This is a genomic window from Nostoc sp. LEGE 12454, assembly GCF_056620565.1.
Genome location: NZ_JBWQXL010000034.1, coordinates 1 through 57,671, shown reverse-complemented (window position 1 = coordinate 57,671; position 57,671 = coordinate 1). Strand labels below are relative to the sequence as shown.

46 protein-coding genes and 1 pseudogene are annotated in these 57,671 nt (G+C 43.8%); 23 read left to right on the top strand and 24 right to left on the bottom strand.

Annotation, left to right across the window (positions count from 1 at the left end):
- Positions 1-58: 58 nt before the first annotated feature.
- Positions 59-244, bottom strand: coding sequence for a hypothetical protein (locus AC1F2U_RS25900; protein WP_480263702.1), 186 nt, complete (start codon positions 242-244; stop codon positions 59-61).
- Positions 245-535: 291 nt separating this feature from the next.
- Here AC1F2U_RS25900 and AC1F2U_RS25895 point away from each other — a divergent pair, with 291 nt between their 5' ends.
- From AC1F2U_RS25895 to AC1F2U_RS25885, 3 genes are all read left to right on the top strand, one after another.
- Complete coding sequence (locus AC1F2U_RS25895) at positions 536-2,110, top strand: sugar ABC transporter ATP-binding protein (protein WP_480263701.1); 1,575 nt, start codon at positions 536-538, stop codon at positions 2,108-2,110.
- A complete protein-coding gene (locus AC1F2U_RS25890; protein ID WP_480263700.1) occupies positions 2,073-3,050 on the top strand; it encodes an ABC transporter permease in 978 nt (325 codons plus the stop codon). Before AC1F2U_RS25895 ends, AC1F2U_RS25890 begins: the two co-directional genes overlap by 38 nt.
- Before the next feature lie 159 nt (positions 3,051-3,209).
- Positions 3,210-4,028: an ABC transporter permease gene (locus AC1F2U_RS25885; RefSeq protein WP_480263699.1), complete on the top strand. Its 819-nt coding sequence runs from the start codon at positions 3,210-3,212 to the stop codon at positions 4,026-4,028.
- 52 nt (positions 4,029-4,080) lie between these two features.
- Here the strand turns inward: AC1F2U_RS25885 and AC1F2U_RS25880 are convergent, their stop codons facing one another.
- The 12 genes from AC1F2U_RS25880 to AC1F2U_RS25825 form a co-directional block, all read right to left on the bottom strand.
- Entirely contained in the window at positions 4,081-4,929 is an 849-nt protein-coding gene (locus tag AC1F2U_RS25880) for a cyanophycinase (protein ID WP_480263698.1), read from the bottom strand.
- A 226-nt stretch (positions 4,930-5,155) separates the two neighbouring features.
- On the bottom strand, positions 5,156-5,605 hold the full coding sequence (locus tag AC1F2U_RS25875; RefSeq protein ID WP_480263697.1) for a DUF1392 domain-containing protein: 450 nt from the start codon (positions 5,603-5,605) through the stop codon (positions 5,156-5,158).
- A gap of 967 nt (positions 5,606-6,572) precedes the next feature.
- Positions 6,573-7,334 carry a PPC domain-containing protein gene (locus AC1F2U_RS25870; RefSeq protein WP_334837806.1) on the bottom strand — a complete coding sequence of 254 codons (762 nt, stop codon included), beginning with the start codon at positions 7,332-7,334 and terminating at the stop codon, positions 6,573-6,575.
- Between the two features lie 505 nt (positions 7,335-7,839).
- Positions 7,840-10,962, bottom strand: a complete 3,123-nt coding sequence (locus AC1F2U_RS25865) for an efflux RND transporter permease subunit (RefSeq protein ID WP_480263695.1) — start codon at positions 10,960-10,962, stop codon at positions 7,840-7,842.
- 75 nt (positions 10,963-11,037) lie between these two features.
- Positions 11,038-11,394, bottom strand: coding sequence for a DUF5615 family PIN-like protein (locus AC1F2U_RS25860; RefSeq protein WP_480263694.1), 357 nt, complete (start codon positions 11,392-11,394; stop codon positions 11,038-11,040).
- A gap of 8 nt (positions 11,395-11,402) precedes the next feature.
- Positions 11,403-11,726: a DUF433 domain-containing protein gene (locus tag AC1F2U_RS25855; protein WP_480263693.1), complete on the bottom strand. Its 324-nt coding sequence runs from the start codon at positions 11,724-11,726 to the stop codon at positions 11,403-11,405.
- A gap of 151 nt (positions 11,727-11,877) precedes the next feature.
- Entirely contained in the window at positions 11,878-15,000 is a 3,123-nt protein-coding gene (locus tag AC1F2U_RS25850) for an efflux RND transporter permease subunit (protein ID WP_480263692.1), read from the bottom strand.
- On the bottom strand, positions 14,997-16,550 hold the full coding sequence (locus AC1F2U_RS25845) for an efflux RND transporter periplasmic adaptor subunit (RefSeq protein WP_480263690.1): 1,554 nt from the start codon (positions 16,548-16,550) through the stop codon (positions 14,997-14,999). The genes AC1F2U_RS25850 and AC1F2U_RS25845 overlap by 4 nt, the downstream gene beginning before the upstream one ends.
- A 251-nt stretch (positions 16,551-16,801) precedes the next feature.
- On the bottom strand, positions 16,802-17,788 hold the full coding sequence (locus AC1F2U_RS25840; RefSeq protein WP_480263689.1) for an RNA polymerase sigma factor, RpoD/SigA family: 987 nt from the start codon (positions 17,786-17,788) through the stop codon (positions 16,802-16,804).
- Positions 17,789-17,808: 20 nt separating this feature from the next.
- Positions 17,809-18,717, bottom strand: a complete 909-nt coding sequence (locus AC1F2U_RS25835) for a hypothetical protein (RefSeq protein ID WP_480263688.1) — start codon at positions 18,715-18,717, stop codon at positions 17,809-17,811.
- 221 nt (positions 18,718-18,938) lie between these two features.
- Positions 18,939-20,219 carry a S41 family peptidase gene (locus tag AC1F2U_RS25830; RefSeq protein WP_480263687.1) on the bottom strand — a complete coding sequence of 427 codons (1,281 nt, stop codon included), beginning with the start codon at positions 20,217-20,219 and terminating at the stop codon, positions 18,939-18,941.
- A 104-nt stretch (positions 20,220-20,323) separates the two neighbouring features.
- The gene (locus AC1F2U_RS25825; RefSeq protein ID WP_334837793.1) at positions 20,324-20,707 is read right to left on the bottom strand and encodes a hypothetical protein; all 384 of its coding nucleotides are present in this window, start codon (positions 20,705-20,707) and stop codon (positions 20,324-20,326) included.
- Positions 20,708-21,090: 383 nt separating this feature from the next.
- Between AC1F2U_RS25825 and AC1F2U_RS25820 the strand changes: the two genes are divergently transcribed.
- Both AC1F2U_RS25820 and AC1F2U_RS25815 read left to right on the top strand, forming a co-directional pair.
- On the top strand, positions 21,091-22,311 hold the full coding sequence (locus tag AC1F2U_RS25820) for a sensor histidine kinase (protein ID WP_480263685.1): 1,221 nt from the start codon (positions 21,091-21,093) through the stop codon (positions 22,309-22,311).
- 3 nt (positions 22,312-22,314) lie between these two features.
- Positions 22,315-22,962, top strand: a complete 648-nt coding sequence (locus AC1F2U_RS25815; protein WP_335059123.1) for a response regulator transcription factor — start codon at positions 22,315-22,317, stop codon at positions 22,960-22,962.
- Between the two features lie 535 nt (positions 22,963-23,497).
- On the opposite strand, the gene AC1F2U_RS25810 is transcribed toward AC1F2U_RS25815, so the two are convergent.
- Positions 23,498-24,064: a hypothetical protein gene (locus AC1F2U_RS25810; protein ID WP_480263684.1), complete on the bottom strand. Its 567-nt coding sequence runs from the start codon at positions 24,062-24,064 to the stop codon at positions 23,498-23,500.
- Between the two features lie 380 nt (positions 24,065-24,444).
- On the opposite strand from AC1F2U_RS25810, the gene AC1F2U_RS25805 reads away from it, so the two are divergent.
- Together AC1F2U_RS25805 and AC1F2U_RS25800 are read left to right on the top strand one after the other, a co-directional pair.
- Positions 24,445-26,970, top strand: a complete 2,526-nt coding sequence (locus tag AC1F2U_RS25805; protein ID WP_480263683.1) for an AAA-type ATPase lid domain-containing protein — start codon at positions 24,445-24,447, stop codon at positions 26,968-26,970.
- 141 nt (positions 26,971-27,111) lie between these two features.
- Complete coding sequence (locus AC1F2U_RS25800) at positions 27,112-27,450, top strand: hypothetical protein (protein WP_480263682.1); 339 nt, start codon at positions 27,112-27,114, stop codon at positions 27,448-27,450.
- Between the two features lie 166 nt (positions 27,451-27,616).
- Here AC1F2U_RS25800 and AC1F2U_RS25795 read toward each other — a convergent pair whose 3' ends face one another.
- Positions 27,617-28,486, bottom strand: coding sequence for an Rpn family recombination-promoting nuclease/putative transposase (locus AC1F2U_RS25795; RefSeq protein WP_480263680.1), 870 nt, complete (start codon positions 28,484-28,486; stop codon positions 27,617-27,619).
- A 342-nt stretch (positions 28,487-28,828) separates the two neighbouring features.
- Between AC1F2U_RS25795 and AC1F2U_RS25790 the strand changes: the two genes are divergently transcribed.
- The gene (locus AC1F2U_RS25790) at positions 28,829-32,143 is read left to right on the top strand and encodes a HEAT repeat domain-containing protein (RefSeq protein WP_480263679.1); all 3,315 of its coding nucleotides are present in this window, start codon (positions 28,829-28,831) and stop codon (positions 32,141-32,143) included.
- Between the two features lie 78 nt (positions 32,144-32,221).
- The gene (locus AC1F2U_RS25785) at positions 32,222-32,716 is read left to right on the top strand and encodes a hypothetical protein (protein ID WP_480263678.1); all 495 of its coding nucleotides are present in this window, start codon (positions 32,222-32,224) and stop codon (positions 32,714-32,716) included.
- 626 nt (positions 32,717-33,342) lie between these two features.
- On the opposite strand, the gene AC1F2U_RS25780 is transcribed toward AC1F2U_RS25785, so the two are convergent.
- Positions 33,343-33,849, bottom strand: coding sequence for a hypothetical protein (locus tag AC1F2U_RS25780; RefSeq protein WP_480263676.1), 507 nt, complete (start codon positions 33,847-33,849; stop codon positions 33,343-33,345).
- 335 nt (positions 33,850-34,184) lie between these two features.
- On the opposite strand from AC1F2U_RS25780, the pseudogene AC1F2U_RS25775 reads away from it, so the two are divergent.
- The 6 genes and pseudogenes from AC1F2U_RS25775 (at position 34,185) to AC1F2U_RS25750 (ending at position 38,761) form a co-directional block, all read left to right on the top strand.
- Positions 34,185-34,553 (top strand): annotated as a pseudogene (locus AC1F2U_RS25775) (DUF6398 domain-containing protein).
- Between the two features lie 326 nt (positions 34,554-34,879).
- Positions 34,880-35,869: an adenosine kinase gene (locus AC1F2U_RS25770; RefSeq protein ID WP_480263675.1), complete on the top strand. Its 990-nt coding sequence runs from the start codon at positions 34,880-34,882 to the stop codon at positions 35,867-35,869.
- 34 nt (positions 35,870-35,903) lie between these two features.
- Entirely contained in the window at positions 35,904-36,119 is a 216-nt protein-coding gene (locus AC1F2U_RS25765) for a hypothetical protein (RefSeq protein WP_480263674.1), read from the top strand.
- A 164-nt stretch (positions 36,120-36,283) separates the two neighbouring features.
- Positions 36,284-37,021 (top strand): SDR family oxidoreductase, encoded by a 738-nt coding sequence (locus AC1F2U_RS25760; RefSeq protein WP_480263673.1) that lies wholly within the window; start codon positions 36,284-36,286, stop codon positions 37,019-37,021.
- Positions 37,022-37,350: 329 nt separating this feature from the next.
- On the top strand, positions 37,351-37,959 hold the full coding sequence (locus AC1F2U_RS25755; RefSeq protein WP_480263672.1) for a glutathione S-transferase family protein: 609 nt from the start codon (positions 37,351-37,353) through the stop codon (positions 37,957-37,959).
- A 280-nt stretch (positions 37,960-38,239) separates the two neighbouring features.
- Complete coding sequence (locus tag AC1F2U_RS25750) at positions 38,240-38,761, top strand: hypothetical protein (RefSeq protein ID WP_480263670.1); 522 nt, start codon at positions 38,240-38,242, stop codon at positions 38,759-38,761.
- A gap of 41 nt (positions 38,762-38,802) precedes the next feature.
- Here the strand turns inward: AC1F2U_RS25750 and AC1F2U_RS25745 are convergent, their stop codons facing one another.
- Both AC1F2U_RS25745 and AC1F2U_RS25740 read right to left on the bottom strand, forming a co-directional pair.
- Positions 38,803-40,362: a hypothetical protein gene (locus AC1F2U_RS25745; RefSeq protein ID WP_480263669.1), complete on the bottom strand. Its 1,560-nt coding sequence runs from the start codon at positions 40,360-40,362 to the stop codon at positions 38,803-38,805.
- Positions 40,363-40,629: 267 nt separating this feature from the next.
- Positions 40,630-40,830, bottom strand: coding sequence for a hypothetical protein (locus tag AC1F2U_RS25740; protein WP_480263668.1), 201 nt, complete (start codon positions 40,828-40,830; stop codon positions 40,630-40,632).
- Positions 40,831-40,921: 91 nt separating this feature from the next.
- On the opposite strand from AC1F2U_RS25740, the gene AC1F2U_RS25735 reads away from it, so the two are divergent.
- From AC1F2U_RS25735 to AC1F2U_RS25720, 4 genes are all read left to right on the top strand, one after another.
- A complete protein-coding gene (locus tag AC1F2U_RS25735) occupies positions 40,922-41,113 on the top strand; it encodes a hypothetical protein (RefSeq protein WP_480263667.1) in 192 nt (63 codons plus the stop codon).
- 4 nt (positions 41,114-41,117) lie between these two features.
- The gene (locus AC1F2U_RS25730; protein ID WP_480263666.1) at positions 41,118-42,680 is read left to right on the top strand and encodes a CheR family methyltransferase; all 1,563 of its coding nucleotides are present in this window, start codon (positions 41,118-41,120) and stop codon (positions 42,678-42,680) included.
- Complete coding sequence (locus AC1F2U_RS25725) at positions 42,670-43,731, top strand: chemotaxis protein CheW (RefSeq protein ID WP_480263665.1); 1,062 nt, start codon at positions 42,670-42,672, stop codon at positions 43,729-43,731. Before AC1F2U_RS25730 ends, AC1F2U_RS25725 begins: the two co-directional genes overlap by 11 nt.
- Positions 43,732-43,914: 183 nt before the next feature.
- Complete coding sequence (locus tag AC1F2U_RS25720) at positions 43,915-45,372, top strand: methyl-accepting chemotaxis protein (RefSeq protein ID WP_480263664.1); 1,458 nt, start codon at positions 43,915-43,917, stop codon at positions 45,370-45,372.
- Between the two features lie 56 nt (positions 45,373-45,428).
- Here the strand turns inward: AC1F2U_RS25720 and AC1F2U_RS25715 are convergent, their stop codons facing one another.
- Both AC1F2U_RS25715 and AC1F2U_RS25710 read right to left on the bottom strand, forming a co-directional pair.
- On the bottom strand, positions 45,429-45,650 hold the full coding sequence (locus AC1F2U_RS25715) for a hypothetical protein (protein WP_480263663.1): 222 nt from the start codon (positions 45,648-45,650) through the stop codon (positions 45,429-45,431).
- A gap of 48 nt (positions 45,651-45,698) precedes the next feature.
- The gene (locus tag AC1F2U_RS25710) at positions 45,699-45,890 is read right to left on the bottom strand and encodes a hypothetical protein (RefSeq protein ID WP_480263662.1); all 192 of its coding nucleotides are present in this window, start codon (positions 45,888-45,890) and stop codon (positions 45,699-45,701) included.
- A gap of 78 nt (positions 45,891-45,968) precedes the next feature.
- On the opposite strand from AC1F2U_RS25710, the gene AC1F2U_RS25705 reads away from it, so the two are divergent.
- From AC1F2U_RS25705 to cheB, 3 genes are all read left to right on the top strand, one after another.
- On the top strand, positions 45,969-46,238 hold the full coding sequence (locus tag AC1F2U_RS25705; protein WP_480263661.1) for a hypothetical protein: 270 nt from the start codon (positions 45,969-45,971) through the stop codon (positions 46,236-46,238).
- Positions 46,239-46,247: 9 nt separating this feature from the next.
- Positions 46,248-48,581: a hybrid sensor histidine kinase/response regulator gene (locus tag AC1F2U_RS25700; protein ID WP_480263660.1), complete on the top strand. Its 2,334-nt coding sequence runs from the start codon at positions 46,248-46,250 to the stop codon at positions 48,579-48,581.
- A gap of 183 nt (positions 48,582-48,764) precedes the next feature.
- On the top strand, positions 48,765-49,901 hold the full coding sequence (gene cheB, locus AC1F2U_RS25695; protein WP_480263659.1) for a chemotaxis-specific protein-glutamate methyltransferase CheB: 1,137 nt from the start codon (positions 48,765-48,767) through the stop codon (positions 49,899-49,901).
- A 40-nt stretch (positions 49,902-49,941) separates the two neighbouring features.
- Here the strand turns inward: cheB and AC1F2U_RS25690 are convergent, their stop codons facing one another.
- Both AC1F2U_RS25690 and AC1F2U_RS25685 read right to left on the bottom strand, forming a co-directional pair.
- Positions 49,942-50,325, bottom strand: a complete 384-nt coding sequence (locus AC1F2U_RS25690) for a response regulator (protein ID WP_335130177.1) — start codon at positions 50,323-50,325, stop codon at positions 49,942-49,944.
- Between the two features lie 97 nt (positions 50,326-50,422).
- Entirely contained in the window at positions 50,423-52,465 is a 2,043-nt protein-coding gene (locus tag AC1F2U_RS25685) for a GAF domain-containing sensor histidine kinase (protein ID WP_480263658.1), read from the bottom strand.
- A gap of 1,010 nt (positions 52,466-53,475) precedes the next feature.
- On the opposite strand from AC1F2U_RS25685, the gene AC1F2U_RS25680 reads away from it, so the two are divergent.
- Complete coding sequence (locus AC1F2U_RS25680; protein WP_480263657.1) at positions 53,476-53,742, top strand: hypothetical protein; 267 nt, start codon at positions 53,476-53,478, stop codon at positions 53,740-53,742.
- Between the two features lie 475 nt (positions 53,743-54,217).
- On the opposite strand, the gene AC1F2U_RS25675 is transcribed toward AC1F2U_RS25680, so the two are convergent.
- Both AC1F2U_RS25675 and AC1F2U_RS25670 read right to left on the bottom strand, forming a co-directional pair.
- Complete coding sequence (locus AC1F2U_RS25675) at positions 54,218-55,873, bottom strand: alpha-keto acid decarboxylase family protein (protein WP_480263709.1); 1,656 nt, start codon at positions 55,871-55,873, stop codon at positions 54,218-54,220.
- A 711-nt stretch (positions 55,874-56,584) separates the two neighbouring features.
- The gene (locus AC1F2U_RS25670; protein WP_480263656.1) at positions 56,585-57,439 is read right to left on the bottom strand and encodes a sensor histidine kinase; all 855 of its coding nucleotides are present in this window, start codon (positions 57,437-57,439) and stop codon (positions 56,585-56,587) included.
- Between the last annotated feature and the right edge of the window lie 232 nt (positions 57,440-57,671).

The following is a 57,671-nucleotide window of genomic DNA, read 5'->3' as shown; positions in this document are numbered from 1 at the left end:
CGTTCAGATATTTAGAAATTCCCCCCTGCCCCTCTGCAATCCCTACGCCGCTTACCTTTCAGCTTAACTTATTGCCATTCGGTACAGATCGATGCAACAAAGGTACAGGTCGATGCATCAAAGGTGCAGGTCGATGCAACAAAGGTACAGGTTGATGCATCAAAGGTACAAGTCGATGCATCAAAGGTGCAGGTCGATGCATCAAAGGTACAAGTCGATGCATCAAAGGTGCAGGTCGATGCATCAAAGGTGCAGGTTAAGAGACTTGTGTGTACACCGTAGGATGCTTTGGGAGGACGGTCTACTACTGTTTCTAAGATACAAAGTTGGGTTGAACTTTAGTGAAACCCAACATTTCCAGGGCTACACATTTTTATTTTTTAGCGTTAACCGAGCAGTATTGGTTCTCACCCTAAAATAGAAAAAAGATAACCTGGAACTATCCTGAGCTTCCACGATGGACAAAAAACATTACTATAGTGCGAAGTGAAGGATCTCCACTATCGGCAATTAAGACAAAAACTAGGTAAAGCCGATGAATCAGGCGACTAGAAATGTCCTGTGCATGACGGGTATAAAAAAAAGTTTTTCTGGTGTGCCAGCGCTCTGGGATGTGGATTTTGAACTGAAGGCAGGCGAGATTCATGCACTGGTCGGAGAGAATGGCGCTGGCAAATCGACGCTCATCAAGATTATGACGGGGGCTTATCGACGGGACTCAGGTGTTATGGAGTACGACCAGAAAACCGTTGCATTCCAGAACCCGACCGAAGCGCAGGCGGCAGGCATTGTAGCTGTCTACCAAGAGATCCAGCTTGTAGATTTCCGAACAGTTGCCGAGAATATTTTTCTTGGCAGGGAGCCGCATCGCTTCGGCATTATTGATAGACGGGCGATGAACGCTAGGGCGACTGATATCCTCAAGCGCTTGGGGTTGCATATCGACCCGCATTCAGTGGTTGGTTCGCTGAATATTGCCCATCGCCAGATGGTGGCGATCGCTCGCGCTATCTCCTTTGGTGCGCGAGTACTTATCCTCGATGAACCCACGAGTTCGCTGACGGAAACTGAAGTTTCTGTTCTTTTTGATGTCATGCGGCGGCTAAAGTCGGAAGGGACATCCATCGTCTACGTCAGCCACCGTTTTGAAGAACTTTACGCCGTGTGCGATCGCGTGACGGTACTCCGTGATGGGCGCAACATTGTAACGCGATCGCTCTCCACGCTGACTCGTTTGGAACTCGTTTGTTTTATGCTAGGTCGTAAGCCAGAAGAGGTGAGCCAAGGAGTCACGGCGTTTGCAGGACAGTCGCAAAACACGTTAGATCGGCCAGTGCTACTCCAGGCGGAAGCTCTCAAATATAAAAAACGACTCAATGGTGTTTCCATTGAAATGCGGCGTGGCGAAATCGTTGGGATTGCGGGTTTGCTCGGCTCTGGTCGCAGTGAAACAGTGCGTGCCTTGTTCGGGGCTGAACCACTTGAGGGGGGAACCGTTAAACTCGAAGGTAGTCTTTTATCGCTGCGCGATCCTCATGATGCGATCGACGCTGGGATAGCTTTCCTTTCAGAGGATCGCAAGGCGGACGGCATCATCCCTGAGCTTTCGGTACGCGAAAACCTCACGCTTGCTGCACTACCAAATCTTACGCAATGGGGCATCGTTTCCAGAAAACGACAGAGCGAGCTTGTAGAGCGTTTCATGCAGCGTCTTGACATCAAGGCAGCCAGCGCCGAGCAGAAGATCCACGAACTATCGGGCGGCAATCAGCAGAAGGTGCTTCTGGCGCGATGGCTGTGCAAGAATACAAAACTTCTTCTCCTTGATGAGCCAACTCGCGGGATCGATGTTGGTGCAAAGCGGGAGATCCAGCAGCTAATCGCCGAACTAGCAGAGCAAGGGCTGGGAGTTCTGATGATTTCCTCGGAAGTGGAAGAGTTAGTTGAAGGTTCGCAACGTGTCGTCGTCCTGCGTGACGGGCAGTCAATCGCGGAACTGGGCGGCGAGCAGAAGAACATAAAGGCAATTCTACACGCAATGGCAGAAGGTGGAGATCGTCAGGAAGCCGTCGGTGGACAATCTCAAACAGAGCAAAACCCAAATGAGTAGCAAGAAGTCCGATCGAGGTTGGGGAACCCTGTGGAATCCAAACTTCGGTGCATTTGCGGCACTCCTAATTCTCTATGTTGCGAACGCCATCTTCACTCCGCGTTTCGCAACAGTTAGCAACACATTAAATATGTTGCTCCAAGTATCCACAACAATGTTGATTGCCGTTGGCATGACCTTTGTCATTGCCTCCCGTGGCATCGACCTGACGGTTGGCTCTACTATGGCATTGGTTTCAGTCATTGTGGCATTGCTGATTAAGTATGGGATAACTGTTGCCATCTTGTTCGCTTTGAGCGCTGCTCTGTTGGTTGGCTTTATCAATGGCTTTCTGATCTCGCGTCTGAAACTTGATGCCTTGATTACCACCTTGGCGGCTCTCATCTTATGGCGTGGGATTGCTCAGGTTATCGGGGACGGTAAGCTTGTTCCCTTCGTCAATCCGACATTTGAAGCACTGGGAAAGGGCTATCTCGGTTCTATACCAATTCAAGTTGTCATTGCAGCAGTAGCGATCGCGGCAGCTTTCTTCTGTATCCGCTCTACGCTTTTTGGGCGTCATATCGTCGCAGTTGGCGGCAACGAGGAGGCTGCACGGCTTGCAGGTATCCGTGCGGAGCGCGTGAAATATATAGTCTATATAATTAGCGCCCTGCTTGCTGGGGTTGCCGGACTTGTCGAAACAGCGAGGTTGGGCATGGGCGATCCGAGTAAGGTCGGTGTCAACGCGGAATTTGATGCGATCGCGGCTGTTGTTGTTGGCGGTACGCCCTTCTCCGGCGGCCGGGCAAATGTCCTCGGCACTGTTGTCGGAGCTTTGCTCATGCAGGTGATTTCCACAAGTTTCAATATGCTTTTGATTCCCTTTACCTGGTCATTGGTTTTGAAATCCGTAATTATTCTTTTCGCTATTTTTTTGCAGCGTCCGAGGGAGGTTTAACGCGTCATGGCTGCCACAAAGTCTCTTACGCTTACGGGTATGCGGCGTTTTGCCAAGCTTCTCACCTCCCAGGGCGTGTTACTCATGCTCCTTAGTTTGGCTGTTTTCGCATCCTTTCGTTATGAAACCTTCCTGACACCTGTTAATCTCATGAACATCATGCGACAGAATAGTATGCTGGCGATCGTGGCGCTGGGCATGACTGTCGTAATCTTGAGTGGAGGAATCGATCTGTCTGTGGGTTCCCTCGTTGCTCTAGGCGGTGTTGTTGCCGCAATGCTTGCCGGACAAGGAAGTTTCGTGGCGATCGCTGGCGGCATTGCTAGCACCACGTTGCTTGGTGTGGTCAATGGTCTTCTGGTGTCTCGCGCGCGGCTTCAGCCGTTCGTTGTTACCTTATTCACTGCCAGCGCTGCACGCGGGCTGGCGTTGAGCATTACCGAGGAAAAGTCCATTGCCGTATCATCGACAGCATCGGGATTTGTTTGGCTGGGTAGGGGATTCATTGGTTGGGTTCCTGTACCTGTGCTGATCGTTGCACTCTTATATTTTGCAGCTTGGTTTATGCTGCACAGAAGCCGATTAGGTTTGCACATATTCGCTATTGGCAACAACGAAGAAGCCTCCCGGCTCATGGGCGTGAACCCAAACCGAGTGAAGCTGGCAGTCTACACATTTAGCGGGTTGCTTTCAGGGCTTGCTGGTATTATTCTCGCAGGTCGTCTAGGAGCGGGTCAGCCTGTGGCTGCCTTTGGCTGGGAGACAGATGCGATCGCTGCCACCGTTATGGGAGGAACGTTTCTCGCAGGGGGTCAAGGGAGCGTGTTTCCGACGCTAGTCGGTGTACTTTTACTAGGAATGATGTACAACCTTTTAAATCTTGAGGGAACTATTACTCCTTGGTGGCAGCTCGTACTTCGTGGGGCCTTCTTACTTTTGGTCGTGCTTTTTCAGCAGCGTATTGTGCAGAGAGGCTGAGTTTATTGGAACGGAAGTTGTAGTTGTTCAGAATTTCTGACTCTGTTCAACGTTAAATATTTTCTGAATTTGCTAATACAGACACATCTGGGATATAGCCATTATTTAAGATAGGTTGGCGGGTTTTCAAATCAAATTTATAACCATGCGGTAAGATATGAAGCTTTGCTCCACAAATTGCTAAAGCCTCATCCTTTAATATTTGGTTCATATTGTTATATGTAGCCTCTACATCGACAATTGTGACTGAACCTTCACCAATGATTTCGATTTGTTTATCAGTAACTACCATCGCAGTATTCTCATCAATACCAAATCCTAAATCAGCAGGCTCCTGTATTAAAGCTGAAATTAAGCGCCCCAAGCGTCCACGTTGTAAAAAATGTTGGTCAATTACTACTCCCGGTAGAAAGCCTAAGCCTGGCCCCATATCTACAATTTCCATCCGAGGATTAGTTTGAGAATCGCCTTCTACAATCATTTTATCTGGCATCACAGCTGCTCCTGCGCTTGTGCCTGCAATAACTGCCCCTTCAGCAAAACGCTGATGAATAGCTGTGTCAAGTTCAGTATCTTTAAGAATGCTTGTGATTCGAGCTTGATCTCCTCCAGTAAAAAATATTCCTGTAGCTTTGCTGACAGCTTCTAATGCCGTAGAAGAATATGCGTCATCACGAGTTTCCGTATCAACAATACGAGCATATTCAGCTCCTAGCTTTTCAAATACTCTAATATAATTTTCTCCAACATCTCTAGGTAGTTCTGTCGCTGCTGTGATAATTACTATTTTTGCTTTCGTACCTCCAGCGCGTCGTACAAACTCGCGCAGTATTTGACAATCTTCCTTTTTATCTTCAGCTCCTCCAATAATTATGAGTTCTCGTTTGCTATTAGTTTCCACAATAATGACTCCTGATATTAAATTAATTAATTTTAATTAACTCTGATTTCTAACACTACGTAATCAGTCTTTGGAAATATTGAAATACATCCTTGAAGATGAGAATTTCCATTAAAGTTATTGATTTTAGGATGAGTAGCCTAAAATGAAAACGAGAACCACAAAAGTTTGATAGTTCTTGCTAAACTATTTTGGCTCATAGTTTCAACATCATTTATTAGCAATGCTAAACTCTTGCTAAATCAACATCAGCAAGCCAGATAAGTTGGCTTTGAGTCAATGCCGTTTCTTCAACAATTGGGGCACACCACTCCACGCCGTAAAGCCAATTGCTTTTGACTCTAAAAATCCCTTGAATAATACGACATGTCGGTTGGAGATTAAAATCAACTTCAACCATGTCGCCTAATTTAAAAAGCGGAGTAGGAACAGCAGCGTTTTTCAATACACTTGTTGGATAAAATTCTTTAGAAGACAAGTAAAGTATTTCACCAAGGCAAAAAATTGCATAAAGCCATTCCTGTCCTTCCCAGTGAACACCGCAGCAGTAGCCTGGTAAATAAGAGCTTGACAGGAAAACTTCTTCTAGTATCTGAACTGCTAATGGAGGCATGGCTTGACCCCACGGAGGGGAAATATACCAGCAGGATTCCAAAAATGTAATCTGGTTAATCATAATGCTTTAGAGCACTAAGTTTCATCTGGATAAAATGTCAAGAATAAAAGGTAAAACCCTTGTCCAGCTAGATGTGAAATGTCGGGAAACTAGTTGATTTGTAAGTCTCTTCCGTAGGTGATTAATTTTTGTTTAATATAAGCAAGCTATATCAGGCGTGTTCTTAAAGGTTTCTGTTGATTGAACTTTTTTATTAAAGGACTTAAATTCAGCAATAATGTCCTAGATGATTGCACTTAAGCTACCTGCGATCGCTTTAATTTACACTGCATCGAGGAAATAATATTGGTGACACCATTTTGTTTTTGGCTTGAGATTTTTCATTTGCCATAAATGCTCTCATTTTAAATTATTAATTATGGCTAGCTAATCACTAATACCTTTCCTTGAAAGGCAGCACCAAACTAAATTTTGGATAAAAGCTTGCAACACGGTTTAGGCATTTCCATATCGAATCGATATAATCAACACTTTGCCGCATTAATAAAAAAATACTGTTTTACTTCTGGACTATCATCTACCGAAATAAATATAAAATTGCTTTCTTTCTTAAGCCCTAAGTGCTATATCTTATCTATGTTTAAATAAGACGTAAACACATTCTATTGTTTAAATAAAAGTATAGAAATATGATTTTGTCTGTTCGGTTTCGTACATAACATAACAAAATTCAAATAATTCACAATAGTATTAAATTTAATAACCCCTTCAGGGAACGCAATGCTTGTTCATTCATACCACCTCTAAGTAAAAAATAAATGCATCTGCCATTTTTAAGGGAGGACGCGCTAGACGACCAGTTCCCGCATTCCACAAACTTTAGTTAAGTCTGATGTAATTTTTTTGTCTAAAGCGTGGAATAAAAGCGGCAAAGTTCAGATAGAATTCTTTGCCGCTTACATCATTTGCATACCCTTGAAAGCATTGCCGTACAAAGCTTTCAAGTACTACTCACCACTGTCGATGCCTAAACTAAAGCAAAGGGGGTGGTGAAGTGGTCAAAAGTTACAGTGTAGTTAGAGGTAGAGAATTGAGTGACTTGCAAGAAATAGTCACCAGATAAGGTAGTGTTGGAAATAAGGTCTGACGCAGTACCTCCACTAGTAGAGCGTGCAACTTCCTCACCAGCATCAACGATGCGATTGTTGTTAGAGTCCCGAATCAGCCGGATGTCAGCATCGCCGTTCAGTCCGTCCAATTTAATGTTGACACCCTCAAAAAATCCCAAAGAGAAGTTGTAAACATCAGTAGTGTTGGTGTTACTGACGTTACCTGTACGGGTGACATCAGCTGATAAGTTACCAAGTACAAATTCCTTCGGTAAAAGGTTACTGAAACTAGCTGAAAGCGGAAAACTTCCAGAAGGTTCAGTTGCAGACAAGGCTAGATTGTAACTAACACCGCCCACACTAGTGCTAAAGCGAGATACTTCGGCAAAAAAAGTACCTGAGCTAGTTTTAAAGTTAATCGCCTCATCTTGGTTGCTTCCCCGATTGGAAACAAGTCCAGCATTTCGGTCAAAGCTGTCTAGTACGCCGTTATTGTTAGCATCTCGAAACAGCCTGAGGTCGGCATCATCTCCTGCACTAATGTTTGTTAAAGACAGGTTGATATTTTTACCACTGGTGATTTTGAACTGGAAGACATCCGTGGGATCGGATGTAACTAAACCAAAGTTATTCTTAACAACAGGGGTGCTACCGAGTGTACCAAGATTGGAAAATCCCATTTTTTTGTCCTTTAAGTGCTGATTGTGATTTGGTCAAATTCAGGTAAGTTGTGGTTTGCACAGATGTAAACTTTCTATTTGAAGTTACATTTACTGGAATTGGGCAGCTTAGAGTTTGATGAAAATAAATGTTATTTATTATCTTCAATAGAGCTTTAGCTGTTTGGTTTTGTGCTTGCCGCGTTCAAAACCTGTTGTTTAACCATGAGTCTAAATTAAACTGTTTCTTCAAGAAACACAGCATGAAAAAGACCTCAATAGTTAGGTGTTTAAAAGTAAATTTCAAATGCTTTGTATTATTTAGTCATAAAAAGTCTTATCTAGGGCAAACAGATACAAATAAGGCAGACAATACTGATGTTGCAGTGACGTAAAATCTATCAGCATTCTCTAACCTTTACCTGAGAGACCAGCTTCAACCCAATCTTGCCAAGTAGTTTCCGAGCGATGATAATTGACTCTAAGCGATCGCTTTACTCATGCTCGGTTTTACCAAAAACTATCATTAACTTTTAACTGCTGGAAGATGCTTTTTTTCAGCTTTCCTACTCTGCATACTCAGCTTTTTCCGCCATGTCTCCATGTAAATGTAAAACACTGGAGTCAGATAGAGAGTCAATATCTGAGAAAACAGCAATCCACCAACGATCGCAATCCCCAAAGGACGACGCGCTTCTGAACCTACTCCTGTCCCCAGAGCAATGGGGAGTGTCCCAATTAAAGCTGCCATCGTCGTCATCATAATTGGACGGAAGCGAATCAAGCAAGCGGCATATATGGCATCAAAGGAATTTTTTCCTTCCTTTCGCTGCGCTTCAATGGCAAAATCCACCAGCATAATGCCGTTTTTCTTGACGATGCCGACTAGCAGGATAATGCCGATGAAAGAGTAAAGATTTAAATCAACCTGGAAAATCAACAGCGTCAGTAATGCACCAAAACCCGCCGAAGGCAAACCAGAAAGAATGGTGATTGGGTGAATGAAATCCTCATAGAGGATACCGAGAATCAGATAGATGACTAAAATAGACACCAACAACAGCACGCCTAAATCGTTGAAGGACTGTTGAAAAGTTTGGGCTGAACCCTGAAAGCTGGTGGTAATTGTTGAGGGTAGTATCTCACTGGCTGCTTGCTTGATGGCATCTGTAGCCTGACTTAGAGACGTTCCTGGGAGGGTGTCAAAAGAGATAGTTGCAGAGGGGAGTTGAGCAACGTGAGTAACGGTGAGAGGGCCGACATTTTGAGTGATATTAGCGATCGCACTTAGGGGAACAAGTTTCCCAGTACTCGATTGCACATAGAGCATCGATAGGGCGCTAGGATCTCGTTGAAATTCCGGTTTTACTTCCAAGATTACATAGAATTGATCGTTTGGGGTATAAATAGTTGACACCTGACTGGAACCGTAAGCGGCGCTGAGGGTTTGTTCAACTTGTTGAGCAGTAATGCCAAGGGTTGCAGCTTTGTTGTGGTCAAATTTGACTTGGATTTGAGGAGTGCTGAGTTGTAAATCACTGTCAACGTTCTGGAGTCCTGGTAGGGTTTTGACTTTATCTACAAGTTTAGGAACGTATTGGCGCAGGTCTTGTAAATTCAAACTCTGCAATGTGAATTGATAAGTAGAATTGGTTTGTTGTCCACCGATGGGAATAGCTGGCGGAGAACGAAGGAATGTCTTAACCCCAACTACACGTCTCAACTTAGGGGTTAACTCTTGAATGATTTGGTCAGCACTCAGTTGACGTTGAGAACGTGGCTTGAGCCGAATCGTAATTCGCCCGGAGTTCACCGAGGCGTTAGGGCCACTTGCACCCACAATCGAGTCAACAGCTTCAATGTTGGGGTCTTGACGAATGATGTCAACAACCTTTTGCTGGTGACGCCGCATATCATCAAAAGAAATATCTTGCGCTCCTTTGGTGTTGGCTGTCAGTTGTCCGGTGTCTTCGGTTGGAATAAATCCTTTGGGAACGATGACGAATAGATAGACGGTCATTACCAGCAAAATGCCAGAACCAATGAGTGTCATTAGGCGGTATTTTAAAACGGGTTTAAGCGTCCAATCATATCCCCGCAGTAGTAAATCAAATGCCCGTTCTGAGACTCGATACAGCAGATTTGGTCTTTGTTGATGTGAACGCAGAAAGCGACTGCACAACATTGGGGTGAGACTGAGAGAAACAAAACCCGAAACCAAAATTGCCACTGCGATCGTCACGGCAAATTCATGAAATAATTTACCGATTATTCCACTCATAAACATAATCGGGATGAACACCGCAACTAAGGAAAGGGTCATTGACAAAATGGTGAAGCTGATTTCTTTCGATCCCTTCAATGCCGCGTTTAGGGGAGATTCGCCCATTTCTCGATAACGGACGATATTTTCTAACACAACGATCGCATCATCCACGACAAAGCCCACGGAAAGGGTCAACGCCATGAGTGAAAGGTTGTCTAGGGAAAAACCCGACAGATACATTACAGCAAAAGTGCCAATGATGGCTACAGGTAACGCCAAACTGGGAATTAGCGTCGCAGTTATATCGCGTAAAAATAAGAAAATCACCAAGACAACCAGACAAACCGAGAGAACCAAGGTAAATTTCACATCATTAACAGAGGCTCGGATAGTTTGGGAGCGATCGTACATAATCCCCATTTCAATAGATTTGGGAACTTGTTCGCGGAGTGTAGGTAAAAGTTCTTGGATGGCATCAACAATATTTGCCGTGTTAGCTCCCGGTTGCGGCTGTACAGCGAGAACAACAGAATGACGGTTTGTTACTTTGCGATCGCTATACAGATTTGAGACTTTGACGTTTTGTTCGCTGTCAATCACCTGCCCCAAATCCTGGAGTCGCACGGGCGCACCATTCTTGTAAGTTACAATTAGCTGGCGATAGCTGGCAGCATCGGTGAGTTGACCGTTCGCCTGAATCGTATAACTTTTGTAAGTGTCAGAGAGACTGCCGGTTGGTAAGTTGACATTTCCCTGTTGAATTGCAGTTTTTACCTGATTTAGACCAATTCCCCTTGATGCTAACTCTCGCGGGTCAAGCTGGACGCGGACTGCATATTGCTGTTGACCATAGACCTGTACCTGAGCAACACCATCAATCATTGAGATTGGCTGACCAACTGTTACCTCTGCGTATTCATCTACTGTCGAGATTGGCTGTGTCTCAGAATACATATAAAGGTAAAGAACCGGTGAGACAGATGGGTTAACTTTGCGATAGGTAGGCGGGTGAGGCATTCCGGCTGGCAGTTGTCCGGCAGCGGCTGAGATGGCTGCCTGTACATCTTTTGCAGCATCTTCTACTCTGCGACTAAAGTCAAATTGTAGAGAGATGTTGGTGCTACCTGTAGAACTGGTGGAATTGAATGAATTGAGTCCGGCAATTTCGGTAAACTGTCTTTCTAGGGGTGCGGCGACTGAAGATGCCATTGTTTCTGGGGTAGCACCAGGGAGACTAGCAGAGACAGATATAAAAGGATATTCAACGTTGGGTAGGGCGCTGATGGGTAACAGTAGATAACTCATGAGACCGAAGATGAGGATACCCATCATTACCAAAGTGGTCATGACTGGACGACGGATGAAGAGTTCTGAAAGGTTCATGAGTTTTGTTCTCCCAGAAATGTTATCGGTATGTGCAATAAAATCGCTCAGTCTGTGTTGTTTTGGGTTTATATTTCATAAGGGCAAATATAGGACAATCCCCTTCCACTCAGACTGATCGCTGTAATTAACTAGCAGCAGCAATTCGTCAATTGCTTGTCTAATCGGCATCCGATCGTTGACTACAAACAAACCCAACATTTGCTCTCCTTTTAACAATCGCTCGTAAGCGAAATCTGGCATCGTTGCCCGGTCATGAGTCAGGATTATGCGATCGCTCGCTGCTGCCCAATTTAAGATTGCTGGGTCATCTACTTCCCGCAAACCAACATCCTGAACGCGAAGTAAGTCAAGATTCGGTTGACGCAGAAATAGTCCTCGCACAATATCGCCATTGAAATTCTCATCGCTCAATAACTTCAGCATTGACATTTTTAAAATTATTGCTGGGCTAATAAGCGAGAACGAATTAGGCTCAAATCAGGTTGAACATTTGCCAGTTGTTTATGAACAGATTCAGCTAATTGTTCGCGTTGTTCGAGGTATAATTCCACAGCATCTCGATGTCGAAGGTAGTAGCCAATTGTCAGGTATACATCAGATAATGATAAGGATGAGTAACGCCCAACAATAGATTCAGGGGATGCACCATCTTGAAAACTACGAATCACTAGTTCTAGTAAAACCCTTGTATTACCTACTCGAATTGCACCTGTTGCATCTTCACTTAAGGGAGGAATTTCTTGTTCTATTGCTAAAGTCATAGTGTAATTCTTCCAAAAACGCTAGTATCTAAATTTTAATGTGGTGCTATTTCGTAATTCGTAATTACGAATTATTTTAAGATGTAGACTTACTTTCAATAATTGATGTTAAATCGAGTATATGTGAAAGACTGGTGCTACTTGTTGAACCTCACGATCGCTCATCTGAAAATGAAAATACCCGCCGGAACTTAACTTGACTGAGCTTTTTCCGCCACGATTCCATATATATATAGAACACAGGCGTTAAATACAGCGTCAATATCTGAGAAAACACCAGTCCGCCTACAACTGCAATCCCTAGAGGACGGCGGGATTCTGAACCAGCCCCAAATCCGATCGCTATGGGTAAGGTTCCCATTAATGCTGCCATCGTCGTCATCATAATTGGACGGAAGCGCACTAAGCAGGCTTGATAAATTGCCTCAGACGGTTTTTTCAATTCATTTCGCTGGGCTTCAATGGCAAAATCTACCATCATGATCCCGTTTTTCTTAACGATGCCCACTAAGAGAATTATGCCGATGAAGGAATAAACATTCAGTTCGACATGGAATATTATCAGCGTTAATAATGCCCCAAAACCTGCTGAAGGCAAACCGGAAAGAATCGTAATTGGGTGAATGAAATCCTCATAGAGAATACCCAAAATCAAATAAATTACTAAGATGGCAATCGCTAACAATAAACCCAAACTCGGCAGTGAACTTTGAAATACCTGGCTTGCGCCCTGAAAGCTGGTGCTAATGCTCTTAGGAATCACCCGATTAATTAGTTCTTCAATTTTTTGGTTGGCATTTCCCAAGGACGCACCGGGGGCGAGGTTAAAGGAAATGGTAGCAGCGTTCATCCGACCGTTATGATTGACCATTAACGGGCTGACTCCCTGAGATAGTTTGGCGAATGTCTTCAGAGGAACTGCTATTCCTGTGCTGGAGTTAATGTATAAGGTCAGCAGAGCATTGATATCCTGCTGAAACTGGGGTGCTAATTCCAAAATCACCTGATACTCATTGATCGCTGCATAGATGGTTGAAACTTGGTAGGAACCGTAAGCACTTCTGAGGGTATTTTCGATTTGCTCGGCGGTAATCCCATAAGTTGAGGCTTTATCGCGGTCGATATCAATTTGAATCTGGGAAGCAAATTGTAAATCGCTGTTGACATCCTGGAGTTCTGGCAAGTTCTTCATCTTGAGAACAAGTTGGGGAACATATTCCTGTAAAAGTTTGACATCAGAACTCTGAAGTGCAACCTGATAAAGTCCTGTGCTTTGTTGAGCGCCAATGGGTATTGCTGGAGGATTTTGTAAGAATACTTGGATGCCTGGAACAGTGGCGAGTTTGGTTCGTAAATTTTGCACGATTTCGTCGGCTCCTAATTGGCGCTGCGATCGCGGTTTTAACCGAATAAACAAACTCCCGGAATTGGCTGCAACTGCTGCCCCACTGCCATTAGCACTCGCTCCTGCGCCAATATTGGAGTTGACTGCATCTACATTTGGGTCTTGGCGAATCAGGTTAGCAACTGTCTGCTGATGCTGGACAAGATTATCAAAGGATGCATCCTCGGCTGCTTGGGTAATGCCTGTAATTTGTCCTGTATCTTCGCTAGGAATAAAGCCCTTGGGAACTATCACCAACAACCCAACTGTCACCGCCAATAGAACGACAGATAAAATCATCGTGGTGCGGTGATATTTTAAGACTTTTTTGAGACTCCAATCGTACAAACCGAGGAAGCGATCGAAGACATATTCGGAAGCTTGATATAACCGACTTTGATTAGCATGATTTACAGGACGCAGAAAACGGCTGCACAACATCGGAGTCAAAGTCAAAGACACAAAACCAGAGACGAGAATTGCAACTGCGATCGTCACAGCAAATTCATGAAATAATCGTCCCAGCACTTCACTCATGAACAACATGGGGATGAACACTGCAACTAAGGAAAGTGTCATCGACAGAATTGTGAAACCAATTTCTCTCGATCCATTCAACGCCGCTTCTAACGGACGTTCCCCCATTTCCATGTGACGGACGATATTTTCTAGCATGACGATCGCATCATCCACTACGAAGCCCACCGAAAGGGTCAACGCCATCAGTGATAGATTATCTAGTGAGTAGTGCAGCAAATACATCACTGCAAAAGTGCCAATTAGCGAAACGGGTAATGCCAAACTGGGAATCACCGTCGCCGAAAGGTTCCGCAGAAAGATAAAAATTACTAAGATAACTAGAGCGATCGTCAGAATCAAAGTAAATCTGACATCATCTACTGAATCTCGAATTGACTGAGATGCATCATAGAGAATACCAATTTCTACTGATGCCGGAATTTGGTCGCGCAAATTCGGGAGCAATTTCTTAATCGTGTCTACGACTTCTACCGTATTAGTTCCGGGCTGTCTTTGAATCGTGAGAATAATGGCGCGAGTATTGTTGTACCAGCTTGCTACCTTGTCATTTTCTACACTGTCAACAATCCTACCCAGTTGATTGAGATAGATGGGCATTCCATCTTTATAAGACACTATTAACTGGCGATAAGCAGCCGCATCCTCAAGTTGTCCGTTAGTTTGGACTGTAAAGTTCTTGTGATTTCCCGAAAGACTGCCGGTAGGCAAATTGACGTTACCTTGTTGAATCGCCGTCGCCACCTGATCCAGCCCAATTTGTCGCGCTGCCAATTGCTGCGGATCTAGTTGAATTCGAGCGGCATACTTTTGGGAACCGTAGACAGCTACCTGTGCCACACCATTGATTGTGGATAGCTTTTGCGCCAGATAAGTCTCGGCATAATTATCTACCTGTGAAAGCGGCAGAGTGGGAGAATCGAGGTAAAGATAAAGAATCGGTTGATCGGCGGGGTTAACTTTGCTGTAGGTAGGAGGATTAGGTAAATCCGTCGCAATTTGCCCCGATGCTCCCGATATCGCCGCTTGCACATCCTGCGCCGCATCATCAATATTTCGACTCAGGTTAAATTGCAGGGTAATTTGAGTCTGTCCCAGAGTGCTAGTTGAGTTGAGCGAATCGAGTCCAGCAATACTGGAAAATTGCTTCTCTAGAGGACGGGCAACTGATGCTGCCATTGTTTCCGGGCTGGCTCCTGGTCGGGAAGCACTTACCTGAATTGTGGGATAATCTACACTTGGTAAATCGCTGATTGGCAGCAAGCGATAACTCATGAAACCGAAGATTAAAATTGCCGCCATCACCAGAGTCGTCATGATCGGGCGGCGGATAAATGGTTCTGAGAGGTTCATGATTCACCTCCGCCTGACTTCGGGAATTCTCCCCTCTGCTCCCTGTTCCCTGCTCCCCTTCCTCTTCTTGAGGAATTTCCACCTGCATTTGAGTCATTGCCGGCTGTTTTGATGCGGATTTTGCTACCCGAAACGAGATTCGCTTGACCATCGGTAACAATTTTATCGCCTGGTTGCGGCCCTTTCTGAATTACATCTAGCCCCTGAATGGTGCTGCTAACTGTAACTGGAACATTTTCTACCGTCATGTCTGGCTTAACTACAAAGACAAACTGCCCATCGGGGCCATTCTGCACGGCTTGGGAAGGAACAACTGTTGCATTTGGTTGTTCAGTCAGCGTTAAAGTTGCGTTAACAAATTGACCGGGAAATAAGTGTCCCTGAGTGTTGTCAAAGTCACCAATTAGTTGAATTGTTCCCGTGGTATTATCGACCGTATTATTGACAAATGTCAACGCACCTGGTATCGTATGAGATGGATTATCGGGGAATGTCACATCTACCTTCAGCTTGCCATTCTGCATATACTTTTGTACCTGGGGCAGATTTGTTTCGGGAATGGAAAAAGCAACTTGAATCGGGCGAATTTGGGTGATGGTAACAAGTGGAGTGGTGCTGTTGGCTTGTACCACGTTGCCCTGAGTGACGAGAATATTGCCAGCGCGACCATCAATCGGCGCATAAATTTTGGCGTAAGATAATTGCACTTTGGTATTGTCTAATGCTCCTTGGTCGGAAGTGACAACAGCTTGAGCATTAGCGATCGCAGCTCGATCGCCTTGGACAACTGCGCCAGCATTAGTCAGCGCCACTCGATCGCTTTTCAAAACTGCTTCAGCATTAGCGATCGCTTCTCGATCTGCCTGAAGTGTTGCTGTAGCCGATTTACTATTAGAAACGTATTGCTGTGCTTGATCTAAACTAATTGCGCCTTTCTTATATAACGAAGTATAGCGATCGCTCTGTCCCTGAGCAAATTCTGCTTGCGCTCGATCCTTGGCCAAATTCGCCTGAGCTTGTCGCACCAAGGCTTGGTCTTTGACTAAAGTGGCTCTGGCTTGATCTACCTGGCCTAAATCTCTAGTTAATGCGTCTCTAGCTTGTTGTACCGAGGCTTGGTCTTTTGCTACAGTACCTTGAGCTTGCTGGATTGCAGCAGCTTGCGATCGGTCATCTAGGGTAAACAAAAGTTGTCCCTTTTTTACATCTTGACCTTTCTTAAAATAAACTCCAATAATCCGCCCACTAGCTTGGGGCGTAATCGATACTGTAGACCCCGCTTGCACGTTACCGATCGCCTGCAATTGTATCGGAACCGTTTTTTGTGTCACCATTGCCACAGTTACAGGTGTAACTTGTTGCTTATTACGTCCAGATTTTTCACTTTTGTCTGACTTGGCTGCACCTGCATAGATGCCAAAAAAACCTAGTCCAGCCAGTAATAGCACGCCCAAAATTATCAAAGTAATCTTTTTCTTTTTTGGCGATCGCGGTAGCTCTGGTTTTATACTATTCTCAGTCAAACTATCGTTAGAAATATCATGGTTCATCAGAACCCCCAATGCATTTTAGTTAATTAAAAGCCGTGAAACCCTTTACACCTCAACTCTAACTGATACCAATTTCATTTGAGAAGGCACATCTGAAATAAGTAGTTTTTTCCGGTTTGCTCGATGTACCTTGTCAAATAATGATGATTTTGTTGATTTCAAATCAAACAAATAATATTTTTAAATACTTTTTATTAATCATATTTAACATATCTCATCATCTTAATTAATACTTTGTTTTTTACCTGTGTTTATTTATTACTTCTTAGCTGCCGATATAGAAGGTGGAGAGCTTGTTTTTCTATCTGTCTGACTCGTTCCCGGCTAATACCCATGCGCTGACCAATCTGTTCTAGAGAAAGTTCATTTCCATCTGTTAAACCAAAGTGTAAGTTTAAGATTTCTTGTTGTTGTCTAGATAAACTTGACAATAATTCTTCAAGTTCCTGATTGAGAAATTGCTCATTAGTATAGCCATTTTCCGAATATCTATAATCTTCGATTAAATCTTCTAACTTTACATCTTTCTCTGAACCAACTTGAAGATCGAGAGAGATAGTTTGGCGAGCCAAAGTTAGATATTGTCGAATCTGATTAGGCTCTAAAGAAAGTGCATGAGCAATTTCCGTAGTGGTAGGAACGCGACCGAGTTTTTGAGATAACTCTCGCTGAACGCGCTTAATTTTGTTTAACTTCTCATTGATGTGAATCGGTAATCTAATTGCCCGTCCTTGTTGAGCGATCGCTCTGGTAATCCCTTGACGAATCCACCAGTAAACGTAGGTTGAAAATCTGTATCCTAAAGCCGGATTGAATTTCTCAATCCCTCTTTCCAAACCCAAAGTACCTTCTTGAATTAAGTCCATCAGTTCTAAGTTCCGTCTCTGATATTGCTTGGCAATTGACACCACGAGCCGGAGATTAGACGCCATCATTTTCTGCTTGGCTTTTTTCCCTTGATTTAGCTTTTGAAGTAGTTCCTGTTCGCTTAACTGCATCTGGTCAGCCCATTCTGACAGTGTGGGGCTACGATTTAATTCAACAGTCAGTTTTTCGGATTCAGCAAGTATTTTCATCATCTGCTGAACTTGTTGGGCAAAAAAAACTTCTTGCTCCTGGCTTAACAGAGGTATCCGCCCAATTTCTTGAAGATAAGCACGTACTGTATCAGTTGTAAATTGAGATGCTTTGCTTGTGTGAATAGCTTTAGTATCTAGAAATGATGTTAAGTTACTCATGTTGAGTTAGCCTCTACCTATTAACTGGGGTATTTTTTATTGGGGAAAAAGTGCAGATAGTGACTCGATGAACCATAAAGGCTTTTATAAAAAAACCAGGTATCAAGTACTAGTTCCAAAAGAGCAATCAATACCCAAATTGCTAATGAAACAATTACAGGTAGGCTGAGATCGGGAAATTTTCTTTGCAAATCGATAATGCCAAATAACAGCAAAAATACAAGCGAAACTCCTAGAAGAAATGACAACTTGACAATTGCGAGAATGAAACGACTCATTTCTAGGATGCGATTGTAAAGCCGGGAAAATCTTTCCAGGATTTCTTCCATGTTATTGATGACAAGTAAAATTTGTTGTTGGTGCAGATGAATAGCTAAAGAGGATTGTTGCTGCACTTGCGTCAATTCATGTTCATGCTTGAAATTATCTAAAAGCTTGTCCCAAGGTAACACTTGAGAGCTAGTTGACCAAATTGGAAAATCTTTTAAATGTAAGGGAACTAAATAGTTAATCAGTGCGATCAGAGTTTGATCAAAATTACTAAGTTCGGAGGTAAGAGACTGAGTTAGACGAATCAGTTGGTCAATCTGAATCTGAAGTGTATAGTAGTCCTCATATCTCCTTTGAGCGATCAACTGACTAGTAAAAGTGAGGAAAACAATTAACACACCCAATAACGCAGCTAGGGATTGGGATACAGCAGAAAAGAATTCAATCGCTACCTGTTTAGGTACTGTCAGCCAAGGGGCGTTTTCCCGCATCGCAAAAACCAAGGTGGCAACAAATACAAGCCCGACGATCGCTAGCTGATGGTGGGTAAGAATAGCTATGATTGTCCGCACTAAAGGAGTGTTGCTGAGTTGAACTAAGATTTGCAAACCTGGGACTGGTTCACAAATTTGAAGTCGTTGGGCTTTGCGGGTTGACATGATAGAAAAATATAGTTCCTGACAGAATAATTCGTAATTCGATTAATTCAGAGTTGCAATCATAATTTAATAGGACTTACGCAATAACTCTCTGAAACTCTCATTCCTTTGCGTCCTTTGCGCCTTTGCGGTTCGTTTTTCCATTATTTTGCGTAAGTCCTGTTTAATTACGAATTACGAATTACGAATTACGAATTACAATGACTTGTTCTCAATAGTGTTTATTCCCCACCCTGTAAACTCACATGATTGCCCCCAGACTGAATTAATTTGCTCAGGTCAGCAATGGCGCTAGCATACTGAGGATCGGCTAATGTCCCCAAGGTTCGGTTTTGCACTAAGGCTTTCTGTTGTGCTTCGGTTAATGCCACGTTAATATCTGGGGCAATGCCGACATGATTGATATCTCGACCTTTCGGTGTGTAGTATTTAGCGATCGTTAGTTTCAGCCCCGAACCATCCTCTAGTGGCTCTACGGCTTGAACTAAACCTTTACCGAAGGTGCGAGTTCCTACTAAGGTGGCGCGATTGTCGTCTTGTAGCGCTCCCGATAGAATTTCGCTGGCGCTAGCAGATCCCTTATCAACTAGTATTACTAAGGGTTTGTCGGTGAGAGGATGTCCCGATGCATCGTAGCTTTCTTTCACTTGGTCTCGATTTACCAAAGACACGATCGCTCCTTGCTTCAACCACATACTGGCAATTTGTAAACTCGCATCCAGCAGTCCACCCGGATCGGAACGCAAATCTAAAACGTAGCCCTGTACCTGTTGTTTTTCTAATGCTTCAATTGCCCGATGCATCTGGGCGGGCGCAGTTTGTGTAAACTCTGGCAAACGAATGTAACCAATCTTACCTGCTGCTGTTGTTTGCGTGTTGTAAGTTACAGGATGGATAGCAATATTGGCGCGGGTAAGTTTGAAAATTTCCGACTGGCTACCCCGTTGAATCGTGAGTACTACCTTAGTTCCGACGGGGCCGAGAATCCGCTTCACGGCATCGTCAATTTTCATCCCCTGAGTTTTTTGACCGTTAATTTGGACAATTACATCGTCCGGCAAAATACCCGCTTTAAAAGCAGGGGTTCCTTGAATTGGGGCGACAACGGTTAAAGCTTTAGTTTTTTCATTCTGTGCCAGTTCCAGCCCTACGCCACTGAGGTTGCCAGAAATATCGTTATTTAGGGCTTTAAATTCTTGCGGATCGAAAAACTCGGTGTAGCGATCGCCTAATTTCGCTACCATTTCTGCAATCGCTCCATAAGCCTGTTTCTTGGAACTATAGGAACGGCTAATATACTGCTGGCGAATTGCTTGCCAATCTTGATGGTTAAAGCTGACATCAACATAGTTTTTATCTAGGATTTGCCACACCTCATCCACCAATTTTTGAGAGCTAGGTTGTGGTTTACCGAGAGCTTTGGAAGTGTATAGACTAGTTCCTACAAAGATTGTGGCTATAACAGCCAATTCTATCTTGACAAGCAATTTTTGTTTAAACATACTTTAATTATTGAAGAATAATCCAGAATTCAGAATTTAATCAATGAAGGTCTGAATACCCCAGTAACAGATAATTACTCCTGAATTCTGTTTTGATAAAACTACTAGGAATTATCTTGAGATTTTCCTTTGCGGTGGGGATAGGCAGTCTTAAAAATATCCTGAATTTTAGTCTTTTGTTCAGCAGTAAGATTTAGGCTCAACACTGCTTTACGCATTTTTTCGCCTTTTTGTAATTTCGTTGACAATTCCTTTACCTGATCTGGGGTCAGAACTGCCTCAACTTGCTTGCGAATTTCTTCACGCTTTTGAGCGCGTTCTGACGTATTCGATGCCGGAGAGTTCGTCGTAGAAGTATCAGATACCTTTGTGCCAGAATCATTCCCTTGAGACACATCTGGAGATTTAGAACTGCTGCAACCTGTCATTCCTCCAATCAAGATAGTTGCAAGTAGCAGGGTTGGTAAAATTATTTGTTTTTTAATCATTTACTTCTCTTGTTTTTGTTGTGTGTAATAGGACTGTTCTGACTCAATTTCGGTTTATGACTGTTTAGAAGATGTTTGAAAAGTTGCTGCTTTACTCACACCAGCTAATCTTAGAAGTTGGAATGAGTTTGCACATGAGCTAGAATTCCTAACCTCACCAGTAAAAAAGTACTAAAGTTATTGTGACTTTTTTCCTAATTTAGAAATAATTAATTAGTCGAAACGGCTCTATCAATACTAGAGACAGATTCGTTATATAGAAAGGAGAGTTTTATCTAAACAGCACCTATCTCTCAGCTTCCTGCCTTCTGTACCTATTTCCCTCTAAAATAGTGAAAATACCTATGGTTTTGTTACAAAGACCATTGAGTTGGAACAGTCTTATGGTTAGCTTGACCTACCCATCTTTCCGTCTGTTGCTTTACCTAGAGTGGCTGTTATTAGCCACGGCAGTGTTTATGGAAGTTCTGCTGCCGTTTCAGTTGTCCTGGTCTTTGCCGCTAGGAGTTCTGGCGATCGCAACTTTCAGCTTGATGGGTTTGAGGCTACCAATGGTGAAGCCGGAAAGCAAATTAATTTATACAGCCCTGGAATTCGGTTTAATTTTGCTGCCAGCAACTCAACATACTTTATCGACTCGCTCGGTTTTCCTGCTGTGTCTGGTACTGGTGATGCGGAGTTGTCTCATATTTAAGCGATCGGGACAATTGGCTGTCTTGATTTTATCTCTGCTTGCTTATGGAACACTGCTTTTATCAAGACCGATTGTACCTGAAAATTTTCTGCCAGATAAGCTGATCCTCATGTCCTGGGATTGGCGATTAAGTAATATATTATTGTTTAGCTTAACCTTAGTATTCGCTTTATTGTTAATTAATGCCCTGCTTGCAGAGCGCCAAAGTCGAGAGCAGTTAGAAATTGCCCATCAGCAATTAGAGATCATCAATCAACAACTTTGCCAGTATGCCCTGCGGATTGAAGATCAGGCAACCTTGCAGGAACGCAACCGAATTGCCCGCGAAATTCATGATGGGTTAGGACACACTCTCGCCGCCCAAACTATTCAGATTAATAATACTCTGTTGTTTTGGCAATCAAATAATGATAAAGCATTGACATTTCTCAAACAGGCAAAAGAACTAGGGGCTGAAGCGCTGCTAGAAATTCGGCGATCGCTTTCGGTGTTGCGTTCAAATCCTTTGCAAGGGCAATCTCTCAAATCATCCATTGAAAAGCTATTGATAGATTTTCAGCAAACCACAGGTATTGAGCCATCCTGTAAAATCGATCTCCCGTACACTTTACCAACAGAAGTCAACACAGCTCTTTACCGCATAGTGCAAGAATCGCTGACAAATATTTGCAAACACGCCGAGGCGACGAGTGTCACCGTTAAACTTCTGGCTCACGCTGAGATGATTCATCTGTCAATCGAAGATAATGGAAAAGGTTTTAACCCCACTCAAAATACAACCGGGTTTGGATTACAAGGGATGCGAGAACGATCGGTTGCATTGGGCGGCGAATTAAATCTTCACAGTCAATTAGGAACAGGTTGCTGTATTTCTGTTTCCTTGCCACTCTCAAAGCTGTTGGTGTTTTAGCTTATGATTCGGATTTTATTAGTTGACGATCAGCATCTTATTCGCCAAGGACTTAAGAGTATGCTTGAGTCGAATGCAGAGATGCAGGTAATTGGCGAGGCAGAGAATGGGCAACGGGCACTCGAACAGATTGCCGCACTGCAACCCGATATTGTGCTAATGGATATCCGAATGCCCGTAATGGATGGAGTCGCCACCACAAAAGCGATCGCTCAACAATATCCTGACATTAAGGTTCTCGTCCTCACCACCTTCGATGATGATGAGTATGTTTTCCAGGCGATGCGGCTGGGTGCAAAGGGCTATTTGCTCAAAGACACCGAACCAGATGAATTAATGTTGGCAATTCGATCCGTCTACAAAGGACAAACCCTACTCGGCCCGGGATTGTTTGAGAAAGCACTCACGCCGATTACTGCACCTGTCCAGTCTGTGCAAACTCCTCCAGAATTAGCGCAACTCACAGCCAGAGAATTAGATGTATTGCGGTTAATTGCTTGTGGAGCCAATAACCGGGAAATTGCCGAATCGCTGTTTCTTTCAGAAAACACTGTTAAGAACTATGTTACTAATATTTTGAGTCGGTTGAGTTTACGCGATCGCACTCAAGCCGCTTTGTTTGCCCATTCGTTGTTTAGTGGACTGAAGTAGAGTCTACTTGGGCAAGGGATTATATCGTTTACTAAAAAGACAAATAGCTGAGAAACGCAATTGAGAAGGCGTTATATCATGTCAAACTGTATGCCTTACGTGTTAGCAATATTGCATCCATCAATTCCCAAGTTGCATCCTTGTCTGTATTTGCGGATCAATTGTACTGCGACGGCAAAATGCTTGACTCTATCTACAATCCACGTTCATTTTCCGCAGTGTGCATAAATTGATTTCATTACCCCGATATAAGAAGTAGAAGCAAGGCTTATGTCCTCGCTAATACAAAACCCCGACTTTATTAAGGTGATTTATGTCTGCTGTGATAACTGCCACACAATCAAAAATTTGTCAACGCGTAAGTTCTAGAATAGAGAAAGATGTTATGAATTTTTCAAAACGTTTCTCAACACCTTTAGTATTTTTCTTTTTGACATTTAGCGCATTACCTGCTTTAGCTGATAATTGTTCAGTAGCTGATCGAGTCCCATTGCCACCATGTGTTCAAGCAGATTATGTTGATAATGGAGCTGTTCTAACTAATCGCTGTCCTTATACAGTTACTATAAAAGTTGATATAGCTAACGGTAGCGATCAACGGGTAAATGTTCCTAGCAACGGAGGAAGAAGAGTAGTCAGTACTACAGGAAGGTTTAATTTGAAATGCTGTCCCAAATATAACAAATGTAGGGGGTAGTAGTGGGATTTTGTAAAAAAGTGGACAAAGAGACAACGGGCGACCACCGGGTGTCACCGCCAATAGTTGTAAGCTAAAAGCAGCCTCTATCAATACTTTCAGCAATTTGACCCCGTAGCACCCCCGCGTAGCACGGGTTTTTTTTTGGTGGTTGGATGCGATCGCAGGAAATAAACCAATTACGATTGGACAGGGATACAGTACGATAGCTTGGATTCCAGAATCTTCTGGAAGTTGGGCACTACCTTTGAGGCATGAGCGAATCACCAGTTGGGACAGTCCGATTGAGAAAGCAGTTGGACAACTGAAAAAAGTATGCGAGCTAATGCCTTCTAGACCGATTTCTGTTTGGGACAGTGAATATGGTTGTGCCCCGTTTATCCTGAAAACATCTGAGATTGCCACAGATAATAAGAGTACGGTTGCGTTCAAATCTGTGTTTATGGGGTGCACCACCAGCTTATAAGGGTTCGGGTCGTCCTCGGAAACATGGTGCAAAATTTAAACTAAATGAAGCCTCTACATGGGGCGAAGCAGCATCTGTCTTGGAAGTAAATGACCCGAATTGGGACGACGTTAAAGTCAGTTCGTAGCCCCGCATGCAAAGAGGGGCTGGGGGTGGGGTGCAGTGATTATGGAAATCATAACTAATTACCCGGACATAATATTAGACAATAAGTCTATTGCACATTGTGTATTAATGCACAACCACTGAATATAGATATTTTGACATACCCTTTCAGGGATAATTCTTGTTATACAGCAGCCTACAGGGAGAACTAAATATGACATCTCCAGAAACGGTTACATGGCTACAAAAACGCACGTCTTTAGGAATTCTCTCGTCTGAAGTATTAAATGCGATCGCTCAAGTAATTGAAGAACAAGTTGTACCCGCCGAAACTGACTTAGTTAGTGAAGGCAATTCTCCAGAAGCCCTTTATATTCTTGTAGAAGGTCAACTCGAAAGCAATACCACCAATCAAAACAACCCTGCTTTAGCTTGTGGATTTCTCCCCGGTGCAGTGATTGAACTCAAAGAATTGTTGTTGGAAGAATCAACTCCATTCACAATTACGACAGTAACCGAATGTCACTTGTGGGTTGTACCTGCTGCTAAATTTCGGGAATTAGTCACTCAATACCCCGAAATTGCTCAGGCTTTTTCGCGTCAATTGGCTCAAGAATTAGCTCAGGTAACATCTGCACTTGGCTATGAACAAGAACGTTCTGTTGCCTTGCGTCCATATCTAGTTACCAAAGCACAACGGGGAATTGTCGGTACAAGTCGCTATGCTGTGCGGCTGCGCGAGCAAATTCGAGAAGCGGCTGCCGATCGCAAATCAGTGGATATTTTCGGAGAACCAGGGTTAGAAAAAGACAATATAGCAGCTCTCATCCACTTTGGTTCTCCCAAACGGCGAGAACCAATTATTAAACTAAATTGTGGTATTCTCCAAACTAGCGGTGCAGATTTATTTGGTCGCGCTGGCGGCAAACCAGGGCTGTTGGAATGGTTGGGAGAAGGTACTCTAGTTCTCAATAACATCCAAGAATTGCCCGAAGAATTATTACCAGCCGTGACAGAGTTGCTCAAAACTGGTAAATATACCCCCGTCAGTCGTTCTGGAGATTCAGCACCCGAACCTCGTCCCAGTCAAGCCAGAATTCTGATTGTTTCAGAAAAAAGTCAGCCGACAGTTGAACGTTCTGTTGGTCACATTATTAAAGTACCACCGCTACGGGTGCGGAAAGCTGATATTCAGACACAGGTCGAATATTATACCAGTCTTTATACACGCTCTAGAGGGATTTCTAAACCGCACATTACCCCAGAAGCTTTGCGTCGCCTCCAGTCTTATGATTTTCCTGGCAACCTCAGAGAATTGAAAAATCTCGTAGAAAGAGCGATTGTGCAAGCTGAGGATGCAAATGAATTAACAGAAGAAATTTTCTGGCCAGCCGAAACTAAGAAAAAACGATTTCGAGTAAATCTGTTAAATGCTTATCCTAATTTGCGGCGGTTTTTACGTAGTGACTGGTGGCCCGATCGCATTAATTATGGTTTTACTGCAACGGCTTTTGCGATCGTTGTTGCAATATTATTTATTGGGCCGCAAACCCGCGATCGCAATTTCGTCTTAAATCTATTTTGGGCTTGGTGGTGGCCTTTCTTCTTATTTCTCTTTCCCTTTTTAGGTCGTGTCTGGTGTTCTGTTTGTCCCTTCATGATTTATGGAGAAATCACCCAAAAGCTCTCTTTATGGCTGTGGCCTCGAAAACTCAAGCGCTGGCCGAGAGAACAAGGTGAAAAATGGGGCGGATGGTTCCTCTTTGGTTTATTTACCCTAATTTTCTTATGGGAAGAACTCTGGCATTTAGAAAATACTGCTTACCTCAGCGCTTGTTTGCTGCTGTTAATTACTGCTGGGGCGATGATTTTCTCGGCTATTTTTGAGCGGCGGTTTTGGTGTCGCTATCTCTGTCCCATCGGCGGGATGAATGGTTTATTTGCCAAACTCTCAATGACGGAACTCCGGGCACAGCAAGGGATATGTTCTGCCAGTTGCACTACGTACCAGTGTTATAAAGGCGGGCCGCAAAAAGGCGAAGGGCTAGAAACTAATGGATGTCCTTTATACTCACACCCAGCCCAATTAGAAGATAACCGAGATTGCGTACTGTGCATGACTTGCCTGAAAGCTTGTCCCCATCGTTCCGTTGAGTTCAACTTGCGTCCTCCTGGAATTGAACTGTGGACAACTCATGTACCCCGTACTTATGAAGTAGCATTATTGTTTTTGCTCTTGGGTGGTATCTATCTACATCGTTTACCAGAATTGCAATCTTGGTTAGGCTTACAACTGGATTTAACTGATTTTTGGCAGCACTTGGGATTATCGCTGGTAGTGTTAATTATTCCTGCCGCTCTTACCTTTGGGGCTTATGGCTTGCTCCAACTGTTCAACGCTAACCGTAAGCCTCGAAAATTTGTAGAGCTTGCATATAGCTATCTCCCATTAGTTTTAGGGGGAAACTTAGCTCACTATCTACGTTTGGGCTTAAGCGAAGGCGGACGGATTTTACCTGTTACCTTTGCGACACTTGGTTTGAGTGGCGAACAATTGCCAATATTGGTTGCTCACCCGGCTGTGATTGCCTTTTTGCAAGGTGCAACGATAATTTTCTCCGTGTTAATGACTATGTTATTAACGCAAAAGATTGCCAAACAACCAGTGCGATCGCTCCTTTGGCAACACCTAGCAGCGATCGCTTTGGGAGTTAGTATGTGGGCAATTATCGTCTTTTAAGCTTTACATCTTCCACCAGGCGGTTTTTAATCGCCTGGGCTAGGTGCAAAATGTGAGTTAAGAACATTCTTCCCTACGAACGTGATAGAAAATACTTGTATGATTTATGATTTTTGACTCATAGTATAAGGATTACAGATAATGCACGTTCTCAAAAGATCGATCAAACCACAAACCTATATATCCTTCCTCCACATTTACCAAACGACTTGGGGGACTGCTGGTGATATTTGTTTAATCCGTGAATCTGTAGCGAAGGAAAGTACAGCGAAGTTTATCGGGCATAAAATCGAACTAGTAGTGCCAAAAGGGTTGGAGCGCGATCGCATCGCTAACTGTCCAATAATTAAAGTTGCAGGTAATGTCGGCGACGGACATCCCAAAGAACACCCGTTGGAATGGGAGGCTTATGAAGGTGTAAGTGAAGAAATAGCTTTAGCGGCTCTCAAACCTTGGGGCTTCAAGTTAATTGAACTTTAATGTGGCGATTTGACAAGCTCAACTCGTTTTCATTTTTCTGAAACTATTTTTTCCCCTAGCGCCATCAGACATTGGCTCAAATGGAAAAATTCATTTAATAGACATAGGAGTGAAATTAATTATGCGTTGCCCGAAATTCTTGGTAGGCATAATTAATAAATTGTATCTACGTCATTTTCACTCCTATGTCTAATGTACCAAACCAGGTTTCTAAATCCGCGATCGCCTGAAAATCCAATAATGCTTCACCGAGATTTTCTAGTTGTTCTAAGGAGAGAGTTTCAATCCGGTCTAGCACTTCTTGGGGTAATTCTCCCACCCGTCGAGTAAGCAGACGGAGAATGAGCAATTGCCCTTCTGCTTTTCGTCCTTGCTCCCGTCCTCGTTGTTCTCCTAGTTGTTCCCCTTCTCTTAGAATTTCTTGATAAATCACTGACTCGCGCATCATACCCTCCCGAAATAATTGTCGAATCAAGTCTTGATTGTATTTTAACCCCGCTAAGATTTGGGTGTAAGCAGAAATTTCTGGTCGTTGTCTTGGCTCAAGTTGACTAACTTTTCTCACAACTTGTTGCAACAATCCTTGAGGTTGCGTGGTTGCGGCCAGTGGTGCTAATGGTAACAAAGCTGGCTCGTTGAGGAATAGTTCAGGATTTTCTTCCCATAAGCGAATCACGCGATATTCGTGACGGGTAGTTTCGACACAGAAGACAGTTTCAATTACTGTTTCTGCTGCGGGGGGAAGCAATAATACGACAACTTGCGTTATTGGTAGACGATACAAACGATATAAGCGTACCCAATAATCTAGCATCCGCAGGGGTAGGGGTGGCGTAGATTCTAGTTTGGTTTGAAATTCCAGGTGGAGAATGCGTCCTTCTAATTGTAAAAATGTGACATAATCAGCGCGAATTGGTTCGATGCTCAATTCGGTTTTGAGAACTGTGACGGAAGTTTGCGGTGTTCCTAATACCCAACTGGCAAAGGTAGCAGGATGTTTTTCGGACAGTAGTTTGCAGAGGTTATCAAAGGACATTAGCGATCGCTAACAATTGAACGAGGTATTGTTATTATCTCGTGCAGTGGTTTGAGTAGGCGATGTCTACGATGGTCACTGAGCTTGTCGAAGTGCGGGCTACGCCTATGCACCATCGCTCAAGGAAGCTCATTATTATACTTTGGGCGTATCTTTTTAAATTCCTGTACCTGTAGTATTTACATTAATATTCCATTTCTGGCTAGGTTGAGTTATCAGACGGTAAAAAGATAACTGTAGCGGTTCCTGATTTACTAGTAAAAAACCTAATTCCCTTCTCTTTCCCTACCAAGGAAAGGGCAGAAACAGCCTTTATTACTAAAGAAATTACGAATTATACTAATGCATCTGCACATAATTAAAAAGCGATCGTCGCCCTTTTTCCTTTTTCCCTTTATCCTGCTGTTAACTCTCCTCCTCGCCCTGCCTTGGGTAAGCGCGAAAGAACAGCCGAAGCCGAAGCCAGAAACGTGGCAGATTAACGGTATCGTTGCTGCCCTTGATGATGGACATAACGGAGTAAAGGGGTCTGCACTAGACAAATTAGTTAAATATGATCTAAAAGATTTAAAATTTCTGGGAAAGAAACCAGAGGATATTGCTCAGAAAGCTGCCAAAATCCTCAAGGATAAAACTGTTGACCCCTCTGTTCGTTCCGGTGCAGCATCGGCATTGGGAAATCTGGGGGAGGCAGCTAAACCCTACGTCAAAGACATCGCTGACTTACTCAAGGATAAAACCGTTGACGACTCTGTTCGTTCCAGTGCAGCATCGGCATTGGGAAATCTGGGGGAGGCAGCCAAACCCTACGTCAAAGACATCGCTGACATCCTCAAGGATAAAACCGTTGACCCCTCTGTTCGTTCCGGTGCAGCAGCGGCATTGGGAAATCTGGGGGAGGCAGCCAAACCCTACGTCAAAGACATCGCCGACTTCCTCAAGGATAAAGCCGTTCACCCCTATGTTCGTTCCGTTGCAGCATCGGCATTGGGAAATCTGGGGGAGGCAGCCAAACCCTACGTCAAAGACATCGCTGACATCCTCAAGGATAAAACCGTTGACGACTCTGTTCGTTCCAGTGCAGCATCGGTATTGGGAAATCTGGGGGAGGTAGCCAAACCCTACGTCAAAGACATCTTCGACTTCCTCAAGGATAAAGCCGTTGACTCAAATGTTCGTTCCGGTACAGCAATAGCATTGGTAAATCTGGCGGAGGCAGCCAAACCCTATGTCAAAGACATCCTCGACTTCCTCAAGGATAAATCCGTTGACCCCTATGTTCGTTCCGGTGTAGCATCGGCATTAAGAAATCTGGGGGAGGCAGCCAAACCCTACGTCAAAGACATCGCTGACATCCTCAAGGATAAAACCGTTGACGACTCTGTTCGTTCCGATGCAGCATCGGCATTGGGAAATCTGGGGGAGGCAGCCAAACCCTACGTCAAAGACATCGCTGACTTACTCAAGGATAAAACCGTTGACGAATCTGTTCGTTCCGATGCAGCATCGGCATTGGTAAATCTGGGGGAGGCAGCCAAACCCTACGTCAAAGACATCGCTGACATCCTCAAGGATAAATCCGTTCACCCCTATGTTCGTTCCCGTGCAGCAGAGGCATTGGGAAATCTGGGGGAAACAGCCAAACCCTACGTCAAAGACATCCTCGACTTCCTCAAGGATAAAACCGTTGACGACTCTGTTCGTTCCAGTGCAGCATCGGCATTGGTAAATCTGGGGAAGGTTGCCAAACCTTACGTCAAAGACATCCTCGACATCCTCAAGGATAAAACCGTTGACCCCTATGTTCGTTCCAGTGCAGCATCGGCATTGGGAAAGATAGAACAACTCAACCTGAATAATGTTGTTGTAATTCTGGATAGCATCTATTACGCAGGTCAATCAGAATTTGCACAGTGGCGATTTTTGACATATTTTCTGGGTGGCGGCACTAATGAAGTCAAAACACTGCTCACATGGCTGGGTTTTCCTGAGACTAAAACGATTCCTAATTCATTAACCCACGATCGCGGTGATAAAACTCTCAAAATCTTTGCCCAAGTCTGGGAACCGAGTCGAGATTTTGCACGATTACGCGAAGACTTAGCAAAGCAAATTGCTGTAGTTGCAAGAAAAGTCTCTTGGCAACCACAAGATATTGTTATTTTAGAAACTCACTACAACAACCTTAAAAAAGCTGGCTACAACGAAGCTGATTCACTGCAATCAGTAATAGTTAATCTCAAAACTTGGCAGTGGTTTCTCAATGCCAGAACTACTATTTTGATTCATGCTGCTTTTTGGCTTGCCCTCATCTTCGCTTATCCCAAATTTCCCCAAGTCCAAGCCATCTTCTTCTGGAACCCTTGGGTGAGGCGCATCCTCGGAGTTGGCTACGTCGGCTTAATTCTCACCTGGGTTCCCTTTTTCCGCGAAAAGTTATTTGAACCCTTCAAGCCTTCCCTACTAGCCGATGCCGGGTTAGATAATTTTAACCCCGAAGCTTACTTCCCAAATTCTAAAGTGCAAGTTCCCGGTGTAGATGAACCCGTACCAATTACCCAAGTGCTACCTAACATCAAAGGACAAGTCATCTTAGAAGGTGATTCTGGCTTGGGTAAGTCAATGTTTCTGCGCTATTTGGTAAAAACTTCTGGGCGGCTTGTGGTTTATCTACCTGCCCAGAAGTGTGACAAAGGGGTAATTGAGGCAATTCAAGCCAAGCTGCACGGCCAAGCACAAGATGCTGATTTTCTCAAGAATTTAATTTACAGTGGCGCATTAGATATTTGCATTGACGGACTCAATGAAGTTACCGCCGACACCAGGGCAAAAATCTGTCAGTTTGCCGAAAGCTATTTTCGGGGTAACATCATCATGACCACCCAACCCCTAGAGTGGACACCACCCTCAACAGCCAAAATATATAAATTGCTGCCCCTTGAAGAACCACAAATTCAGCAATTTCTGATTTCCCGTCAGCCACGACTGCCCAAAAATGCCAAAGTTCAAGGTACTGATTATGAGCAAGCCACTGCTAGTTTTTTAACCAAAGCCCTCAGTAATCAGCAATCACCACAGGAATTAGGCGCGATTGAGAAGGTTCTCTCTAATCCAATGGATTTAACTGTGGTAGCCCTGATGCTATCCCAAGGTGAATACCCCGATTTATTTCACTTGCAACAACATCAATATCAATTGATGGCAGCAGAATATTTGCAAGAGTGGAACCAGGAATTTCCCCTGAAAAAATTCTCCGATGCTGTCTATCAAATGCGGCTGAATGATGAGCAAGCGTTACCTGCGGATGAATTTTACCAGGTATTACAGTCATTGGAAGACGATAAATATAAAATGGTTGTCAGCCGTCAGTGGCAAGACGAAAAAGGCGAAGCCAAGAGAGAATGGTACTTCCGCCACGATAAGATTATGGATTTCTTTTTGGTGCAGAACTTTCTCGGCGAGAGTGAGGAAGCTAAAAACCGTCTCCTTGACCACATGGACGACCCCCGTTTTCGTGGTGTCTACTTTTTGCTAGCAACTTTACTCCCGTTAGATGCAGCGAAAGAACTGAAGGAAAAATTAGTTCAATACGCCGCCGATACCAAAGACCATACTGTGAGTGATACCTTTGTGCAATTGTTGCGGCCAAGAGCGTGATATTAATTCGTAATTAATAAAGAGAGTTATAGGCTGAGGGCAAATTCTTGATTCAATTAAAATGAGTCTTTGATACTGGTGAATGAGTATTTGAACTGGATGAATCCACCTTTTAGCTCCGTTAACGAGTATTTGAACTGGATGAATCCACCTTTTAGCTCCGTTAACGAGTCTTTGAACTGGATGAATCCACCTCTGAACTCCGTTAACGAGTATTTGAACTGGATGAATCCACCTTTTAGCTCCGTTAACGAGTCTTTGAACTGGATGAATCCACCTTTTAGCTCCGTTAACGAGTCTTTGAACTGGATGAATCCACCTTTTATCTCCGTTAACGAGTCTTTGAACTGGATGAATCCACCTTTGAACTCCGTTAACGAGTCTTTGAACTGGATGAATCCACCTTTTAGCTCCGTTAACGAGTCTTTGAACTGGATGAATCCACCTTTTAGCTCCGTTAACGAGTCTTTGAACTGGATGAATCCACCTCTGAACTCCGTTAATGAGTCTTTGATATTAAATATATTGCGATCGCAGCTTAAAACAGATAAATTTAGGCAGAGCGATGTCTGACCACAAACCGCTCTACATCTACGCCGACACCAGCCAAATCAACGACTACAGAAATATCTAGCGATCGCAGATGTTCTGCATTCCCATTCCAGAGAGCATCAGCAGTTTAGGCGAATCAAACACGCCAGTACTAAGAGGTTGTTTGAAAAGTGTTTCGCTGTGATTTTAGGCACTTATTGATCCCCCCTAACCCCCCTTAAAAAGGGGGGAACCGGAATCAAAGTCCCCCTTTTTAAGGGGGATTTAGGGGGATCTAAAACGTTTTGCTACCAAGAAGACAACTTTTCAAACATCCTCTAAGAATAACTTCCTGATTTACAAAGGTTTGGTGCATCGTCATGAGCGGAAACTAGATTTCCAATTTTGGAAATAAGAAACATTACTGCCTTTAAATACTGCGAAATAACTGAAATAAAAATCTGACCTTTCACGTCATCTAGAAAAACTAATGCTAAACCTAAACCCTCAGCAAGCTTTCTTACTAGGGAATAGAAGCGAAGTTTTCTAGATAAGAGTAAAAAGTCAGATATTAAAATGAGTGGAAAAAGAGATTGTGTTTGTCCTACTACCAGGTAGAATTAATGCTCAGTTCACCTGGAACTAAGCTTAATAAATGGGCAAAGGAATTAATCACGACCCCAGCTGCGATCGCGCTCATAGCGACGGTTATTGTCATAAATGTTGCGAAGGTTATTATCGCGGTCATCGCGACGATTGTTATCGCGGTCATAGCGACGGTTATTATCGCGGTCATAGCGACGATTATTATCGCGGTCATAGCGACGATTGTTATCGCGGTCATAGCGACGGTTATTATCGCGGTCATAACGGCGATTATTATCGCGGTCATAACGGCGATTATTATCGCGGTCATAGCGACGATTGTTATCGCGGTCATAGCGACGGTTATTATCGTCACGAATGTTCCGAAGGTCGTTCTGGCGGTCATAGTCACCATTTCTGTGGTGACGACTATGAAGTTCGTACTTCCCATCATCATTGCGTTGAGAGATGTAGTTATCTAACTCAGCAAGATAAGATGCTGGTGTATTAGCATCAGCTTTTGGAGAAATAGCCAAAGCTGAAGCAGAAGCTATCAAGCCTGCGAGCAAAATAGAAGTAAAGCGGTTCATGATGTGACTCAAAAATTGTTGATAGTAATTTATGCAAGTCCAGTCTGTTTAGGAAGAGCAGATTCCACAAGTCTTTAAATCAATCCTAACAGTGTTGAATAACTCGAAAAGTTTTCTTGAGTGTGGTGATTGAGAAAAGTTTTGTTGTTTGTGATACTTTCTGACCTGCAAAATCTAGTGAAAAGTTAAAATTAAAATGGATTTTTAAACTGGAGGAATCCACCTTTAAACTCCGTTAATAAGTCTTCAAGACTCATGAATTCACCTGATAACTCTGCTTTCTGCTTCTCCTGTTCCCTCAGTTACCCTGCTTTCTTTGAAAGATTCTACTACAGATGGAAAGGAAATTTGAGGAAATCACTCGCCTCACCGATGCCTTCTGCTCTCAACATCTCAACACAGAATATGCAGAGATGTCGCGCCAGTTCGCGGTTGATCTGTGCCACAAGCGTCCCTCGCCCCTAGCAACTGGGCAAGCCAAGTCATGGCCTTGTGGTATCCGTCCACGCCCTCGGTATGGTTAACTTTCTCTACGACTCCTCCCAGACTCCCATATTAAAGCTAGCGAACTCTACCAAGTCTTTGGCGTAGCGGAAAGTACCGAACAGAGGAAATCCAAAGCAATTCGGGACGCAATGAAAATGAGCTACTATGACACGGCTTGGTGTTTGCCCAGGCGACTAGATAAGCATCCAACTGCTTAGTTAATTTCCGTCAATGGATTACCTATGGATGCGCGTTATACTCAGAGCGAAATTCAAGAAAAGGCATTCCGCACAGGTTTAATTCCCTATTTACCACTGATAAACGATTCCCAGGAGTGATTACTCCTGAATCAACAAGCCCTACTTGAAAATGAACAACCCGCTTTCAGCTAGAATTTTCTTTGCTCCCGATAAAACTGCTGTAGCTCAAAGACCATAAAAAAATGTGGGTATACGAAATTAAGATCGAGCAACTTTTATCTGCTGCCTATCTGTTATTATCAATTCTGTTCAAGTCAGACAGAAGTTATTCTTGGAGATAAACAATGGGCAATAAATATGATGTTTATGGTGTAGGTAATGCCTTAGTAGATATAGAATACGAAGTATCTCTAGAATTACTGCAAGAGTTAAAGATTGATAAAGGTGTAATGACACTCCTAGACGAAGAGAGTCAAAATCATATTTTGGAAAATCTCAAAAATCTTCATTGCCATAAGAGTTGTGGAGGGTCAGCCGCTAACACGATAGTGGCAATTAGTCAACTAGGAGGAAAAGCTTTTTATTCCTGCAAAGTGGCTAATGACGAATTTGGAGACTTTTACATAGAAGATTTACTCAACTCTCAGGTAGATACCAACTTAAAAAATGGCGACCGCCAATCAGGAATTACAGGTAAATGTTTAGTGTTAGTAACTCCCGATGCAGATCGCACCATGAATACATTTTTGGGAATTACTGAAGAATTTTCTACACAAGAATTAGTATCATCAGCGATCGCTAATTCAGAATACATATATATAGAAGGATATTTAGTGACTTCTCCCACAGCAAAAGAAGCAGCTATAAAGGCTAGAGAAATAGCTGAAAAAGCGGGAGTAAAAACTACCATGTCCCTATCTGATTACAACATGGTGAAATTTTTTAAAGATGGGTTATTAGACATCATTGGGCCTGGTTTAGACTTGATTTTTGCTAATGAAAGTGAAGCATTAGAACTAGCAGATACAGAAGATTTTCAAGTAGCTGTAGACAAACTAAAAACCCTGAGTAAGAAATTTGCCATTACTCGCGGTGCCAAGGGGTCAGTAGTATTTGACGGTCAGAAATTAATCGAAATCACTGCACCTCAAGTAAAAGCTGTAGATACAGTGGGAGCAGGAGATATGTATGCAGGAGCTTTCCTCTATGGAATTACCCAAGGTATGAGCTATGAAGAAGCCGGAAAATTAGCATCGGCCGCAGCTTCTAAGATTGTTACATCCTATGGGCCAAGATTAAAAACTGAGGAATTAAAGGCATTAGTTACTGCTTAGAGGGTGTTTGAAAAGTTTTGAGAGGTCAACTTTTATGCCAAGTATAAGCCTTCGCAACCAGCTATTTGTTGCACTTACCGGATCTAAAGCTTGGGTAAGGTTGAGTGGGGTAGATCAATACCCAATGTGTGAAGAGATACGACAAGTAATTAACAATGGTAATACTTTTACCGCTAATATTCAGTCCCTAATAACAACTTTAAATGCCTGGGAAGAGATGTCCAAAAGCACAAACTTCAAAGACGGCTAAAAAATCGGTGTTGCTAGATTCGCATAATGGATGATGATACCATCCTAGAAGGAGCGGTGGAAGCCGCAGTCTTTCTTCAAGAGAGCAGCTAAATTTCTTTGCCCTAACTTAGAGCGATTGTCCAAGGTTTTTCAGATCGTGGAAAACCATAAGGAGAAATCCCAATGAACTACGACATCAAAGACAAAACCATTTTGGTTACGGGCGCAAATCGCGGCATCGGCAAGGCGATAGTTGAGTCGTTTATTGAACACGGAGCCACCAAAGTCTATGCGGCTGTTCGTCAGCTCAACAGTGTCTCCTCATTGGTTGAACAATACGGCTTACGGGTAGTACCAATTCAAGTTGATTTAGGCGATCCCCAATCTATTGTTGCTGCTGCTCAAACTGCCCCAGATGTGCAAATAGTTGTCAATAATGCAGGAGTCTTTCAAGCTGGAACTCCCCTAGCTGAGGATGCGATCGCCGCTCTCGAATTTCAGATGAAGATCAATGTATATGGATTGATCTACATGGCTCAGGCGTTTGCCCCGGTACTCAAAGCCAATGGAGGTGGTGTCTTTGCCCAAATCAATTCTGTTGCTTCGCTCAAAGGTTTCCCCGACTCTGGTACTTACTGTGCCTCAAAAGCTGCGGCCTATTCAATCACCCAGGCATTACGAGAACTATTGAGTGAGCAGGACACGCTTGTGCTAAGTGTTCACCCTGGCCCGATTGCTACGGATATGAGCGATGCGGCAGGAATGAGTGAGGTTGCACAGCCACCAAGACTTGTGGCAGACGGGATAATAAAAGCTCTCAAAGCTGGGGATTTTCACGTCTTTCCTGACTCGGTGGCTAAACAAATGGGCGATGCTTATAAAAGCTTTGCCCAAAATGTCGTTGAGGTGTCATCAAGTTAACTATATTGCAGGGTCATGAAGTTGGGTGTAGGGGGTAGGGTGCAGGGTGTAGTGAAGACGGCATTGGTAGGGCTTGAAACCTTGGGCCTTTGCAATCGCCTTAAAAGACGGGGCTTTTACCCAAGGGTTGTTGGGGCTATTTTCCTCTACACCCCACACCCTATACCCCACACCCGCCCCAGCGGGGCTTGGTAACGCTCTAGACAAGGAAATCTGGGTGTTAAACAGCAAGCCCAAACTCTTCTCGATTGATGAACAAACCAATCACAGTATCATGCATCAAATCTATTTAAAATAGGAAATCACAATACTGAATTTATCACAGCGATATGGCGCGAATCTTATACTATGCACAGCGTTCACCTTACGCTCGGAAAGTGAGAATTGTCCTGGCAGAGAAGCAGCTACCTTACGAACCCAAAGAAACAGACATTAACAATAAATCTCCAGAATTCTTAAGTTTATCTCCCATTGGGAAAGTTCCGGTATTGGTGGATGAAAATGACCTCGTTTTTTGGGATTCAACGTTGATTGTGGAGTATCTAGACGAGACTTATCCTCAGCCGGGTTTTTATCCTAGCAATCGCATTGAGCGTTTGTATTGTCGTCAGGGAGAAGAGTTAGCAGACAGTTTGATAGACAATGTTGTGGGATTGTGGTACGAAACCCGTAAAGGAAATCAAGCTGATTTTGGCACCCAAGCTAAATATCAGTCCAGCATTAATCGCCTTTTAAGTGTTTTTGAGCAAAAGTTGACTAACTCAGCCTATTTATTAAATGAAACTCTAAGTGCTGTTGATGTGGCAGCTATATCAGGGTTGGGTTACTACAGCCTCAGATTTGGCAATAATTGGCAGCAAGAGTATCCTAAATTGAGGCAATGGTTTGAGGTATTGCACCAACGTAAGTCGGTTGACTCTACCATGCCAAAAGCATAAAGCAATTTAGCTTACTTTAATTGACTTTCAGTTTTTGGCGTTGCATAAATGCGGGTTGATTTAGCCAAATACAGGTATTCCTCTATACTTTAGATAATGAAGTAACAATCGACCTACAAACTGCTTGGATCATGAGGCGATTGAGTTATTCAAGTTCAGGTAGACAAAGTTTTGCGTAGGCGTAGCCCGTCGTAGACATCGCTACTTGTCCCTAGATCAACACTTCCCACGGTAAATGCTAAATTTTATTTAGCCACCCAGCAGGAGTTTTCTTTTTCTTATGTGGTTCTGGTCTGGCGATTCAGTAGAACAAGAATTATTTGATTTGTACGCTCCCGCCCTGCAATCGCTCGGCGTAAATTTCAGTGACGAGCAACTCCAAGACACCCTAGAAGCATCCAGCTATTGTTTAGAAGATGCTTTCAGGAGCGCGATTGTTTATATACTCTGGCTCGAAGAAAACCTAAAGCCGATCTACCCGACTGCGATACTAATCGAGGCACTGGCAAATCAATGGCGCACCAAGTACTGGAAGCCGGAGTATTTAGAACTTGAACAGTTGCTTTCCCGTGGAAAGCGCTGGTGGAGGGCAGCAGTGGATAAGTGGGGTTACGACGAGCGTAATCAACTGGTTGCAGACATATTTTACGACCGCGGGCAGGAATTTATTAAGTTCCGAAATGGTAAAGAAATTTTAGTTGACACTGCTTATAAGTGGGGATGGGATCGAGTCGCAGATTATGCATCCCCGTTCTTAGAAAGTAATCGATCGCTGCGCGGTATCAATGCAAGGGAATCTTGATCTACACCTTCCACAAGTAATTTCCAGTCACAGAATCATTATCACTGTAGTATTATAAGCCTTAAGAGATTTGTTAGTTTCGTTCCTGAGTAGTATTGAATATCGGGAGAATGAGTAACCTTATCTACAACGAAACCAATTTTCATTCCAGATGTATAGGTGACTCCGGAACGGGTAGTTTGTTCAATGCGAATTTCATACTCAACAGGTTGCCCTGGTTGAAGCCAAGAATCAAAGCGATCGCCCAAATTGATCTGATAAGCATCGGCCCAGTGAGGATAGGGTCGATGTGGAACAAGTGGGTAAGACATCTCGCTGACTTTGGAGTTGTTCTGGGACAAAATAATTGTCAATTTAACCGTTTTTAACTCGCCCAGAAGCTTACCTTCATCTAAAAGAGTAAAATTGCGGGGATCGGGGAAGCGATCAAATCCTTTAAATTTAAAACGTCCTAAACGTTTAGGGTGAATACCTCCAGTAATTGCAATTTCGGTTTGGTTTTGCGAATTATTAAGTTTATATTCCAATGTGCCTGGAATATAAAATTGCAATTTCCCCGATTCAGTAATTTCAGCTTTTAGCGGAGGATCTCCTAAATCTTGTGGGCGTTTAACAGTTTGCCAAGACACTTTAAAAGAACTTTGGACGGTTTCTAATAAACGATAACTATCTCGGACATCCGAACCAGTACCAAGTAGACTCCGTAGTCCCGTTTTTTTCGACAAATTTTTCTTGATCAGCCCAATGCTTCGATCGACTAACAGGCTAACGCGATTGCTATAACTAATTTGTTCTTGAGAAATTTCTCTACCCTTGACTAACAATACTTGACCGTAACTACCAGGTTCCCCATCTCTACCGTTGCGTCCCGGTTGACCAATAAGGCCATTCTCACAAGTAAAATTTCTCTGCTGTGATAGACCAATATATTTCCAGCCATAGCGGTAGTTTGGATCTAAATTTGGAAGCTGCTGGGGTCGATTTTGTTGTTCGTCATAGAATGCATCACCCGAACAGCGAAATAATTCTCTTTTAATTTCTTTCCACTCGGCATTAGCTACATTGATTTGTTGCACCATCAATGCCCAAGTGCAATAATTTACAGTCCAGCGCGGTTGAGTACAGTTACATCCACTACCTGCTTGTCCGCCCTTTCCTGCAACACCTGCCCTCCCGCCCCGATTGCGTAACACCACATTTTTGAGTTGAGATAATGACTCAAAGTAAACAGTAGCATTACCGCCATGACCGCCATGACCGCCATGACCACCATTACCACCATTACCGCCTTTGGCACCGCATACATTCGCTGTCACATTCTGGGGCTGTTGGCATCCAGAAGCTTGTTCGCCAGAAATAGCAGATTCTCCCGCTTCGCCATCCGTACCGGAGAGGTCAATCGTTTGTAGTTGTTCGCTAGCGCGAATTATTTGCTTGGTAGCAGAGTTCCCATCTCGTCCAGACCGACCATCTACACCATTTCTACCAGCTTGTCCAAAAGTTTGTACTTCAGCAGCAACAACATTGACAGGCAGACTGTTAATAATTGTTGCCAGAAGGCATAGTTTGAGAATGTACTGAAGCGGCTGATTAATATTCACACAAGTCAAATAAATTAAATAAAACTTTCTGTCCCTAGTTATAGCGATACTAAATAAACTTCTTCAACAAGTAAAACGCCAGCTAAATATTACACGCCTCCACAACTATTACCAGTATTAAAGACTAGTTAACTATCAATCAGGTTACAAGCTTTTTATTATTTAGCAATTAACCTAATAAAACTTCATTCTCAAACTCAAATTTTTTGCAAAAACTTAAAAATTTTACAAACCTTTACAAAGATAGCCCTCAAACTACGACGAACGCTACTCATTCCACTTCACCAGCGTCCCATCCACACAAACGATACCCCACTGCGGAAACTTCGCCAATATATGGCGTTCTTCGATAGCAGCGATCGCTTCGGTGTACTCTTTTGGGTAAGTCCGTTCACTCGATTCAGACACAATTGCGGCATTTAAATCGGTGTTGTTGACCAAAAGCCTTTCACCATCAGGAAAAGTCACAATCTGCTGTGAATTATTCGGCGCGTCCCAAGAGAAATGCAATCGCCTCTAAAAAAATTTAGACAATCGAAATCATCATGGCACACAGAATATGATTGCCACACTTTCTCTTCAAGAAGCCCAATTGGATGATCCAAGGGAGAAAATTCTCTTACCTCCAACCGACCCCAACGCAGAGGTCATGGAAATCCCTGGATACAAACTCGTGTATACCAATGGAGCCTACCCAAATCCGAATAAAGAGATTGAAATGGGAAACCTAAGCGTATCGGCTCAAAAATAATGTAGTGATAAATCAGATTAGCGGCGATCGCCCCATTTTATTTGAATCCAATTCTCAACACAGTGATGACTTTAGTTTGTCACAGATGGTTGCTCTGATTGCTGATACATTCGGTATTCACATCAAGCCACACTATCAAGATACATTAAAGAAAAATCTTTTAACTCGCATCCGGGCGCTGGGATTATGCTCACTCAATGATTACTATCAGTTCTTGGTGGCAAGAAATCAATTAGTTCCTGGTGCGACAGAGTGGCAAGAACTAATCTCTTTACTCACTGTCACTGAAACTTATTTTTTTCGGGATCAGGGGCAGATGTCGCTGCTCAAAAATCAGCTGCTCCCAGAGTTAATCGGGCGCAAACGGGAGCTTGGTTTAACTCAGTGCAACGCTGCTAATGGAGAATTTTATCGGCCGACATTACGGCTTTGGAGTGCCGGGTGTTCGACTGGTGAAGAAGCTTACTCACTTGCGATTCTGGTGAAGGAACTAATCCATGACAATCAGACATGGGACATTCTAATTTTAGGCACAGATATTAATCAACCCGCGATCGCACTGGCTCAACAAGCAATTTACAGCGATTGGTCTTTTCGGACAACCACTCCAGAAATCAAAAATCGCTACTTTCGATCCTACAAACAAGGTTGGAAAATCGATCCTGCTATTCAAGCAATGGTGACGTTTCAACCTGGAAACCTGATGCAGGATAACTATCCGGCTTACGCGTCCAGCATTCACGATTTCGATTTGATTATTTGCCGCAATGTGTTTATTTATTTTGACTTCAACGCGATCGCACAAGTTATAGACAAGTTTTACTGCTCTCTGACACCAGGAGGATTTCTCCTCACAGGCCACACGGAATTACACGGACAAACAATTGAACCGTTTCAAGTCAAAAATTTTCCGCAATCTGTGGTTTATCAAAAGCATACTTCACTAGACGAGCATAGCAAAGTCTTAAATACAATAACACCTGTTGCCATTAAGAGCAGGGAAACCGAAATTTCTTCTCCCTCTCTCCCAAGCTTGGGAACGGGGTTCGACGTGAGCGCAAACACTAAAACTCTTTTAGATGCAGCCAAGGAATCGCTAATTCAAGAAGCTTATGCCGATGTCATTCAAATAGCGGAACAACTGATTGCTGTTGCCCCCCAGCACTTTCAGGCATATTGTTTGATGGCAGAAGCTTACGCGAATTTTGGCGATTACTCCCAGGCGAATCAGGCGTGTCAGCAGGCACTCCAGATCGATCCATTGGCGATCGAACCCTATCATTTGTTGGCTCAAATTGCCGAAGAGCAAGGAGATTGCTACAGTGCAAAATTATTCTTAAAACGTATTATTTATCTCGCTCCTAATTCTGTTACTGCTCACCTGGAATTGGGTTCTATATACGAACGAGAGGGAAATGAAAAACAGGCTCAAAAAACCTGGCGATCGCTTCTAGAAATTTTGCAAAATCTACCCCAACAAGCGATCGATTCCCATAACCAGCAAACCACTGCTGAACTAAAAGCACACGTTCTTAAGCACTTAAATTCAACTAGTTATGAGCCATGAATCTTATTTAATCTTTAATCTCAATCACTCACGTTATGGCATTCCGGCTACAGCCGTGCAAGAACTCTTCTTTCTGCCAGAAGTGACTGTGATCGCGGAAACTCCCAGCACAATTTTAGGCGTAATTAACTTGCGAACGAAGTTTCTGGCCGTGATGGATTTATATCACCGTTTAGAACAAGCACGTCCCCCTTTTCAATTGACTGACAGCATGATTGTCCTGGAGTGGCAAACTCAACGAATCGGAATCATCGTCAATCAAGTGGATAGCGTGCAAGCGATCGCACCCGATCGGATCGCTGCCAATGTTTGCGATCAATCAAAAGAGAGTTTGCCGGATAGATTGGTGACTGGCATTGCCAACGTTGAGGAGGGCATCGTTACATTGCTCAATCCCGAACTGTTGGTGCAACACGCCTTTATAGAGACTGTTTTCAATCTAAATTCTGATTTTAACAACGGCTCAGTCAATGACGCACTAAAACATTCCTCTGATTCAGCGCTAAATCAGGGCTTATACGATCGTTTCGATTCGCAGGAGCGACAGATTTTGCAAGAGCGAACTGAAGCTCTCCGATGTTCGATTAATGAGGAGGATTCAACATCGCTTTTGCCTCTAGCGGTTGTGGGGTTAGGGGGTGAGTACTTTGGGTTTGGCTTGGAAACGGTGCATGAGTTTACTGAGATTCACAAGATTACCCCGATTCCCTGCTGTCCGCCGCACATTGTTGGCAACATCAACTTGCGGGGCGAAATTGTCACCTTAATTAACATCAATAATGTGGTCGATCTGCCCATGAATGGGGTGCGATTGCATCAGCAAGCCGTTGTCGTGCGTTTGGATCAACGAGTGGCGGGCATTGCCGTGGATGACATTTTTGATGTGACGTATATCCATCCCTCCCAAATGACCACGGCTCCAATTGCCCTGAATTCTGCCAAGGACGACTATCTCCAGGGTGTCGCACCTTATCGCGATCGGATGATGAGCATCATCAATTTGTCTAAATTGCTCACTTCAGAGGTGTTAGTTGTCAATGAAGAAGTCTAACGCTTATAGATATAGGATTAGGTTTCGTTCCAATAAAGCCAAGCAGATTATCGATGAGATTCAAAGCAAACTGGCAGAGATAACGCAGCCGAGAAACTACAGAATAAAGTCCGATCGCAAAGATTACAAATGATAGAAATATTGGGAAATCCTTGAACTCATTCACTCACAAGAGATAACAAGATGCAAAGTAAGCGAAATTGGAAACTGAGATACTGGATTATGGGCAGCTATGCGGTTCCCATTCTGGCGTTGGTAATTTCTGCGGGGCTGATATTTATGAATATCAACCTGGTGAGTCAGCGAGCGCAAGATTTAGTTTCTTCCTATAACGTTAATTCAGCGATTAATGCCCTTGCCACGAATGTACAAAGAGGTTCTAAGTCAGTTCGGGGCTATTTGTTAGAAAAAAATCAGACATCCTTTGACGAATACCAAAAATCTCAAAGAAGCTTCAACGAGCTTTTGTCAAAGCTAATGTCGCTTGCCAGAACAGACCAAGAGCGACAGTCATTAACCAGGCTAGAGGGGCTGCTAAATAATTTAATGGTTGTCGAGGATGATTTGATTGGCAAAGTGAATCAAAGCAAGGTTCAGGAAGCTATTGAAACCTGGAGTAACGAAAATGCCCGCAGTATGGTTGATGACCTGACAAGTGCGATCGATGAAGTTCAGCGCCGAGAAGACCAGAATGTGATTGTGGCTGCCAAGCAACAGCAAGCAGCGCTTGATAGACTCAAGCTAACCATCCTGTCCGCGACTGGATTTTCCTTGCTGTTGTCGGTTTTGACTGGCATCTGGATAATTAGCCGCACTGCTCAACGGATAAATCAATCAGCCAGTGCGATCGCCACCTCGACGGCTGAAATTGCCGCCACAATCGAGCAACAAGAGCGCACTGCCAACCAACAGGCAGTCTCGGTCAGCGAAACCACCACTACAATGGACGAACTCAGCGCCTCTGCCCAACAGTCTGCCCAGCAAGCATCCACTGCCTCAACCAGTGCTCAACAGGTCTTAAATTTGGCAGATCAAGGCAATCAATCACTGAACCGCACCCTGGAAGGAATGGCAGCCTTGAGCCACAGAGTCAGTGCGGTAGCAGACCAGATGCTTCGTCTGAACGAACAAACAAAGCAAATTGGCAGTATTTCCGGGTTGGTGAGTGACTTGGCAAATCAAACCAATATGCTAGCGCTAAATGCGGCAGTAGAGGCAGTCCGCGCCGGGGAACAAGGCAAGGGCTTTGCAGTCGTCGCCGCCGAAATTCGCAAACTGGCAGACCAGAGCAAGAAATCGGCTGAAAAAATTAATGTGCTGGTCAATGATATTCAATCCGCCATCAACTCAACCGTTGTGATGACAGATGAAAGTACAAAAACTGCTCAACAGGGGGCGGCAATAACTAAGCAGACGGTGGAGGTCTTTACCAGTGTTACCGAGTCCGTCAACCGGATGGTGTTGAATATTCAGCAAATCTCGCTAAACGCTAGCCAGCAATCCACTGCGGTTCAGCAAATTTTACAGGCAATGAATGCACTTAATAGCTCTGCTAGAGAAACAGCCATCGGCATCAGTCAGACTCGCATTAGCACTCACCAACTCAATGATGCAGCCGACAAATTACAGAGTGTTGTGTAATCAATCAGAGGCGGGGGGCAGGGGGAAATGACCCCTTCCTCCTGCTGTGAAGCTTACTAGTTTTTTAGAGTTACAGCGTAACGATGCAACAAAGGTGCAGGTCGATGCAACAAAGGTGCAGGTCGATGCAACAAAGGTGCAGGTCGATGCAACAAAGGTGCAGGTCGATGCAACAAAGGTGCAGGTCGATGCAACAAAGGTGCAGGTCGATGCAACGAAGGTACAGGTCGATGCAACAAAGGTGCAGGTCGATGCAACAAAGGTGCAGGTCGATGCAACAAAGGCGCAGATCAAGAGACTTGTGTGTACACCGTAGCTTTATGGGGTCAATCTAAAATCCAAAATTGTGTGATGGCAATATCTGGAAATCCTTGAACTCGTTCACTCACAAAAGATAACAACAATATGGAAAGCAAGCGATCGCCATTCAACAAATTGTCTCTGCCATGAATGACCTGAATATTGCTGCGCGTGAAACTACCAGTGGCATTAGCCAGATCCGCTCTGGTACTAAACAACTAAACGAGTCAGCGCAAGCACTCAAGGCAACCATTTAATGAAGAGGAAAAGGGGCAGGGAGCAGGGAGCAGAGGGGAATGGAAAAAGAACCAATTAAAGACTTGGAAGTATACAAAATGAGCTTTGATGTCGCCATGAAAATCTTTGAACCGTCAAAGAAGTTTCCTGGGTATGAAGCCCCGTCCTTCTTTGTCCGCTTGAACTGGGGCGGAGTACAAGCTCTGTCTCAGTTTTTCCCCCAGCAAAGTGCCCCCTGCTCCCTTGCCTCTTTTGACAACCGAGTTCTAGGCATTCTACTACCCACAATCAAAAATCCATCCCCCAGCAAAGTGCCCCCTAACCCCTGAGATAACACCATGATGATCGATGATGAAGAACTGAGAGACGTTTTCAAAGTAGCCAGCGAAGAACATCTGCAAAACCTGGATGATGGATTACTGCATCTGGAAAACCATCCCGACGATCTGGCTGTCCTGGAAGCCTTGATGCGAGAGGCGCATTCACTCAAAGGCGATGCCAATATGCTAGGAATCAAAGATATAGGCACTCTGGCACATCAAATTGAGCATGTTTTGACTCAACTCAAGCAACAAGAAAACCCTGCGTCCTCGTTGGGCAATGGTACAACAGACTCACCCTATGAACGCCTCGCTCATGCGATCGCCGCTATCCGCAAACTCGTTCATGAAGCCGTCACCGGAGAACCTGCCAGGGTTGATACCTTTTCTGTTCTGGCCGAATTGATGGGAGCGCAACCGGGAAAAAGGGAAGATAACTCAATTCAGGAACCAGAAGTCAACAGTATTGAAGTCATAAATACAGTAAAAAACAATACTGTTGATAAGAATCAACAGCCAAAGGAAAACGGAGCAATCCAAAATCCAAAATCCAAAATCGTTCGACTGAGCGCAGCCGAAGTCCAAAATCCAAAATCCCCCACCAATAGCTACCGCATCGAAACCATCCGCGTTGGCACTCGCCACCTAGATACATTGATGACGCAAGCCGGGGAGTTAACTGTAACCAAAATTCGGATTGCTCATCGGCTGGGAGAAATTGAGGCGATCGCCAATCTGTGGGAAGAATGGAATCGAGATTTATTCACTAATCGGTTTGCGTTCAGCCGAGAGCAACAAGGTGATGTCGCCCTGCAACGTCTAGAAACTTTTCATCATCACTCTGAAAAACGATTAGAGCAATTGGGCCATTTGGTGAAAACCTTGCAGAGTTCCCTTTCAGAAGACACAACCCGACTGGAACAACTAAGTAGCGATCTAGAAGAGGGGATTCGTACCCTGCGATTGCTACCCTTTGCAACGATTTTCAACCTCTTTCCTCGGATGGTGCGCGATCTGGCGCAGCAGCAGGGAAAATTGGTGGAGTTGATCCTAGAAGGCAAAGACACCCTTGCCGACAAACGCCTGTTGGAAGAAATGAAAGATCCGCTAATGCACATCCTGCGGAATGCGATCGATCACGGGATTGAGCCACCACAGGAACGGGAACGGCTAGGAAAACCAACAACGGCAACGATTCGGCTCAGGGCTTACCAGACTCCCACTAACATTGTGCTGGAAATCAGTGATGATGGCAGGGGACTTGACCTGGATAAAATCAAACAAATAGCGGTGAAACGGGGCATTTGCGGGGAGGAAGAATCGGCAGCAATGACTCCCAGCCAGATCCAAGCGTTGATCTTCGCACCGGGGTTTTCAACAGCCCCCCTGGTGACAGAAGTCTCAGGACGGGGTGTGGGGTTGGATGTGGTGCAAACCAATGTCGAGAAATTGAAAGGTACGATTGAGGTAGAATCGTTTCCCGGACTGGGATGTACACTGCGCGTCAATCTCAGTATCACCTTGGCAACCGCCCATGTCTTGATTGTGCAAGTGAACCAAACGCCCTATGCCATCCCAGTGGAGTTTGTGCAAACCGCCTGTTTGATCAAGTCAGAAGAGATTTTTCCCTTGGAGGGACGTGACACAATAATTCGGGATGGCCAACCCATTTCGATTGTGCAGTTGGCCGATCTATTAGAACTGCCCCCGATGCCATCTGGATTAACTCAAGAAACGGCACTTTCCTGTATTATTCTTCAGGTTGGGCAAGCACAACTGGGTGTAGTGGTAGATGCCTTAGTGGATGAGCAAGATGTAGTAATTAAACCCCAAAGTCAGTTACTTAAACGAGTCCGCAATGTTTCTGGAGCAACAATTTTAGGTACTGGAGATGTGTGTATGGTGCTGAATCCCCAGGATTTGGTAAAGTCAGCCCGATCGCGATCGCAGTCCATTTCTTCTACCCAAACTCGTCAACTTGCACCCACAAAACCAACCGTCTTATTAGTCGAAGATTCTATTGCCACACGCACGCAAGAAAAGCGGATTTTAGAAACCGCAGGCTATCAAGTAATTACTGCTGTGGATGGTTTGGATGGATTGAACAAACTGCGATCGCACACCGTTGATGCCGTTGTTAGCGATGTACAAATGCCAAATCTCGATGGCTTAGGGTTAACTGCCAAAATCCGCCAATATCAAGAATATAGCGAACTTCCAATTATCCTGGTTACTTCCCTTGCCAGCGATGAAGATAAACGTCGGGGTGCGGAAGCCGGAGCCAATGCCTACATTATCAAAGGCAGCTTTAATCAAGAAGCCTTGCTGTCAACCCTCAAACGGTTAGTGTAGAGGTTTTCAGATGAATGAACAATAATTATCTCGTAAAAATCTCAACTTATAGCAACAGCCAAGGTGATTAGGACATCAACAGATGATAAAACTTAGACACAAAAAGACTTTTCACCCAGTCCCCAGTCCCCAGTCCCCAGTCCCCAGCCCCCAGTCCCCAGTCCCTTGCTATACTGTCAATTGATGAAAAACTCTGCCCCGATTCGCGTCTTTCTGGTGGAGGATTCGCTCGTCGCCTTAACCATCCTCAAGCGGATTCTGGCGAGTTCCCCGGAAGTGGATGTGGTGGGAACTGCTCCCAATGGTGTAGAAGCATTGGAGCGAATTCCAGCCGCACAGCCCCAGGTAATCTGCACTGATTTACACATGCCCAAAATGGATGGACTGGAACTAACCCGCCGGATTATGGCAGACTATCCCCGCCCCATTCTAGTAATCAGCACCTCCGTCAACACTCAAGAAGATTCCCGTAATGTTTTTAAACTGCTGCAAGCGGGTGCTTTGGATGTTTTTCCCAAACCCAGCATTGACTCACTTTCAGACTATGAACAGGTTAAGCACGAATTAATCAACCGGATCAAAGTTCTGGCAGGGGTTACAGTCTTTACTCGCCACACTTCCCGAACTGCGACGGTAGAACCTAGAACGCATCCTGTTAGCCCTAAAAAAAAGCCAGAACTATTTAGCCCAAAACCTGTCAGTAACTCGCAATTCCCCATTCGTAATTCCCCGTTCTCCCTGCCTAAAGTCGTGGCGATCGGAGCCTCCACAGGCGGCCCCCAGGCATTGTACACGATTCTAAAACAACTGCCTGCAAACTTTCCCGTACCCATTCTGTGCGTCCAACATATCAGCGAAGGATTTCTGCAAGGACTGGTAGATTGGCTAGCAGCAGAATGTTTCCTGCGCGTGACGATCGCCCAACCGGGAGAATTTCCCAAACCGGGTACTGTCTACTTTGCTCCCGAACGACAACACCTGCAACTCGACACTCAAGGGCGATTAACCACCGTCAGCACCCCTGCCGTTTCCGGGCATCGTCCCTCCGTTACAGCTTTGTTTCAAGCCGTTGCCACCTGCTACCCACGCTCGGCGGTTGGTATTTTGCTGACTGGCATGGGACGAGATGGCGCAGATGGATTACAAGCGATCGCCCAAGCCGGAGGCACTACCATTGCCCAGGATGAACAAACCTGCGTTGTCTTCGGAATGCCCAAAGAAGCGATCGCTCTGGGAGCCGCCCAACATATTTTGGCGATCGGCGAAATTGCTCCCATGCTATTGAATCGAATCTGCTACATCAACTCTAAACATTCTTAGACATCTTTTGTCCATTTGACGTTTTATCTCTGTGTAATATCTAGGAGCCAATAAATTTTCGTACAGCTTCGCGCAATTGTTCAGCATCAAAAGGTTTGATCAGATATTCTGTTGCACCCGCCAGATGACCCTTCACCCGGTCGAAGGGGGAATCTTGAGAAGTCACCATAATCACAGGCAAATGCTGAAATTGCGGCAGGCTCCGCACCGTGCGGCAAAACTCCAACCCGTTTACATCCGGCATCTGCACATCCAATAGCAAGACTGAAATCGGTTGATGATAAATGATCGACAGGGCATCAAGTGCGTTAGCGGCTGTTATTACTTGATAGCCCGGTTCTAACGCTCGTTTAATCATTTGATGAATCACAGGGCTGTCATCAAGCGCGAGAACAATCGGTGAGCTTGTCGTACCATTAGACATACTTTACAAGTCGATGAGTTTATCATCGTTGGCGTTTAGCCTAGCATTCCCAAAGTAAGACTTGAACAATTGATATTTTGATAATTTTATACACACTTCAAGTACTTTTAACCAGAGGCTCAACCGGAATTTGAATCCAGAACTCGCTGCCTTTTCCAAGTTCTGAGGAGCATTTTAAAATGCCGCCATGTTTTTCAACCACAATTTGATAGCTGATGGACAGCCCCAGCCCGGTTCCCTTACCGATGGGTTTGGTCGTAAAGAATGGATTGAACAGTTTTTGCTGGGTTGTTTCTGTCATCCCAGATCCGTTATCTCGAATCCGAATCACTACACTATCTGCGTGGGAGGGTTGGGATAGATCAGAACTACCCGATTTTTCTCTACTAATGAGTTCTGTTTGAATGGTAATGATCGGATTAGGCGTTTCATCTAAGGCATCGACCGCGTTACCCAAAAGATTCATAAATACTTGATTCAATTGCCCCGCATAACAATCAACAGGCGGTAAATTTTCGTATGCTTTAATCACCTGAATCTCAAACTTGGCACTAGTTAATTTCAAGCGACTCTTCAAAATTAACAACGTGTTGTCAATCCCTTCATGGATATTTACAGGTTTCATCTCGGCTTCATCCAGGCGCGAGAAGTTCCGCAGAGACAGGACAATTTGCCGAATTCGTTCTCCACCCATTTGCATCGACGACAATAGATTAGGCAAATCTTGCATTAAGAAATCAAGATCGATGGACTCTATCTTTTCCTGAATAGCATCAGTTCCATTGGGATAGGTTGCCTGATAAAGATGCAATAGTTCCAGCAAATCCCGAACATAGTTGGTTGCATAAGCAATATTACCGTTAATAAAGTTGACTGGGTTGTTGATTTCGTGGGCAACTCCGGCCACCAATTGTCCCAGGCTCGACATCTTCTCTTGCTGTACCAGTTGCATTTGGGTTTGCTGTAACTGGCTCAGGGCGTTTCCTAAATAGGTGGCTTGAGTTTGAGCGGCAAAGGCGGTTGCTCGTGTTTGGGCAAGTAGTTCTGCCTGATCGAGAGCGATCGCTACTTGATCGGTGACAGCTTTGAGTAACCGGACTTCGCTATCAGTCCATTGGCGCGAACCGCGACAGTGATGGCAAATAATAGCACCCAATTGACCAGAATGGGTTCTCAGTGGCAGCAACAGCACCGAGGTTACTGTCAGTTGATGCAGTAGGGCGCGATCCTCCGGGGTGAGTGCCTCTGAGGTAGTAGAAACATCCTCAATCCTTAGCATATCTAGATTTAAGATAGTTTCTGCCAGAACTGAGCCTGGACTAAGGGAAAGTTCCCCCAACGCCATTTGAATCTCTGGGTTAGTCGCTTCGTGAGTCACCATAAAGTTGAACCGATCTTTGTTGGGCAGACACCACACAAAGTCACAGCGATCAACTTGCAACAGAGTATGAATCTCATTTACTGCCGTTTGTAAAATCGTGTCCAGATCCAGAGAATTACGGATTTGATTTGCCAGATTAAACAGAATTGAATCTTGTTGACCAACCAATTCCTGAGTAATCAATTGCTGTTTTAGTTGTTTGATTTCCGGGATCATTTGACGCAGCTTCGTGGTGTTGCGCTTTAGCTCCAATTGCGCTATTACTTGGTGGCTGAGTGTCTGCAATCCTTTCCGTTGTTTCTGGCTCAGATCGCGCGCTTCAAAGTCCATGACGCAGAGTGTACCCAGGACACAACCACCAGTTGTTACCAGGGGGACTCCGGCATAAAATCGGATATTAGGAGCATTTATAACGAAGGGATTGGTGGCAAAGCGGGGATCAGCCAAGGTATCTGGAATCACAAATACATCTGACTGGCGAATGGTGTAGTTACAAAACGTGAGGTCTCGTCGAATTTCTGTTAATGTGATTCCCACCTTAGACTTAACCAACTGGCGCTCGGCTCCGATAAAACTCACCAGTGCCATTGGAGTTTGGCACAGATCGGCCGCCAGTGCTGTCAAGTCATCTAATGCCCGATCCGGTACAGTATCCAAACCCTGAAACTGATACACTGCTTTGAGGCGTGTCAGTTCGCTGGTGCAGGGCATCGTTGTGCAGGGGAGCATGGAATCAAGTAATAAATCAGGGATTTTCATAGTTTTTTTTTATATTTGGGTGCGATCGCTAATTTGACAGCGAAACAGGTGCATTTGCAATCGCTACTCTAAGTTTTTCTGAAGCTTTAGATTTCATAAACTCTTATTTGGTAGCAATATTTTAAATCAAATTATGAATGCGAGTTCAAGTATAACGCCGTTCACTTCGATGCTGTTAATGGCAGGTGGATTGTAAAACTTATCCAGCCCTGACTGCTTGTGACTTCAATTGTGCCTTGGAGATATTGCACTAGCTTTTTCACCAAAGTTAACCTCTAATCCTGTACCACTATTTTGTCCAATTTCGCTTTGAGTCATTTGGGAAGACGAGTCAAAAATGAAAGTGTTTTAGTGTTGGAGGTTCTGGAGTTGGAAATACTATCAGAATGCAACAAAGAAGCAATGCCACAATGCTGTAAGTGATTCTACAAAATAAAATTTTGACTAAAAAGCCTTGTTCGGTAAGGAGAAACAAAGCATTAGTGAGACCCGAAACACTGACAACGATACCAGTATGATCGATCGTAATTGATCTCCGCTTTTTAGTTGAATTGAGACTAAATTAGTACATTTGACCTAATCATTCAAGCCTTAATTGAGGTTATGGAGAATAGAAAAAACGTAAAAATTTTATAGGTTAAAGCTTCAAAACACAACTATTCCAAGCTGGACAGAATTTCTTCAGTTAGCGATCGCGCTTACCAAGATACTGCTTGCTCCGTAAGGGGAAAATTGGGAGTGCGATCGCATCATCGGTGGTTTCCGCCAGAACCGCTAAAAACTTCAGGAACGGGGTTGTCAAATATTAAAAAACGCTTATAGTAATCAAAACTCAAGGTCTTATACTACAAACGGTTATAGTGGGATAATTCCTCTTAATCCTACAAAAAAATTTATTAGTTATTAGTTATCAGTTATAGCAATCCTAAATCATTTGTAAAATTCTCTGTTTCTTTTCTTGGCGCTCTTGGCGACTTGGCGGTTCGATAGTTTTCACAACTCAAATAGGATTGCTATATCAGTTATCAGTTATCAACCGCGATAACTGTTTACTGTTTACTGTTAAACACCGCACCATCAGGACTAATCACCCGAAATTGCCAGGAATAGCTATCAATATAAAACACCTCCAAAGCAGAACCATTGATGCTGACGAAGTGGTGAACTGTGGTTTTCGTTATGGCGCGGGGGGAACAACAGTTGTACTTTGGTGGGGATTAGACAATCAGCGATCGCTTGCTTGCTTCGTAGTACACTGGTACTATGCCAAAAATTAAAGAGTGCGTAGGCATTAGTCACTTCATCTGAAAGTTAATTTTTAGGTAAAAGGTATTACCTTTTTACCTTTTTGCTTGGCGAAAGCAGCATACATCATATTCAATTGCGGCAGCAATGAAAAAATTGTTGGTTTGCTTGATATTTTGTTAAGTCGTATCGGTGTCGCTCCTTATCTAAAAAGAAAATGAAAAATCGCTTGGTAATATCATGTCCGGCTAATTAGTTATAATTCCCTTTCTCTATGCATAAAGCCCAAAAACCCCTTTCCTCTGCCCCTCTGCGGTCTTAATGATAAGTCTTTAACCGGACATGATATAAAACTAGTTGATAAAATTTGGCTCAAGCACAGTTAGAACTTAAGGGGTGGACATCTCTAATTTTGATGGAACAACACAAAGCGTTACCGTATTCTGTACCTAATAAATCAAGCCAAGGTAGAGAACTAAATGTAAGTTAATGAAGCAGTATGTTGCTTTATTGCTGCAACATCTTCAACAGAACCTCTGGGCTGTCCATTTTATCCATTACAACCTCAATAAAAGCAAGTTGGTCACGGTTTTGTTGAGCTGTTTGCAATGCTTCGTCTAACTGGGATTCGGTACTAACTTTAATTCCCCAGCCATTGCCAGCGAAAACCTTAGGGAGCTGATGATAATTCCAAGGTTGAATGTCGTTATATGGCATACGTTCACCGTGAATATCACGCTCTATAGTATATCCATCATTGTTGAGCAAAAAAATAATCGGTTTTAGATTATGGCGTAAGATGGTTGAAAGTTCTTGTGCAGTCATTTGGAAAGACCCGTCACCAACCAGTAGGATAGAGCGACGTTGTGATGCGGCGATGGCACAACCAAGTAATGAACCAACAGAGTAACCAATCGATCCCCAAAGTACTTGCCCAACGAAAGTAGCTCCTTTTGGTAAAGGAACGATAGAGGCACCAAACAAACAAGTTCCAGTCTCAGCAACAATAATGTCATCTTCTTGAAGAAAATGAGCAAATCTATGCCAAAAATACTGCTGCGTAATCGGTGCCGAAGAGCCGCCAACGATAGGCTCTATAAAACCAGCATCTAAATTCTCTGTTGCTGATTTGAAGTAAAGCGTTTGAGGATCGCGGTGCTGCAACCGTTGGCTTAAAGCAGAAAGCACATCTGCCATAGCGACATTGTTGTATAAAGCATGTTTAACTTTTACATACTGCCCATGCACTTCAATAGTTTGGCTGGGATCGAGTTTGGCAGAAAACTTGCCTGTGTTGAAATCAGTCATCAAAGCACCGATAGTTAAAACACAATCAGCCTGCTCAATACGTTTTCTGACAGATTCTTCACTGGCAGCACCATTATATATGCCGATGAATTGGGGGTGGGTTTCTTCTAGCAATCCTTTTCCCATGTTCATCGTGGCATAAGGGTATCCAGTAGCTGTTAGCAATTCTCGCAATTGTTCGTGCAAATGATAGCGAGCTACACCAATATCAGCAAGAATCACAGGTTGGGAAGCTTTTTCCAGTATGTTTACACAGACATCAATTATTTCTGCTATTGTAGCGCCATCACTCTGAAATACAGGGGGTATAAAGAAATCAGACGGTGCAGACACCTCTGCCAGAGCAACATCCATAGGTATGGAAATATAAACAGGTAATTTCTTCAGCAAACAGATACCTAAAACTCTGTCAATTTCCGTTGTTGCATTTTCGTTTGTTAAATATGCTTGAGCCACCGTTACCTGTTGATACATTCGGGCAAATATTGAAAAATCACCAGTACCAAGCGTATGATGGACAAGTGAACCAAGAGCTTGAATTTTAGTTGCAGGAGCACCGGTAATCGCTACAACAGGAACGTGTTCAGCATAAGCGCCAGCGACACCATTAATAGCACTGAGTTCACCAACACCAAACGTAGTTACTAATGCCGCAACACCATTAAGCCGACCATAACCATCGGCAGCATAGGATGCGTTAAGTTCGTTGCAAGTAGGAATTAAATCGATGCCATTGTGGTTAACAATATAGTCGAGAAACTCCATATTGTAGTCTCCAGCAACGCCAAAGATATGCTTGATGCCGATTTGCTCCAGACGAAGCAATAAATAGTCGCTAACAGTGAACTTTGCCATTGTCTTAGCCAAAATTTTACCCCTTTAGGGTATGAAAACTATAACTGAGATACGTATCTCTGAAGTAAGAATAGGATTGTGACTTTTGCCGTTAAGCCTCTCAATAACGTCCGCTTTTTAGTTGAATTGAGACTAGATTAGTACAGTTGACCTAATCATTCAAGCCGGAATTGAAGTCATGGTGAATAGAAAAAATGTGGAATAACTGTTTATTATACTGTGTATCAGTGATTGAAACTGAAACTGTTGTCAGGTATGCCACTTTTTGTTCGCAGTACTCTGGCTGACTTTTCACGGGATGTGGAAAGTCAGAGTTGTGAATCTGGCTTCTAGCGTGCAATATAAAACTGCCCTAGACGAAAGCTGGAGCAGTTTTTGATATAAGTAAATTGTATAAGAGACAATTAATGTTGTCCCCGATTTGTCCATAGTAAATACCATTATATAATACTATTTACCTAATATTTAGTTGCGTTTTGGCTCGTAATTAAGAACAACAATCCCACAGTAAAATGATGTAGCGAGGATGCATTTACCTAAGCGAAAGTGCAACAGTGCGATCCGTCTTACCCGGATATTTGCATTCCACCCAATTCGGCAGACTTGAATTGCCCTGATATTTCCTACCGCAGAGAAGCGAGTGATTCCACCAGACCCGCACGGGTTTGATCGAGATGGGGATGGCGTGGGTTGTGATTGACTATGTAAGTCCTACAAAGGCAACATGATTGCAAATTCAGTTCCTTGATTGAGTGTGGAATTAACCTTCATTGCTCCACCATGCTTTTCTACTACAATTTGATAAGCGATCGCCAATCCCAGTCCAGTACCCTTACCAACTGTTTTCGTTGTGAATAGATAATTAAAAATTTGTTGCCTCACCTCCTCTGTCATGCCAATGCCATTATCAGCAATCCGAATCGTTACATATCCAGGGCTGGACACCTCTGTAAAGATGCTGATTGCTAGGGAATCATTGACTCGCTTGCCCTGCTGCCAAACATCTTCTAAAGCATCTACAGCATTAGCTAAAATATTCATGAACACTTGATTGAGTTGTCCTGGATAGCACTCAACCTTTGGTAAGGAAGCGTATTTTCTAACGACTTTAATTTCAGGTCGCTGTCCCAACCCTTTAAAACGATGTCGCAGGATTAATAATGTATCGTCAAGTCCCTCATGAACATCAAACTTAACCTTTACCGATGTGTCAGTCCGGGCAAAGTTTCGCAGCGACACGGATATTTCTTTAATTCGTTCTGTGCTAGCCTGCATGGAATTGAGGAGCTTGGGTAAATCTTCTAAGAGAAAGTCTAAATCTGTTTGAGCGATCGCATTCTGAATGACAGGCGGTAGTTGGGAATAATTTTCCTGGCATAATTGCAGGACATGAGTGAGATCGGCAATATACTCTTGAGCAGGATGAATATTGCTAACAATGCAGCTAATCGGATTATTCATTTCATGTGCTACACCTGCTACCAATTGACCAAGCATTGAAAGCTTTTCTTGTTGTACCAGTTGCACTTGTGCCTTTTGTAACGCTGTAGTTCGCTCTGTAACCATTTGTTCAAGATTATCGGTCAATTGCTTCAGTTGCAAATGCATTCGCACTCTGGCAATCACTTCTGCTTGTTCAAAGGGTTTGGGAATGTAATCAACGGCTCCTAACGGGACTTAAACAAAAACTAAGCCCAAATAAAGCCTAAACTGGCTTTATAAGCAGCAAACACGTCACGGTTAAGGGTCAACCAATCGAAAAATCGATAAGACATAGCTGTTTTAAAAGCTTCTAAAG

Coding starts and splice junctions, on each gene's coding strand:
- AC1F2U_RS25900 (WP_480263702.1), bottom strand. CDS start 244: ATGCATCGACCTGCACCTTTGATGCATCGACTTGTACCTTTGATGCAT.
- AC1F2U_RS25895 (WP_480263701.1), top strand. CDS start 536: ATGAATCAGGCGACTAGAAATGTCCTGTGCATGACGGGTATAAAAAAA.
- AC1F2U_RS25885 (WP_480263699.1), top strand. CDS start 3,210: ATGCGACAGAATAGTATGCTGGCGATCGTGGCGCTGGGCATGACTGTC.
- AC1F2U_RS25875 (WP_480263697.1), bottom strand. CDS start 5,605: ATGATTAACCAGATTACATTTTTGGAATCCTGCTGGTATATTTCCCCT.
- AC1F2U_RS25870 (WP_334837806.1), bottom strand. CDS start 7,334: ATGGGATTTTCCAATCTTGGTACACTCGGTAGCACCCCTGTTGTTAAG.
- AC1F2U_RS25865 (WP_480263695.1), bottom strand. CDS start 10,962: ATGAACCTTTCAGAACTCTTCATCCGTCGTCCAGTCATGACCACTTTG.
- AC1F2U_RS25860 (WP_480263694.1), bottom strand. CDS start 11,394: ATGTCAATGCTGAAGTTATTGAGCGATGAGAATTTCAATGGCGATATT.
- AC1F2U_RS25855 (WP_480263693.1), bottom strand. CDS start 11,726: ATGACTTTAGCAATAGAACAAGAAATTCCTCCCTTAAGTGAAGATGCA.
- AC1F2U_RS25850 (WP_480263692.1), bottom strand. CDS start 15,000: ATGAACCTCTCAGAACCATTTATCCGCCGCCCGATCATGACGACTCTG.
- AC1F2U_RS25845 (WP_480263690.1), bottom strand. CDS start 16,550: ATGAACCATGATATTTCTAACGATAGTTTGACTGAGAATAGTATAAAA.
- AC1F2U_RS25840 (WP_480263689.1), bottom strand. CDS start 17,788: ATGAGTAACTTAACATCATTTCTAGATACTAAAGCTATTCACACAAGC.
- AC1F2U_RS25835 (WP_480263688.1), bottom strand. CDS start 18,717: ATGTCAACCCGCAAAGCCCAACGACTTCAAATTTGTGAACCAGTCCCA.
- AC1F2U_RS25830 (WP_480263687.1), bottom strand. CDS start 20,219: ATGTTTAAACAAAAATTGCTTGTCAAGATAGAATTGGCTGTTATAGCC.
- AC1F2U_RS25825 (WP_334837793.1), bottom strand. CDS start 20,707: ATGATTAAAAAACAAATAATTTTACCAACCCTGCTACTTGCAACTATC.
- AC1F2U_RS25820 (WP_480263685.1), top strand. CDS start 21,091: ATGGTTAGCTTGACCTACCCATCTTTCCGTCTGTTGCTTTACCTAGAG.
- AC1F2U_RS25815 (WP_335059123.1), top strand. CDS start 22,315: ATGATTCGGATTTTATTAGTTGACGATCAGCATCTTATTCGCCAAGGA.
- AC1F2U_RS25805 (WP_480263683.1), top strand. CDS start 24,445: ATGACATCTCCAGAAACGGTTACATGGCTACAAAAACGCACGTCTTTA.
- AC1F2U_RS25800 (WP_480263682.1), top strand. CDS start 27,112: ATGCACGTTCTCAAAAGATCGATCAAACCACAAACCTATATATCCTTC.
- AC1F2U_RS25795 (WP_480263680.1), bottom strand. CDS start 28,486: ATGTCCTTTGATAACCTCTGCAAACTACTGTCCGAAAAACATCCTGCT.
- AC1F2U_RS25790 (WP_480263679.1), top strand. CDS start 28,829: ATGCATCTGCACATAATTAAAAAGCGATCGTCGCCCTTTTTCCTTTTT.
- AC1F2U_RS25780 (WP_480263676.1), bottom strand. CDS start 33,849: ATGAACCGCTTTACTTCTATTTTGCTCGCAGGCTTGATAGCTTCTGCT.
- AC1F2U_RS25770 (WP_480263675.1), top strand. CDS start 34,880: ATGGGCAATAAATATGATGTTTATGGTGTAGGTAATGCCTTAGTAGAT.
- AC1F2U_RS25765 (WP_480263674.1), top strand. CDS start 35,904: ATGCCAAGTATAAGCCTTCGCAACCAGCTATTTGTTGCACTTACCGGA.
- AC1F2U_RS25760 (WP_480263673.1), top strand. CDS start 36,284: ATGAACTACGACATCAAAGACAAAACCATTTTGGTTACGGGCGCAAAT.
- AC1F2U_RS25755 (WP_480263672.1), top strand. CDS start 37,351: ATGGCGCGAATCTTATACTATGCACAGCGTTCACCTTACGCTCGGAAA.
- AC1F2U_RS25750 (WP_480263670.1), top strand. CDS start 38,240: ATGTGGTTCTGGTCTGGCGATTCAGTAGAACAAGAATTATTTGATTTG.
- AC1F2U_RS25735 (WP_480263667.1), top strand. CDS start 40,922: ATGATTGCCACACTTTCTCTTCAAGAAGCCCAATTGGATGATCCAAGG.
- AC1F2U_RS25725 (WP_480263665.1), top strand. CDS start 42,670: ATGAGCCATGAATCTTATTTAATCTTTAATCTCAATCACTCACGTTAT.
- AC1F2U_RS25720 (WP_480263664.1), top strand. CDS start 43,915: ATGCAAAGTAAGCGAAATTGGAAACTGAGATACTGGATTATGGGCAGC.
- AC1F2U_RS25705 (WP_480263661.1), top strand. CDS start 45,969: ATGGAAAAAGAACCAATTAAAGACTTGGAAGTATACAAAATGAGCTTT.
- AC1F2U_RS25700 (WP_480263660.1), top strand. CDS start 46,248: ATGATGATCGATGATGAAGAACTGAGAGACGTTTTCAAAGTAGCCAGC.
- cheB (WP_480263659.1), top strand. CDS start 48,765: ATGAAAAACTCTGCCCCGATTCGCGTCTTTCTGGTGGAGGATTCGCTC.
- AC1F2U_RS25690 (WP_335130177.1), bottom strand. CDS start 50,325: ATGTCTAATGGTACGACAAGCTCACCGATTGTTCTCGCGCTTGATGAC.
- AC1F2U_RS25685 (WP_480263658.1), bottom strand. CDS start 52,465: ATGAAAATCCCTGATTTATTACTTGATTCCATGCTCCCCTGCACAACG.
- AC1F2U_RS25675 (WP_480263709.1), bottom strand. CDS start 55,873: ATGGCAAAGTTCACTGTTAGCGACTATTTATTGCTTCGTCTGGAGCAA.
- AC1F2U_RS25670 (WP_480263656.1), bottom strand. CDS start 57,439: ATGGTTACAGAGCGAACTACAGCGTTACAAAAGGCACAAGTGCAACTG.